Here is a 57671-nt window from a genome sequence, read left to right as displayed (position 1 = left end):
CGCTGCGCGAGCTCGACGACATCGGCGACCCCTTGACCGAACTGCGCAGCTACATCAGGCGCAAGCTCGAAATGGCGCGCGATTTCCCGCGCGAGAGCCGGCTGTTCGCCAACGAGATCCTGCAGGGCGCGCCGCGCATCATGCCGATGCTGGAAGGCGAATTGAAGACGCTGGTCGACGAGAAGGCCAACGTCATCAAGGCCTGGATGCGTGCCGGCAAGATCGCCCGCACCGATCCGTGGCACCTGATCTTCTCGATCTGGGCAACGACGCAGCATTACGCCGATTTCGACGTCCAGGTCCGCGCCGTGCTCGGCCCCGACCGCGGCGGCGACGGCCGCTTCGAGGATGCCGCAAGATTTCTCGAGCAATTGTTCATCGACGGGCTGAAGCCGAAGGGCTGACGACCATGATCCCGAAAAGTGGAAGCCGGTTTTCGGACAAGATCATGGTCAAAACAAAGAAAGGGTTCAGGCGCTGCGCCGCTCGGCCGGAAGCGTCTCCAGCAGCTTTTCGAGCTTGGCGATCGAGTTCTGCTCGGCGAGCGGCGTGTAGACGATCAGCTTCATGTCCGAGCCGTCGTCGATCGACAGGCTCATGTGCTCGAACGCCATGGCGCCGGCCGTCGGATGCCTGACATGCTTCACACCCGACAGTTTGCGGGCCACATCGCGCAGCGGCCACCAGGCGCGAAACTCCGGGCTCGAACGCTCATCAGCGCGATCAGCCGCTCGAAATCCGGGTCGCCGACATATTTGGCGCTTTCCGCCCGGAATGACGCCAGCACGGCGCGCGCCAGTTCCTCCCAGTCGATAAGCAGGCGCCGATGCTGCGGGTTGGTGAAAACCATGTGGACGACGTTGCGGGCATCGCCCTCCAGCAGGCCATAGTCGCCGAACACGGCTGCCGCGGCAGAGTTCCAGGCCAGCACGTCCCAGCGACGCCCAACGACATAGGCCGGCTGCAGGACCAGGCTTTGCAGCATGTGCAGCAAGGGGCCGTCGACTTTTTCAGGCGCGTCGACGCGATGCTCCGGCTGCGGCCGGCCGGCAAGGATGAACAGATGCCGTTTCTCGGCGGCGTCCAGGCGCAACGCCTGACTGAGCGCCGTCAGCACCTCCACCGACGGTCGCACGTCGCGCCCCTGCTCCAGCCATGTGTACCAGGTCGTGCCGACGCCGGCGATCATCGCCACCTCTTCGCGCCGCAGCCCGGGTGTACGCCTGCGCAAGCCCGTCGAGATGCCCGTGGCCGAAGGCGTCAGCCTTTCGCGCCGCGAGCGCAGAAAGGCGCCAAGCTCGCGGCGGCGGCTGTCTTCGGCAGAATGCGTCGGTGAATCCATCGGACCTATTATAGCAGTACCGATACCAGGATAAAGTTTGAACTGTTTGGCAAACGGCTTGCGCCCCATCTTTCCGCTCAGAGCTATGAGATGGAGGCTCCGAACATGGAACTGAAAGACAAGACGATCCTCATCACCGGGTCGACCGACGGCGTCGGCCGCGTCGTCGCGCAACGGCTCGGCGCCGGCGGCGCGCGCATGCTGGTGCATGGCCGCGACGCAAAAAGGGGCAAGGCGACCGTGGCCGAAATCGAATCCGCCGGCGGCAAGGCCGAGCTTCTCGTCGCCGACCTCTCCTCCCTGGCGGAAGTCCGCCGCCTCGCCGAGGCCGTGCGCGCAAGGACCAAGCGGCTCGAAATCCTCATCAACAATGCCGGCGTTGGCACCGCCGGCCCAAACGCGAAACGGCAGGTCAGCGCCGACGGCTACGAGCTGCGCTTTGCGGTCAACTATCTCGCCGGCTTCCTGCTCACCACGGAGCTGCTGCCGCTGCTCAAGTCCAGCGCGCCGGCGCGCATCGTCAACGTCGCCTCGGCCGGCCAGCAGGCGATCGACTTCGACGACGTCATGCAGACCCGCTCCTATGACGGCGCCCGTGCCTACTGCCAGAGCAAGCTGGCGCAGATCATGTTCACCATCGATCTGGCAGAGCAGCTGAACGGCACCGGCGTCACGGTCAACAGCCTGCATCCGGCAAGCTACATGAACACTACGATGGTGCGGCAGGCCGGCATCACACCCTGGAGCTCGGTCGAAACCGGCGCCAAGGCCATCATCAACCTCGCGACGTCGCCCGCGCTCGAAGGGCGAAGCGGCCTCTATTTCGACGGCCAAAGGCAATCCCGCGCCGATGCGCAAGCCTATGACGCGAAGGCACGACGCCAATTGCGGGAATCGAGCCTCGGTCTTGCCGGGCTCGCACCGGCTTCCGCAACATCGAAGAAAGAGGATTCATGATCGAGAAAACGCAGCACACCGTGGTCGTCGGCGGCTCCTCCGGCATCGGCCTCGCCACCGCGAAAAAGCTGCTTGGCCCGGGCATGAAGGTGACCATCACCGGGCGCAGCAGGGAAAGGCTCGACAATGCATGGCAAAGCCTTGGCGGCGCCGTCGAAAAAGCTGCCTTCGATGCCGCGAAGCCGGACGAGGTTCGCCGGTTCTTCAACGAACTCGGCCCTTTCGATCACCTGGTGCTGGCCGCCAGCGGCGGCAAGGGCCTCGGCCCGTTCGAAACGCTTGACCTGACCGACATCGGCGGCGGCGTCGACGAGAAAGTCCGGCCACAGCTCTCCTGCCTGCAGGCCGCCTTGCCGACGCTGAACAAGAGCGGCTCGGTGACTTTCATCTCGGCGGTGTCGGCGCAATTGTCGGCGCCGGGTGTCGCCGGCATCGCCGCCGTCAACGGCATGCTGCTGACCGTGGTGCCGATCCTGGCAATGGAGCTGAAGCCGTTACGCGTCAATGTCGTGGCACCGGGCGTCATCGACACGCCCTGGTGGGACTTTTTGCCCGATGAACAGCGCCATGCCGTGTTTGCCGAGTATGCCGGCAAGACGCCCGTCGGCCGCATCGGCCGCGCCGAGGATGTCGCCGAGGCGATCGCGTTCCTGGTTTCGAACAGCTTCGTCACCGGCCAGGTGCTGACCTGCGACGGCGGCTTGCGGTATGCGGCATAGAGCGGCTGCCTCCGCGAGGCGGCGGTGGCTGTCAAAGCGACTGCGCGATCATCGCCAGAAATCCTCCGGTCAGCGCCACGTTGCCGACAAAGCCATTGATGCGAGACGCACGTTCAGGTCCTTGATGATCCCAGAAATTATGGAACATCGGCGTAGCGATGATCAGGAACAGGATCAGGCATGCCGCTGCCGGAGCGGTCCAGATGCCCGCGATCACCAGTGCTCCGGCAATGATCTGCAGGACGATCCCCAGCCACAGCACCAGCCGTGCCTGCGGCACGCCGCGCGTCGTCATCAATTGGCTCACCAACGCCGCGTTCTGAATGTTGCGCAGGCCGGCAAAGACAAAGGCGCCGCCAAGCAGCAAGCGGGCGGCGAATAGGATCTCACTATCAAAGTTTGAAAACATGCTGTCGGGTCGTTGAGCAGAAAAGAGGCGCGCGGCGGAAGGCCGCGCGCCTGGTCCATGCTCAAGCGGCCAAGACTGCTGGCATCGGATGGATTGCATGAAACGGAACGCAAAGCCGGTTCCAGGTGTTGATCATGCCAAGCGCAACCGAGAGCTTGACCAGTTCCTCTTCCGAGAAATGCTCGAGCGTCCGTGCATAGAGTTCGTCCGAGACACCGTTATCGGCGATCTTCGTCAGCGCGTCGCTCCAGGCGAAAGCGGCCCGCTCGCGCTCAGAAAACAGCGGCGATTCCTTCCAGGCGGAGACGAGATAGAGCCGCTGCTCGCTCTCGCCGTCGCGGCGGGCTTCGCGGCTGTGCATCTCGACGCAATACGAGCAGCCGTTGATCTGCGAAGCGCGCAGCTTGATAAGGTGCAACAGGCTTTCTTCGAGCCCGCATTCGTCGACTGCCTTGTTGAGCGCCGACACCGCCTTCATGAGTTCCGGCGCCGCGCCGAAAAATTGCAGCCTCTCTCTCATCGTCTTTAGCCTTTCATGCTTGCTTGGTTGAACTTGATTTCTGCGGCCGCCGATGGCGCTCGACGAAGGCGCAGTTCGCGGCGACCGAACGGGGATCGGCATCGGCAGTGTATTCTGCAACGATGTCGGACAGCCGGGCCTCGGCAAGAGCGGCGCGATAGGCGCGCTCGGCCTTCAGCATCGCCACCTTGATGCCGCAGGGTTTGACATAGACCGAAGCATCGAGCCTGGCGGGGCCGCGCTGGCGGATTTCGGCGCAGCGGAATGCCGGTTCACGTCCTTCTACGGCGAGCACGATGTCGAGCAGCGTTATGCGTTCGGCCGGTCGCGCCAGCCGGTAGCCGCCGGACGGCCCCGGCACCGATTCCAGAATGCCCGACGCCGTCAGCATATTGAGATGCTTGAGGAGATAGCTCGGCGACAGCCCGAACGCTTCGGCCATGGCCGCACCCGGCATGGTCGCCGCGCCCTCCATGCCGGCAAGCATCGCGGCGCAGTGGATGGCCGCTTCGACGCCCTCGCCCAGTTTCATTTCCCTCTCCTGTTCATGGATATATGGTATCCTGGATAATTTACATCTGCAATAGCCATTTGAAAAAAAGCGGCGCCCGCAGGTGCCGCTTTTCCATAACGGGCCGTGCCCTATTCCGCCGCCGCCTTGGCCATCGGATTGTTCGGATGCGTCGTCCAGTTGGCATAGATCGGCGACACCGGCCTGCCGGTGCGCTGGTCCATCACGCCGACCGCCAGCGGCTCCATGGTGATGCAGTTCTCGACCGGACAGACATTGACGCAGAGATTGCAGCCGACGCATTCGGCCTCGATCACCTCGAAATGCCTGACGCCGTCCACGATTGCGGTAATCGCCTGGTGTGAGGTGTCCTCGCAGGCGATGTGGCAGCGGCCGCATTTGATGCAGGCGTCCTGGTCGATATGCGCCTTGGCGACGTAGTTGAGGTTGAGATACTGCCAGTCGGTGACGTTGGGCGTGGCGCGGCCGACGATGTCGTCGAGCGTGGCATGGCCCTTTTCGTCCATCCAGTTTTCCAGGCCGGCGATCATCTCCTGCACGATCTTGAAGCCATAGGTCATCGCCGCCGTGCAGACCTGCACATTGCCGGCGCCGAGCGCCATGAATTCGGCGGCGTCACGCCAGGTGGTGATGCCGCCGATGCCGGAGATCGGCAGGCCCTTCGTTTCCGGATCGCGCGCGATCTCGGCCACCATGTTCATGGCGATCGGCTTCACCGCCGGACCGCAATAGCCGCCATGCGAACCCTTGCCGTCGATTGTTGGTTCGGGTGCGAAATTGTCGAGATTGACGCCGGTGATCGAATTGATTGTGTTGATCAGCGACACCGCGTCGGTGCCGCCGGCAAGGGCAGCGCGTGCCGGCTTGCGGATGTCGGCGATGTTGGGCGTCAGCTTGGTGATCACCGGCATGCGGGTGTTGGCCTTGCACCAGCGCACCACCATTTCGATGTATTCCGGCACCTGGCCGACCGCCGCACCCATGCCGCGTTCCGACATGCCGTGCGGGCAGCCGAAATTGAGCTCGATGCCATCGGCGCCGGTTTCCTCGACCACCGGCAGGATCGCCTTCCAGGCGTGCTCCTCGCACGGCACCATCAGCGACACGACGATCGCCCGGTCGGGCCAGTCCATCTTGACCTGCTTGATCTCGCGCAGATTGACCTGCAGGTCGCGGTCGGTAATCAGCTCGATATTGTTCAGGCCAAGCAAGCGGCGGTCGGCGCCCCAGATAGCGCCATAGCGCGGGCCGTTGACGTTGACCACCGGCGGGCCCTCTTCGCCGAGCGTCTTCCAGACAACGCCGCCCCAGCCGGCCTTGAAGGCGCGGATGACGTTATAGGCCTTGTCGGTCGGCGGCGCCGAGGCCAGCCAGAACGGGTTCGGCGATTTGATGCCGACGAAATTGTTGCGGATGTCTGCCATGCTCATGCCCTCCCGTTCGAGGTCAGTGCCCGATGAATGCTTTCCGCCGCATCGCGGCCTTGCGCGACGGCCGAGACCGTGAGGTCGTCGCCGCCGAAGATGCAGTCGCCGCCGGCCCAGACGTTTGGCAGCGAGGTGCGGCCTTCGGCGTCGACCTTGATGCGGCCGGCTTCCAGGGCAAGCAAGGCCCCGCTGCCGTTGAGCGCAGCCGGAACAAAGCTCTGGCCGATCGCCTTGAATACCTGGTCGGCGGCCAGCGTCAGCCGCTCGCCAGTGCCGACGAGCCGGTCGCCGTCCATCGCGGTGTGTTCGAGCTCGATCGCCGACACCTTGCCGCCATCGGCAATGACCCGCTTCGGCTGCAGCCAGTGACGGATAGTGACGCCGTTGGCGGCAGCCAGATCCTGCTCGAATTCGGAGGCGTTCATGTGCTCCTGGCCGCGCCGGTAGCAGATCGTCACCTCTTCGGCGCCGAGCAGCTTCGATTGCACCGCCGCGTCGATCGCCGTCATGCCGCCGCCGATGACGACAACACGCCGGCCGACCGGCAGGCTGGCCAGATCACTGGCCTGACGAAGCTCGGCAATGAACTCGACGGCATTGGTGACGCCTTGCGCCTCCTCGCCATCCGCTCGCAAGGCATTGACGCCGGCAAGCCCCATGCCGAGGAACACCGCATCGTAATTCCTGGTCAGGTCCGACAGCTGGTAATCACGGCCGAGCGCCTTGCCGTTCTGGATGTCGATGCCGCCGATCGACGTGACATAGTCGACTTCGGCCTGGGCAAAATTGTCGACGCTTTTATAAGCGGCGATACCGTACTCATTGAGGCCGCCGGGCTTCGGGCGGGCTTCCAGGATGGTCACGTCGTGGCCATGACGGGCGAGCCGATGCGCGGCTGCAAGCCCGGCCGGTCCGGCGCCGACCACGGCGACCGTCTTGCCGGTCGGTTCGGAGCGCTTGTAGAACTGCTTGTTTTCGGCCATGGCGACATCGGTGGCGTAGCGCTGCAGGCGACCAATCTGCACCGGCTTGCCTTCGGCCACCTCACGCACGCAGACTTCTTCGCATAGCGTCTCGGTCGGGCAGACGCGGGCGCACATGCCGCCCAAAATGTTCTGATCAAAAATAGTCTTGGCTGAGCCGATCGGATTGCCCGTCGAAATCTGGCGAATGAACAGCGGGATGTCGATCGAGGTCGGGCATGCATTCATGCACGGCGCGTCGTAGCAGAAATAGCAGCGGTCGGACTCGACCAGCGCCTCGTGATGATCGAGCGGCGGATGCAGGTCGGCGAAATTGTCGGCATATTGTTCCGGCGAAAGTCGCCCGCCGGCAATGCCTTGCTTGAACTGGCCTTCTGGCATCGTCAGTTCCCCATGTTCTTGTTTTGGGGGAGGCTAGCACGTTTTATTTTTTTATCAATTGGTCAATTTTCGGCGCAAGCGACTGAAAGGGTTGACCAAAACATGATAGATGAACTCATGTTTTCGAGATGGGGGCAATCACGATGCGGACAGAGGGTCGATCTCAGGGTCACTGCCATGGGTCGACCTGATCTCGTCGGCGACCAGCTCTTGCAACCGCCACAGGTTGCGGTCGCGAATGCCGAACTCTTCCAGATGATGGACGGTGTTGAAGAGATATTCGGCACCGGACCCGACATGCCCGCATGCTCTTGCCAGCACCCGCGCAACCTTTTCCAGCGGCCGTTTTAGCGAGGTGCCCCTGCCGGTTATGCCGACCCAGAAGCCCAGCGCCCTGATTGTGCCTTGCGCCGTGCGCACGGGAAGCCATCTGACCGAGCCGACACTCTCGTGATCATCGATCTCGCGCCGAAGCAGCCTTTCGATCTGCAGCGGCTTTTCGCCCTCCGGCAAGCGATGGATCACGCCATTGCATCGCCCGCCACGCTCGAGCGCCATCGTCAGCCCGGGCTACGCGGCGCTGCCGCGCCAGCGGGCGATGTCGAGGCAGAAGGACCGATGCCAGCCAAAGGCGGTGGCGCGCTGTCGTTCGACGGATTCGAAGGCCGGCTTCCAGATCAGCGAGCCATAGGCGAATACCCATAACGGCCCCTTGTCTGCTTCATCAGACAGACGCAAGGCAAGGTCTTGGAAATCCTCATCGGTCAACTGCGTCCAGCTTCCATCGGGACCGGGATCGGCCTCCTCCCGATGGCATAGCGCGACAAGTTCGGAAGTGAGCGACATCCGGCGCATGGATCGACATCCCCCGTTGACGGCAAGGAAAGTCGAAAACCGCAAGGCGCGCAACCCCACAACATTTCCGATTTTCTCGCCGTTTTTTGGTTGGCCGTCGGATTTTTGTCGTGAAGATCGTCCTAGGATGGATCGCGCATGATCGATGTATGAACCGCAAGGAGCACGACAATGCCACAGTCCCCGATGCCTTTCTTCTGGTACGAGCTGATGACCACCGATCTCGACGCCGCCGAGGCGTTTTACACAGCCGTGGTGGGCTGGAAAGGACAGCCTTTCGACGGGGCGCCGGGAATGCCGCGCTATATCGTCATGAATGTCGGCGAGCGCGGCGTCGGCGGGCTGATGACGCTGCCCGAGGACGCGCGCAAGATGGGCATGCCGCCGGCCTGGATCGGTTATATCCTCACCAGGGACATCGATGCGGCAACAGCCTCCCTCAAGAAAGCTGGTGGCGCGGTTCACCGCGAGCCCGACGACATTCCGGGTGTCGGCCGCTTTGCCGTCGTTGCCGATCCGCAAGGCGCGATGTTCAACTTCCTGCAGCCCAGCGGCCCAGACCAGCAGCCGCTACCATTGGCGACACCCGGCAACATTGGCTGGCATGAGCTCTATACGTCCGACTGGAAGGCGGCGCTCGATTTCTATTCCAGCCAGTTCGGCTGGACCAAGGGCGACGCCATGGACATGGGCCCAATGGGCACATACCAGCTCTTTGCCTTCGGCGGCGAACCCGTTGGCGGCATGATGAACAAGCCCGAACAGATCCCGGTGCCGGTCTGGCAGTTCTATTTCAACGTGCCCGGCATCGACGCGGCAGCCAAGCGCGTCACCGACAATGGCGGCAAGATCCTGATGGGCCCGATGGAGGTCCCCGGCGGCAGCTGGGTCGTGCAATGCACGGACCCGCAAGGTGCCCATTTCGCGCTGATGGCGCCGGTGCGGTAACAGGCCGCGCTATTCGCGGGGCCGCCATCGTGCGGCCCCCAAGCTGCAGCACTCCTCACGACTCTCCTCACCGACAATTGATGGCAGGCCGGACTATGTGAATGGTCCGGCCTTTGGCGTTGTTCTATGGCCGGGCGAGGTGAAAATGGAGTCATGCATGAAGCTTTTCGAAGGCCTCGCCAGATATCAACCCTTCGCCCTTGCCGCTTTGCGCATCATGACGGCGCTGCAATTCCTGGAGCACGGCACCCAAAAATTATTCAACTTTCCGGTCAGCGATCATGCCGGCGCCCTGAGCGGGCTGTCGCTGACAGCGGGCATCCTCGAATTCGCCGGTGGCATCCTGCTGGCATTGGGGCTTTTGACCAGGCCGGTTGCATTCCTTCTCTGCGGCGAAATGGCGATCGCCTATTTCATAGCGCACGTGCCGCAGGGCTTCTTTCCGGTCAACAATGGCGGCGATTCGGCGATCTCGTTCTGCTTCATTTTCCTCTATCTGGTGTTTGCCGGGCCAGGCGCCCTGGCGCTGGACAACCGCCGCAGCGCCTGAGCTTCAACAATTGCGAATCTCAGCCGCGCATCCGCTCGAAATTGGCGTCGAACAGCGGTGTCTGCTGCATGCGCGCAGCGTGACGCTTGCCCAATAGCTCGATCTCGAAACCGTCGGCCTCATCGGCGATCTCTTTCGGCACATAACCGATGGCGACGGACTTTTTGGAATGATGTGCGTAGCCGCCCGACGTGACCCAGCCACGCACGGCGCCGCCATGCCAGATCGGCTCGTCGCCGATGACGTCGGCATCGACAGCATCGACGACGAAGGCGCGCAGACGCAGTCTGCCGCCTTGCTTGCGCTCTGCCAGCGCTGCCTTCTTGCCGATGAAATCGGCCTCCTTGCCATAGGCGACGAAGCGGTCGAGCCCGGCCTCGAGCGGCCCATAGATCGGCCGGTATTCGCGCGCCCATGAACCGTAATTCTTCTCCAGCCGCAGCGCATTGAGCGCGCGCGAGCCGAACAGGCCGATGCCGAACTCTTCGCCCGCCGCCATCAGGGTCTGGTAGGCGGCACGCTGATACTCCGGCGCCACCCAGATCTCGTAGCCGAGATCGCCGGTGTAGCTGACGCGGCCGACCAGGCACGGCGCCATGCCGATATCCATCTTGGCGATGGCCATGAATGGAAACGCGGTGTTCGAGACACCAGATCGTGTGACCTTTTCAAGAAGGTTCCGCGCCCTAGGCCCGGCGATCGACAGCCCCGTGAGTTTTGCTCCCAGCGCTTCGATGCCGACCGAGCCGTCCTGCGGCAGATGCGCCTCGAACCAGCGCATGTGATACTGTTCGGCGATGCCGGAGCCGGCCAGGAACCAATCGTCACTTTCAGAATTGCCGAGATTGGCCAGCGTGAAATCGCCGATCAGCCTGCCGTCTTCCTTCAGCATCGGCGCCAGCGTCATGCGGCCGAGTTTCGGCAGCTTGCAGGCAAGCAAGCGGTCGAGCCAGGCTGCAGCGCCCTCGCCGGTTACTCTGTATTTGGCGAATGACGAGATTTCCGACAGACCAACGCGTTGCCGAACCGTCTCCACTTCTTTCGCGACGTGCTCGAAATCACTCGAGCGGCGCCAGGAGAATTCGTCCTTGACGCCTTCGGGCGCGTACCACAGCGGCACCTCCAGCCCGAAGGCGACGCCCCATTGCGCGCCTTTGGCCGACAACAGATCGTAGACCGGCGTCGTCTTGAGCGGCCGTCCAGCCGGCAACTCCTCGTTCGGGAAGCGGATCGAAAACCGCCGCGAATAATTCTCGCGCACCTTGGCGTTGGTGTAGGCCATCGTGGCCCAGTCGCCGTAGCGCGAAACGTCCATCGCCCAGATATCGGCACCGGGATCGCCCTCGATCATCCAGTTCGACAGCGCCAGCCCGACGCCGCCACCCTGTGAGAACCCCGCCATGACACCACAGGCCACCCAGAATCCCGGTAGGCCGCGCACCGGGCCGACCAGCGGATTGCCGTCCGGGGCGAAGGTGAAGGGCCCGTTGATGATCTGCTTGATGCCGGTATTCTGGAAGGCCGGGAAATGCCGGAAGCCGACTTCCAGCGACGGCGCAATGCGGTCGATGTCGGGCTCGAGCAGTTCGTGGCCGAAATTCCATGGCGTCTGGAATTCGGACCATGGCTTGTTGGCCTTTTCATAAGTGCCCATCAGCATGCCGCCGCGTTCCTGGCGCAGATAGAGCTCGCCGTCGAAGTCGACCGCATGGATGATCTCCGTGCCGGTCTTCTGGTTCCAGGCGGCGACCTCCGGCATGTCCTCGGTGATCAGGTACATGTGCTCCATCGCCAGCACCGGCAGCTCCAGCCCAACCATGCGGCCGACCTCGCGCGCCCACAGTCCACCGGCATTGACGACATGTTCGGCCACCACCTCGCCCTTGTTGGTGATGACGCGCCACAAGCCGTCGGCGCGCTGCACAATGTCCTCAACCTTGGTGAAGCGCTCGACCTCAGCACCAAGCTTCCTCGCGGCCTTGGCATAGGCGTGGGTAACGCCGGACGGATCGAGATGACCGTCCTCCTTGTTGCGCACCGCACCGACGAACTGCTTGGGATCGAGCAACGGCATCAGCTCGGCAGCCTCGTTCGGCGATATCTCCTCGAGCTCGATGCCGAGATAGCGGCCCTTGGCGACGACGCCGCGCAGCCAGTCGAGCCGCGCCTCGGTCGCCGCCAGCAGCACGCCGCCGGTCAAATGCACGCCGGTCGCCTGGCCGGACAGCTCCTCGATCTCCTTGTAGAGCGAGATCGTGTATTTCTGCAGCTTGGCGACGTTGGGGTCGCCATTGATCGTGTGCATGCCGCCGGCCGCGTGCCAAGTCGAGCCGGAGGTCAATTCATCGCGCTCCAGAAGCACAATGTCGGTCCAGCCGTGGCGGGCCAGATGGAACAGCACGGAGCACCCGACGACACCACCGCCGATGACCACGACCTTTGCATGCGATTTCATGAGGTTCTCGTTATTTCAAAGGGTTGGATGGGTTTCATGATTCTGGAGGAGAAGAGAATGAATCCAAATAAGAAGACTGGCGCTTAAGGCTCGCTTTGCCCGATCGCTTCCTTGCGCTTGGCCACGTACGCCTCCAGCGCCTCGCGCCGAGAGATATCCATCACCGGCTCGACATAGTCCTCCAGCGCCTTCTTCCATAGCCGGGTCGCCCGCGCCGTGGCGTCGAGCCCGCCGGCCTCCTGCCAGGCCTCGAAATTCTGCCAGTTGGACAGCATCGGCTGATAGAATGCCGTGGCATAGCGCTCCAGCGTGTGCGGCTCGCCGAAGAAGTGGCCGCCGGTCGGCACTGCCCCCAAAGCCTCGACGGCAAGCTCGGCCTCGTTGACTTCGATTGGGCGCAAAAACTCCATCATGTGCTGGATCATCTCGACGTCGATGATGAACTTTTCGAACGACGCAGTCAGCCCGCCCTCCTGCCAGCCGGCGGCATGGTAGACGAGGTTGCCGTGGCCGAGCACCGCCCCCCAAAGCGCCATCAGCGTCTCATAGGCGCCTTGCGCGTCGGCGGCATTGGAGGCCGAGCCCGGCGTCGTGCGGTAAGGTAGATTGTAATGCCGCGCCAGTTGTCCGGATGCGATGTTCGCCTTGGTGTTTTCAGGCGTGCCGAAGGCTGGCGCACCCGACTTCATGTCGACATTCGAGGTGAAGGCGCCATACATCACCGGTGCGCCGGGACGCACGAGTTGCGTCAGCACCACGCCGAACAGCGCTTCGGCATTCTGCTGGGCGAGCGCGCCGGCAAGCGTCACCGGGCTCATCGCGCCCATCAGCGTGAACGGCGTCACCGCGACCGATTGGCCGAACTCGCCCATGGTCATCAATCCTTCGGCCATCATCTCGTCGAAGCGGCGCGGCGAGTTGACCGAAATGATGGTGGTGACGCCGGGATCGTCGCGCGTCTCGTCAAGCGTCAGTCCGCGCGCGATTGCCATCATTTCGATGCCGTCGAGCGCCCTGCCCCGGCCGATGGCCGAGACGTGAAAGCTTTTGTCGGTCAGTGTCAGATTGGCGAAATAGGTGTCGAGATGACGGGAATTCGCCGGCAGTTCCACCGGCGCGCAGACCTGGTTGCCGAGCATATGGATGCAGTTGAAGTGCTGGGCCAGCCGGACGAGGTCGGAATAATCGCGCAAATTGCCGGCACGGCGGCCGCGCTCCATGTCGTGCACATTGGGTGGCCCGGCGACCAGCGTGAAGTTGATGGTGTTGCCGCCGAGATGAACAGCGTGAGCCGGGTTGCGCGGCGTCAACGTATAGCTGGACTGCGTCGTCTTCAGCGCTTCCTCGATCATGCCGCGATCGATGCGGACGTTCATCGAGGCATGATCGACCTTGGCTCCGGCCTTCTCGAACAGCGACAGCGCCCGCGGGCTCATCACCTCGATGCCGAAATTCTCCAGGATATGCATCGACGCCTGGTGGATCGCCTCGATCTGGTCGGCCGAGAGCATCGCCATCGGCGGATAAGGGTTTGTCACCCGCCTGAGCGGCAGTTGCGGGATGGCGGTCGGTCCCCTGTTGCTGGTTCGCTCGGCGCCGCGCTTGCGTCTTGGTTCGCTCATGCGGCGCATCAAAGCGCCGGCACGAGGATCGAGCTGTCAGAAATCCGCCATTTGCGGGCGTGATTTTAGCCAAGGCGTCATACCGGGAATTTCACATCGGTAAAAGCGACAACAAACGTCGGAATGTTGATACTTGCTCTGCGCCAGCCAAAGCGGCCGATGAGCCGTTAAGGAACGCAGCAAGATTCCTTTTATGTTTTCGGCCTAATGCTCTTCCAATGCATAGTTCGAGTTTTAGTAAAATTGTAGCTGTCACCGTGCCGCTGGCGCTTTCGGCCTGCGCGACGCCGCCGAGCCATATCAACGATGTCTGCGCCGTTTTCGACCAGAATGACGGCTGGTTCGACAACTGGCAGGCAGCGGCACAACGCGCCGAGCAGAAATACGGCGTGCCGGTTCCGGTGCTGATGGCGACGGTGCGCAAGGAATCCGGCTTTAAGAGCAATGCCAGGCCGCCACGCACCAAGCTGCTGGGCTTCATTCCCTGGAAACATATCTCCAGCGCCACCGGCTTCTCGCAGGCGCTCGACGGCACCTGGGCGCAATACCAGAGCGAGACCGGCAGCTGGGCAGCGCGCCGCACCCGCTTTGCCGATGCCGTCGATTTCGTCGGCTGGTACCATTCGAAAACCGCCGACACGTTCGACGTCGCCCGCAACGACACCTACAATCTGTATCTCGCCTACTATCTCGGCTGGAACGCCTACAAGCGCGGCAATCGCGGCGACGCCGACGTGCAGCGCTATGCGCACGCCACCGAGCAGATGGCGCAGGACTACGCCGCGCAGCTACGGCAATGCGCGCCCTGAGCAGGTTAACGGCATTCAATCGCCCTTGCGTTTGCGCGGCTTGCGCGTGGCTTTCTCCGCCTGGCGGCCGTCGCCGACAGTCTGCGGCATGATCGGTGCTGACGCACTATTGGCCGAACTTGAAATGCCACCTGTCTCTGAAACCTCGTCGCGAACCTCGTGACGGCGGGCTTTGGCGACCGCTTCTCCATTCTCTGCCACCTGCCCCTCGGCATCGGCTTCCGCGCTGCCTGTCTTGCCGTGTGGACGCTTGGGCGGATCACCGGCAAAGCCCGGACCAGTGCCGTGCGGTGCATCGTCCGGCACGCCCTCAAGCGCGGCATGCTCCTTGTCGAATTTGATCACCGGCTCCATCTTCGCCAACACGTCGTCGGCCAGCCAGCACAGGCTCATATGGCCGTCGCCGAGATGCTTGACCGGCGGCACTTTGGTTTCGCAAAGATTGTCCGGCACCAGCTTCTTGTAGCCGCAGCGCGTCTGGAACGGACAGCCTGAGGGCGGATTCATCGCCGACGGAATGTCGCCTTCGAGCACGATGTGTCTTTTCACCACGCTGGTGTCGGCAATCGGGATCGCCGACAGCAGCGCCTCGGTGTAGGGGTGATAGGGCGGTGAAAAGATCTGGTCGGTCGTGCCTTGCTCGACGATGTAGCCGAGATACATGACGACGACGCGGTCGGCGATGTAGCGCACCACCGACAAATCGTGGCTGATGAACAGCATCGTCGTCTTGTTCTTGCGCTGGATGTCCATCAAAAGCTCGGTGACCGCCGCCTGCACGGACACATCCAATGCCGAGACCGGCTCGTCGGCCACCACCACCTTGGCGTCGCCGGCAAACGCCCGCGCAACGCCGATGCGCTGTTTCTGGCCACCTGAAAGCTGGCGCGGCTTGCGCGTCTCGAACGCCCTCGGCAGCTTCACGAGGTCGAGCAATTCCAGCATCCGCTTGCGTCGGTCGGCCACCGTGTTGCCGACATTGAACTTTTCCAGCGTACGGATGATCTGCGAACCGACCGAATGGCTGGGGTTGAGTGTGTCGAACGGATTTTGAAACACCATCTGGATCGACGATACCGTGTCGACGCTGCGCTTCTCGATCCCGGTCGACTGGATCTCCTTATTGCCGAGCTTCACGCGGCCGGAGCTTGCCGTTTCGAGGCCGAGCAGCACCTTGGCCAGGGTCGATTTTCCGCAGCCGGATTCGCCGACGATAGCGACGGTTTCGGATTCGCGCGCCATGAACGAGATCGTCTCATTGGCCTTGACGACACGGCCCTCGCTCGAGCCGAACACTTCGCTGCCGCCGACCTTGTAGTACTTCCTGAGGTCTTCGATCTGGAGCACCGGCGCACCGGGCACCACCCGCTCGTTGACCTTCTTGGCGCCGGGCGGCAGCGCCTCCCAGTCGATTTCGTTGAAGCGCACGCAGCGCGAGAAATGCCCGTCATGGCCTTCGACCGCGATCATCGGAATTTCGGCGGCGTTGCAGACGCCCTCGACGAAATGATGGCAGCGCGGGCCGAAATTGCAGCCCTTCGGCCGCTCGTGCGGCAGCGGCAACTGCCCCGGGATCGAGATCAGCGGCCGCGAATTCTTGTCGGCGCCTGGCAGCGGGATCGAGCGGAACAGGCCTTGCGTGTAGGGATGGCGCATCCGGTCGAAGACGTCCTTGATCTTGCCTGTCTCCACCGCTTCGCCCGAATACATCACCGTGATGCGGTCGCAGGTCTCCAGGATCAGGCCGAGATTGTGCGACACGAAGATCATCGAGGTGCCGAACTTCTCGCCCAGCCCCTTGACCAGGTCGACGATGCCGGCCTCAACCGTCACGTCGAGCGCCGTCGTCGGCTCGTCGAGCAGAAGCAGCGCAGGCTTCGACAGCAGCGCCATGGCAATGACGATGCGCTGCTGCTGGCCGCCGGAAAGCTGGTGCGGGTAGGAACGCATCATGCGCTCGGGATCCGGCAGCTTCACCGCGCGCACCATGTCCAGGGCGCGTTTGTAAGCTTCGTCCTTCGACACCTTGTCGTGGATCAGCGGCACTTCCATCAGTTGCTGGCCGACCTTCATCGCCGGGTTGAGGCTGGCCATCGGCTCCTGGTAGATCATCGCGATCTTGTTGCCGCGGATGGCGCGCAGTTCCTCGTCGGACAGTTCTCCCATGTCCTTGCCCTGGAACTTGATCTTTCCGCCGACGATCCTTCCGATATTGGACAGGTCGCGCATGATGCCAAGCGACACGGTCGACTTGCCGCAGCCGGATTCGCCGACAATGCCCATCGCCTCGCCGGGCATGACCGTGCAGGAAAAATCCATGACGGCCGGGATCTCTCCCTTGCGGGTGAAGAAGGAGATCGACAGGTTCTCGATCTCGATGATCGGCCCATTGGTCGGCTTGGCGGGATTTCGAACTGCCTCATTCATGGGTCGCTCCAATCCTTATTCTTCAGGCATGTCGGGCCGAACCCGGCATCCAATCTTTCCCGGCATCAATCTTTCATCGACTGTTCGCGCAACGAATCCGCCAGGAGGTTGAGGCCGAGCACGAACGACATCAATGCGATCGTCGGCGGCAGCGCCGGGTGGATGAAGGAGCGCAGCAGCCGGCTGGCATCCTTGATCGCCGTGCCCCAGTCCGGGCTTTCCGGCGCCAGCCCCAGCCCGAAATAGCCGAGCGTGCCGAGCAGGATGGTGGTGTAGCCGATGCGCAGGCAGGCGTCTACGATCAGCGGCCCGCGCGCATTGGGCAATATCTCCCACAGCATGATGTACCAGGGCGATTCACCGCGCGTCTGCGCCGCCGCAACATAGTCGCGCGTCTTGATGTCCATGACCAGGCCGCGCACGATGCGGAACACGCCGGGGCTGGAGGCGAACACCACCGCCACGAAGATGTTGAGCTGGTTGGGATCGATGTGAATGATCTTGAACGGATCGGCGTCGAAGACAAGGCCGGCATAGATCCAGCCGCCAACGACCAACGTCAGGCCAAGCAGGATATAGAGGCGGTCGGGCCGATTCTTGTAGCGCGTCCAGAACAGCACGCTGAAGAAGATGATCGGAAACAGGAAGAACAGCCCGGCCATCGCGTAGGGGATCGGCGTGTCCATGATGCCTGGCGTCACCAGCAGGTAGAACAGGAGGATCACCGGGAAGGCCAGCACAAGGTTGGCGAGGAAGGAGAGCACTGTATCGATCCTGCCGCCATAGTAGCCGGCCGGCAGGCCGAGCGTGATGCCGACCATCAGTGCAAAACCGGTTGCCGCCGGCGCGATGATCAGCACGATCTGGCTGCCATAGACCATTCGGCTGAACACGTCGCGGGCGAGCTTGTCGCCGCCGAAGAGATAGGCGAGCCCCGATTGCGGATCGATCGCGCCCGGCAGCGCGTCCTTCATGATCGGCACTTGGGCAAGCGGATCGAAGGGCGCGACAGTCGATGCGAAGATCGCCGTGAACAGCCAGAACAGGCAGATGCCGACGCCGACGATGCCGACGCCGCTGTCGAAAAGCTGGCCGTAAAGGCCAAGCTTCTTCTTGTAGCCGAAGCTCGCTCCCATCACCAGGGCGAGAGCGATCCAGACCGGCCAGAAGCGGGCAAGCACGCCGAGTACGACGTTGAAGGCGCTGAGATATTCGACCTGCATCCGCCCGGTCTCCTATTGAACTCTGATGCGCGGATTGAGGAAGGCATAGCCGACATCGGAGATGAGCTGTGTGATCAGGACGATAAACACCGAGACCAGCGAGCAGCCGAGCAGAAGATCGATGTCGTTGTTGCCGGCGGCCTCGACCAGCGTGTAGCCGAACCCCTGGTAGCGGAACATCACCTCGACGATGACGACGCCGGTGAGCAGCCAGGGGAACTGCAGCATGATGACCGTGAACGGTGCGATCAGGGCGTTGCGCAGAGCGTGCTTGACCACCACGCTGCCGAAGGAGAGACCCTTCAGCCGGGCGGTGCGGATATATTGCTGTGTCATCACCTCGACCATCGAGGCGCGGGTCATGCGAGCGATGTAGCCGATGCCGTAGATCGCCAGCGTCATCACCGGCAAGGTGAAATTGTAGAAAGTGATCCCCTGGCTGGCCGAGGCCGCCGAACCGTTCAGCACGCCGAGCCAGGAGGCGAAGATGACGGTGAAGATGACGCCCGAAACATATTCGGGCGTCGCCGTCGAGGCGATCGAAGCCACCGACAATGTGCGGTCGGTACGTGAGCCCTCGCGCATGCCGGCAAGAATGCCGATCAGAAGCGAGATCGGCACCATGACGGCCAGCACGCAGAGCATCAGGATGCCGGTCGCGCTGAGCGCCGGAAAGAGTTTCGAAGCGACCGTCGTCTTGAACTTGGTCGAGCAACCGAAATCGCCTTGCAGGATGCCGGAGAATGTCGGCACGACCGGATCGTTGCAGAAGGAGAAACGCTGCGCTGGCTTGCCGGTCGCCGGGTCGGTAACCGGCTGCTTGGGCATGACGCCCAGCCATTGGCCGTAGCGGACAAAGAAATTCTGCCGATAGCCATGGTTGACCAGCCAAGCCTCAAGTTGCTCGGCGGATGTGTGCATTTCAGTCTGGCTGATCGCCAGCTTCTTCAGATTGGGCCCGAGATTGACCAGGAAGAAGACGACCATCGTCAGGCACAGCATCGTCAATGCCATGGTGCCGAGACGCCTGATAACGAAAGAAAGCATGGCGGTCCCCTGCCGGTCGGGTTGGGGGGTGGAACCGGTTTGCAAGCCGTGCCCTGCCGCAAGCGGCAGAACAAGCCTTCAGACCAGTCCAGATGCGATACCCTTTTTATTGCAGACCTCGACCGAAGAGTCCGCAACTTTTTGCTGCGCCGACTTCAGGTCCAAGGACCATGCAAAGAGCGAGGGAAAGGGGCGAGCCGCCCCTTTCCGGATCGTCCGGTCAGGCCTGGTCGAGCCAGACCTTGCCGTAGTCGCGCTCGAAGGTCGGGTGCATCTTGTAGTTCTGCACCGCCTTGACCGAATGGCTGTAGAGCTTGCGCCAATAAGGCTGGATGATAATGCCGGAATCCTGCAAGATCTGCTCGATGTCCTTCATCATTTCCTTGCGCTTGGCGGCGTCGGCAACTGCGAGCGCAGCGTTGAGCTTGGCATCCCACTCCGGGTTCGACCAAGCCGTCTCGTTCCAGGCTTCGCCGGTGCGATAGCCGATCGCCAGAACCTGGACGCCGAGCGGCCGCATGTTCCAGTTGGTCATCGACAGCGGATACTTCGTCCAGTCGTTCCAGAAGGTCGAACCCGGCAACACCGTACGCTTGACCTTGATGCCGGCGTCGCGCATCTGCGCAGCGATCGCATCGCCGGTGTTCTTGTGCCAGTCTTCGTCGACCGTGATCAGCTCGTGCTCGAAATCGGCCTGGCCGGCTTCCGCCATCAGCGCCTTTGCCTTGGCCGGGTCGCGAGCAACCTTCGGCAACTCGTAGTATTCCGGATGGATCGGGGCGACATGGTGGTTTTCGGCGACAGTGCCGGCATTACCGTTGCCGAGCTGAAGGACGACAGCGTTGTCGACCGCGAGCTGCAGGGCGTTGCGGACCTTCTGATCCCCATAAGGCTTGTTGGTCACATTGGTGCGGCAGACGATCGTCGAAGCGGTGACGACCTCGGACTTGACCAGGTCGATACCATCGAGGATCGACACATAGTCGGCCGACGTCTCGAAATTGGTATGGACCTCGCCAGCTTCGAAAGCGCTGACCATCGCCGCCGGATCGGTGCCGTAGTCGATGAACTCTATGCCGTCGAGAAAGACCTCGCCGTCCCACCACTTGTTGTCCTCGCGACGCTTGTAGACGACCTTCTGGCCGACATCGTAGGAGACCAATTCAAATGGGCCGGTGCCGATCGGGCAGGCTTTGAAATCGCCGCCCTTTTCGTCGAAGGTCTTGTGGACGATGAGACCGGGATAATCGCACACGTTGGGGATGAGGGCGATATCCGGCGTGCTGAGCTTCAGCTTGATCGTGTGGTCGTCGACCTTGGTCACTGCGCTTTCGTCCAGCTTGTCGTCCTTGACCAGCGAGCCGAGGCGACCGGGCATGGAATTGCCTTCGGCTTTCTTGTCGCCCCAACGCTTGAGGTTGAAGATGACGTCGTCGGCGGTGAACGGATCGCCATTGTTCCAGGTGACGCCCTTGCGCACATGCAGCGTGTATTCGGTAGCGTCGTCATTCACGTCCCAGGCTTCCAGCAGATAGGGGCGGAACGTGTATTCGGTGGTGTATTTGACCAGCGGCTCGAGCGCCTGGCGCTCGGCATTGGCGATTTCCGACCAGTCGGACTTGCGCGGATCCTTCGGATCCTTGATCCATTGCGCGACCTTCAGTATGCCGCCTTTCTTGCCCTGGATCTCCTCCGCCTTGGCCGGCGTGGGGTCTGCAAGGCCAAGCATGCCATAAGCCATCGCCGTCGACGCGCCGAAGACGCTGGCGAGAGCCAGAAATTCGCGGCGATCCATCTTGCCTGCCTTGGCGTCTTCGGCCATGGCCAGGATGTGATCGGGAACGCGGTCGCCGTTACTCTTGTAGATCGTCATGACTAACTCCCATTGTTGGCTTTCTGCCTTTTAACATTCCGCATTCGCGCCATGATGTCAAAGACGGCACGGATTGGGAACATGCCAAGGAATGTGCAACTTTGGAAGCAGGGCGGTTCGCGTGATAACGACAGTCTTGGCGCAAAATTGCTACTGCGCAAGGGATTTCGTTCGAAATCTCCAGGCGATTAAACTGGGACATTTGCTGCTGCGCCGCTCGTTCTTCTGACAAAGCAACTGCCATGCGCCCGCGCCGCGCCAACGGCCGGCTTCAATATTCCCGTTCGTAGAAAATGCCGCCCTTGGCTTCACCGGCGTCGGTTGCCTCGCCACGCAGTTTTACGCCACGCCCGACGTCGAGGTCGACGGTTGCCTTGCCCGAGCCCGGCCTGTCGCCCTTCTGGATCGTCACATAGGTGCGGTCGTTGAGATACTTGCCCGCCGAGACGGCGGTGCCGCCCTGTTCGTCCGTGATTACGTCGAGATCGTCGACGCCGATTGCGCTGCGCAGGTTCTGAAGCAGGGATGTCGAGCCGCCGACGCCGGCCAGTTGTCCGGCAGCCTCGGCGAGCTGCGCGATCTGCAGCGGCGACAGGTTCGACATTGAGCGGCCGAAGATCAGCTGCGCCAGCACCTCGTCCTCCGGCAGCGCGGGTACCGAGGAAAAGGTGAATTTCGGGTTGTTCGCCTCGCCCGATACCACGATGGTCACGGTGGCGCTGGTCGTCTTCGATTGCGCCGTGAGGTTGAGGTAGGGCACCAGCGAGCCCGAGAAGCCGACGGTGCCTTCAGTGAAGGTCAGCCGCTTGGCAAGGATCGTCAGCCGCCCGCGCCGTAAGGTGAAAGTGCCGACCGCCTGGGGTGACGATGCCGGGCCGGTCAGCCGCAGTGAACCGCCGAGCTCGGCGTCGACGCCCCTGCCCTGGATGAAGATCTGGCTCGGCGCATTGACCGTGACGTCTAGGTTGAGGCCGCTGCCGCCGCCACCGCTGCTTGCAGCGGCCGGGCGCAACGCCTTGTCCTGCGCACGCACCGCTGCCGGCGCACCTTTATGCTTGACGTTGAGCTCGGCCAGCGAGCCGGGCAGCTTTTCGGGTACGGTGATGACGGTCTTGGCCAGGTTGACGGTACCGGAAATCACCGGCGCGGAGGTGAGCGGTCCCTTGATGGTCAGGTCGCCGCCGAGATTGGCGGTGACCACCTTGCCGTCGGTATAGCGGCCGTCGACGAGCTTGACCGACAAGTCGGCCGGAAAACCTTTTGCCGGATCGATGCCGACGGTGCCGCTGGCCGAAAGGCTGCCGCGCGTCGACAGTGTGCCGGTCAGGCGATTGATCCTGGCCACGCCATTACCGATGGCGACGTCCGCGGTGATGTCATTGATCGCAAGCCTCGAGCGCGCGTCGACCAGGCGGGCGCCTGACGTGCGGACCGTGCCTGAGATCACGGGCGACGTCGCCGGGCCGCGCACCTGCACATTGACGTCGGCCGTGCCGCTCAAGGACAGGCCTTGCGCGGCGAGTGTCCTGGTGAGGAAGGCGAACGGCACCTTGCCGGAAAAGTTGAGATCAAGGGTGGGCGCGCCTGATGTCGACATCGTGCCGCCGCCCTTGAGGCCGAGGCCGGCGGCATCGCTCATATTGGCGTCGAAGGTCAGTCTGTTGCCCGAATACGTACCGGAGGATGAAACGCCCATGCCGCCGAAACCTGCACCGCGGGTCTGCGACGTCTGAACGCCTGCGGCGTCGATCTTGAAGGCAACGGCCGGATTGGCCGGCGCCCCCGTCACCTTCACCGTGCCCGAGATGGAGCCGGCGGCATCGAGGCCCGGCGAAAAACTGTTGGCTATCGAGATCGGCACGCGGGCCAGCGTCGCGTTGAGGTCGAGCCCCTGCCCAGCCTTGCCCGTGACCGTCGCCGTGCCGCCGCCGAGGTTGAGCACCAGCCTGTCGAGGCTGGTCGAGCCGTTGGCAATGGTGATGGTCGAGGCCTGGGCGATGGCCGCCTTGATGCCGCGGATGGTCGCTTCCCCGGAGGCAAGTTCGACCGTCGTCGAGCCCTTGACCGCCTTGACCCGGCCGGCGGCCTTCAGCGGAATGTCCTTGACGGTGGCGCCACCCGAGAAACCGGTCCATTCGCCGTCGCGCTTGAGATCGACGTCGACACCACGGATAACCGTGCCGCCGGAAGTGACGCTGTCGGCACGGATTTTTCCGGAGATCACCGGTGCCGCCAGATAGTTGGCGATCAGCGCATCGATGGTCACCGCCTTGGCCGAGACATCGCCGCGCGAGATCGAGCCCGTCGTCGCCTTGACGGCGACCTGCGGCACGGTGCCCGCCTTGGAGAAGGCGATCGTACCGCGCACATCGCCATCGGCCTTTTCCAGTGCCAGGGCAGCAAGCGGACCGATATCGGGCAGGTCGAGTGCCACGGTGCCGACCGGCACGAAGGCATCGTCGAGGGCCAGGTCGCCGGAAATCCGGTTCTTGCCGAGCGACAGCAAAAGCCCGTTGATGGCGCGTTTGCCGTCCGATGTCGCCAGCACCGCGCTGCCCTGCAGCGGCTGGTCCGCGACATTTCCGGTAAGTTGCACATTCGCTGCCGGGTTGGCAGCGTCCGCCTTGCCGGTGGCGGTGAGCTTCAGGCCAGTGATCTCGCGCGTAGCCACCGAAAGCCGATCGCTATTAACAGTCAGCGACAGATCCGGCGCGGTGCTGGCGCCTTGCGCATTCAGCGCGAAAGAGATGGCGCCTTTGGCGTCCTTGGATAGCAGCGAGACGTCGCGCAGCGCACCCTTGATGTCGGCGCTGAGCTTGTTGTCGGCAAGGCTCGCCTGTCCGTCGGCGCTCAGCGCGCCTGATGACAGCCTGACCGCGTTGGCGGTGACATTGCCGTTGGCGTCCCGCTTCAGCGCGGCACTGAGTTGCGTTCGCTCGGCGAGCACGCCACGTACCGCCGCCGGCAGTGCCGCCGAGGCGGCATCCGCCTTGAGGTTAAGGTCGATGGCGCCGTCGGCCAGCGAGACCCGCCCGTTAAAGCCGCTGTTCAACGCGTCGCTGGTCACGGTGCCGCTGTCCACGACGACGGCATCGGCGGCAAGGCTGCCGGCAAGTTTGGCAGTGACCTTGCCGGCGATCAGCGGCGCGACGGTCGGGTTGTCGAGGCCGATTTTTTCAGCGGTCACCGTGCCGGAGATCGGCCCCGTCCGGGCCTCCACGTCGAAGCGATCGGAGTGTAGCGCAAGCGTAATGCCCTCGACCTTAGCTAGATTGGTGGCGGCCGATGGCAGCGTTGCGGAGACGTCGAGCTTCGGCTGGGTGCCCTGCCCGGCCGCCTTCAGTGATAACGCCTGCAGCTCGAGCTTGATCGGGCTTGCCTTGCTGCCGAGCGACAGCGGCAGGCTCGGACCGGTCGAGGCGAGGTCGAGCGAGAAATCGCTGGCGCCGTTCGGATTGATGGTGCCGGCCGCCTTGCCGGAGATTTTCTCGCCGGCAAGCGTCGCGTGCTCGATGGCGATGCCGCTGGCCGACGAGAAGCGGCCTGCCGCATCGAGATCGAGCGGCCCGAGCCCAGCCTGCCGGGTCTGACTGGTTTCGGCGCCGCTGAGCTGGGCGTTGAAGCGGATGTCGGGAGCAGCCGACGATCCCGTGACCTGCGCAGTGCCGCTGAGCGTGCCCACTGCATCGAGGCCCGGCGAAAAATCATTGGCAAGTGCGGCCGGCACCGCCGACATGGTGGCAGCGAGATCAAGCGTCTGGCCAGCCGTACCCGACACGGCAACCGAACCACCGCCGACACCGAGCGCCAGTTTCTCTATGCTCACCCTGCCATTGGCGATTGTCAGCGCCGATGGCTGCGCGATAGCTGCCTTGATGCCGCGGATGGTCGCCTCGCCCGAGGCAAGCTCGATGCTGGTGATGCCGTTCGCAACCCTGACCCGCCCGGCCGCGCTGGCCGGAATGCCGGCGACCGTGGCGGCGCCGCTAAAGCCGGTCCAGTCGCCATCGCGTTTCAGGTCGACATCGATGCCGCTGATCATCGTGGTTCCGGAGGTGATCGTGTCGGCCTTGATTTTGCCGGAGATCGCCGGGGCTTTGAGATAGTTGGCGACCAGCGCGTTGACGGCGATTGTCTTCGCCGCCAGTTCGCCGCGCGAAATCGCGGCGCTCGTCGCATCGATCGCGACCGTCGGCGCTCCATTGTCGTTCGCGAAGCGGATCGTGCCACGCACGTCGCCCGCTACCGTCTGGCCGGCGAGCGACGCCAGCGGAGCAATATCCCGGGCATCGAGGGTCAACGTGCCGAGCGGCAGCAGGCCGTCGTCGAGCGTGAGGTCGCCAGAGATCTTGTTGTCGGCCAGCGAGACGGCAAGTCCATTGATGGAACGCTTGCCGTCGGTGGTGACCAGCGATGCCTTGAGGTCGAGCGGCTGGTCGTCGACCGAGCCGGTCAGCGAGACATCGGCGGCGGGACTGGCGATATCGGCCTTGCCGCTTGCGCTCAGCTTGATCTGCTTCACCAGATGGCCGGACGCCGTCAGGCTGTCGCTGTTGGCCGAAACTGAGAAATCCGGAGCGCTGCGCGCGCCGCTTGCGGTCAGCGCGAAACCGACGGCACCGCCGGCCTTGGCGCCGACCAGCGGCGACAGCACCGACACGTCGCCGAGCGTGCCCTTGATATCAGCCCGGATATCAGTGCCTTGCGCACTGGCGGTGCCGCTGGCGCTAAGCGTGCCGGAGGTGAGTTGCAATGCGTTCGCGGCGAACGCACCGTCCGGGTCGCGGGTCGCGGTTGCGGAAAACTGCACGCGCTCACCGAGAACCGAGCTGATCTGCGGCGGCAGCGCCGTCGAAGCCGCGTCGGCATTCATCTTGAGCGTCATCGACAGATCGGCCAGCGCCACTGTGGCCGTTACGGACGCATTGAGCGCGTCGCTGCGTAGCGTGCCTTCGTCGACGACAATCTGTTCCTTGCTGACGGAGCCGGCGAGACCGGCGCTGACCCTACCCGTTATCAGCGGCGCCAACGTCGCGACGTCGGTGTTCAGGCCGGCTGCTGTCAGCTTGATGGTGACAGGTCCGCTACGGTTCTGGATGTCGAAACCATCGGAATGCACTTGCCCGATCAGGTCGTCCACCCGCGTGCCGCCCGCCACCACCGAGACCAGCGACGCGCCGATATCGACCATCGGCGCCTTGCCATCGCCGAAAGCGCGGGCCGTGGCGTCTTTGATCGCCACGGTTATCGGCTGCGCCTCGCTGCCGAGGCTAAGCACGATCGGCGGCCCTTTCGCCGCGAGTTTCACAGAAAGATCGCTGGCGCCGTTCGGATCGACAGTGCCGGCGGCGGTCGCGTGCACGGCGCCGCTGTCGATATTGGCGCGCTCGATATCGACGCCGCCCGCCGTAGTCGCTGTGCCGGCTAGATCAAAGGTGGTCTTGCCGGCAAACAGCGGTTTCAGGGTTTCGGGCAAAAAACGCTCGAATTCGCCGTCACCCTTGGCCTCGACATAATTGCCCTCGTCGGTGAGCTGATGGCGACCGGTGAGTTGGGTGACGATCCGGCCGTCGACAACGAAGGTCCCGATGCCATTCCAGTTGGCGAGCGGTCCTGTGCCGGAAACGACGATCTCGACCGGCGGCGCATCCGGCAGCTTGAGCAGGTTGGCGATAATGCCGCCGGCCGGCTCGGATGCCTTGAGGTCTAAGTCGAGCTTGTTGTCGGCCGGCGCGAAATGGACTTTGGCGTCGACCGTGCCTTGCTTGCCATCGTGGCGAACGATGTTGAGATTGCTCTCCATCGCCAATGGCGAGGCATCCGCCTTGAGCGCTCCCTTGGCTGCAAGTTCGGCGACACCATTGCCGGCCAGAGCCTGCCCGAGCGCGATTTCGGGAAGGTCGAGTTGCTTGACGTCGATGGAGACCGGCAGCGTTGTCGCTCCGCTCTGGCTCGGTTGTGTGCTGGCCAGCGGCAGCCTTGCCAGTTCGATACGCTCGGCGCCAATTCGATCGGCGCTGAAGCTCTTCGACAGCAGTGCCAGCGGCGACCAGTCGACAGCCACCTTGCGCGCCACCATCCAGGCGCCTTCGCGATCCTCCAGAACGACATGATCGACGGTCAGCGCACCCGACCAGATGCCGTCGATGCCGATGACAGTGACCTTGCGATCGCCGGTCGAGGCCATGGTCGAGATGATGCCGGCAAGATTTTCGCGGCCGCGCTCGGTTTTGGTCAGCACGACGACCGCTCCCACCGCCGCTGCCACGACGATGAGCAGCGTGTAGAAAAGGATGCGGAGGATGCGCCTAAAGATTGCCATCAGAATGCCTGGCCAATGCCGGCATAAATGCCGAAATGAGGATCGTCAGGACCGCGGTTGAGCGGCACCGCCGCGTCGATGCGCAGTGGCCCGAACGCCGTCAGATAGCGCAAGCCTACACCGGCGCCGACCTTCATGTCCGAAAAATCGGGGACCTGCCTGGTCGACACCGTGCCGGCATCGACGAACGGCACGACGCCGATCTTGTCGGTGACGGCGATACGCATCTCGACCGAGGTCTCGAAGAAGGAAAGCCCGCCGATCGGCTCTCCATTGCTGTCCTTCGGGCCGATGCCTTGATAGGCATAGCCGCGCACCGAGCCGCCGCCGCCGGAGTAGAAGCGCCGGTCGGCCGGAACGTCCTGAAGACCGGCGCCGATGATCGAGCCGATGGCGACGCGTTCGGCGAAAACGAATTTCGAGGCCGAATCGAGCGACTGGTAGGCCGATCCTTCGCCCTTCAGCTTGACGAAAGCAGCCCCGCTCAAGATGTCGTAGCTCGGCTCGGCATAGGCCAGCACCCTGAAGCCCCTGGTCGGGTTGAGCTTGCTGTCGCGATTGTCGTATACATATTGCAGCGGAATACTGGCAATCAGATAGGTGTGCTTGCCGAAAGCGTCGTGGATCTTCGAATAGTCGAGCGCGACTTGCGCGGAAACCGTCTGCTTCTTGTCGAGTTCGTAGGACAGGCCTGTGCTGCCCTTGACCGAGAAGTGATCGTAGGCGTCGGGGTGCTCTAGCACCGTGTTGACGCTGGCAAGGAATTTCGACGCCGGTCCGACCACGCCTGGCTTTTCGAACATGATGCCGGCATTGTAATTGAGCTGGGTCAGGTCGTTGCTGCCGATGCCGCTGATCTTGCCGTCGATGCGCAGCTTTTCGGCGCGGCCAAACAGATTGCGGTGGCCCCAATAGCCTTCGAGACCTAGCCCCTCGGTGTTTGAGAAGGTGCCGCCAATGCCGAAATAGCGCGGCTTGCGTTCGCTGACCTGGACACCGATCGGGATGTTGCCCTCGGCATCGAGGCTGTCGGCCTCCTTCAGCGTCACGCTGTTGAAGACCTCCAGCCCAAGCAGCCGGTCGCGTGCATCGTCGATCTCATCGGGCGAATATTGGCGGCCGCGCTTCAGGCCGGTCATATATTCGGTGAAGTCGCGGTCGACCTTTTCGGTGCCCTCGACAGTGGTATCGCCATAGCCGGCGACCGGCCCGGCCGCGACGGTGAGCGTCACGTCGAGCGTCGAGCCGGCGTGCTCGGCGACGATCTCGCGGTCCGTCACCTTGGCCAAGGGCCTGCCCTCTTGCTTGAGTGCCCGCACGATCAGGGCCTCCGCCTTGAGGACAGCTCCCGAGCTGGCGTCACCGCCGGCGATCAGACCGAAATCGGCGCTTGCCAAGCCCGCGGCATCGCCCTCAAGCCTGATATTGCCAAGCGTGAATTTCGGCCCGGCTGCTATGTTTATCACCACCGGAATCGGCTGCGGACCCGAAAACTCGGCATCGGGCGGCAAATCGTCGAGGGGCTTGCCTTGGATAGTGATGGTGACGACACCCTCGTAGCGCGCGTCCGCGTAGAGTGCAGCGACAAGTTGCTCACGATCGCTGCGCGCTTTGGCCAAAAGGCCCAGCGAACCCGAGACTGGGTGTTCCTCGTCGGCTTTCAGGGTCGAGGCGTTTTCGAGCTTCTCGGCGAGATCCTTGTCGGCGTCGGGCGCCTCAATCGTCACTGCATAGCGCAGCGGGTCGACGATATCGGCATCTTCGTCCTTCGACGACCCCCACAGCTTGATGCCGAAAATCTCGAAGGCGGCCGCATTTCCGGTCTCGACAATAAGTGCCGTCGAGCACAGCAAGGCAAAAAGCAGGGCGCGCGAAAGCGCGCGCCGTGGCGCGGTTCCTCCCGACATCTGCCTTTCATACGCCGGCATTATGTTCCTAGCCTAGCTCGCAAAACTAAAATTGGAATGAAGTTCTGAAGCGCTCGTAAAGGGGCCACAATCCAATTGCTGAAATAGACAGGGCTTGGAACTCACACCTTCTGCATCGCCGCAAGAAAGCGTGATCCCCTGTCCTATGGAGGTACTACCGGTCACCGGCCGGAAAGCAAACCGTTGGCAGGCGGATCCTGCCGCGTCCTGATGTTGACAAGCGCGACTGAAGCTTGAACATGTCTGGACGTTAGCACTTGTCTGGAGGGGTTTATGGCAATGCGCGCGGCACGTGGTCTATCGATTCTTTTCCTTCTCTTTTTTGCCTGGAGCAGTGTCGCGCAAGCGGCCGAAGCCCGGCGGGTGGTGACATCGGACAATTCCGACTATTTCGGTTTCGACCTCAGATCCGACCAGAATGTCAGCCTAGACCAGTGCAAGACCACTTGCCTCGGCGATCCGGCCTGCCGCGCCTTCACCTACAACCTCAAGGCCAAATGGTGCTTCCTTAAATCCGATTACAATTCGCTGAAACCCTTCGGCGGCGCCGTCGCCGGAAAAGTCGTCAATATCGACGGCGACCCCGACATCGGTGCGCCACCCGAACTCGCCTTCTTCCCCAACTGGATGGCCGACCAGGCCCAGCAATACCGCAACAAGCTCACCAGCCCGACCTACACCAAGCCGACCGAGGGGCTGACGGCGCTGAGGGCGGTCGCCGAACAGTCGGCGCTGACGGGCGACCGTCGCTCGGCCATGCAAAAGTACGAGGCGGCGGTTTCGGTGTTGCCGGATGATGGCCAGCTCTGGCTCGAACTGGCGCGCGAAACGCTTGCCGTCCATCCGACCGCCAACAGTTCGGAAGCATCGACCCTGCCGGCAAACGCCACCTCCGCCGCCTTCAATGCGTACAAACTGCTGCGCACCGCCAAGACGCGTGCCGATGTGCTGGCACTGCTCGGCGACGGCCTTGATCGCCGCGATCTCTACAGGCCGGCCCTGCAGGCCTACGAGGCGAGTCTGGCTTTGGTCAATTCGCCGGCGGTGAGGGCCGCCTATCAGGATCTCAAGGCCCGCAAGGGCTTCCGCATCATCGATCATACCGTCGACGCCGACACCAGCGCGCCGCGCATCTGCGCGCAGTTCTCCGAAGACCTGGTCAAGACCGGCGTCGACTATGCGCAATTCGTCACCGTCGATAACGCCCCCCCAAAAGGCGTCGAAGCCAAGGACAAGCAGATCTGCGTCGAAGGGCTAGAGCACGGCCAGCATTATGACGTGACCTTCCGCGCCGGCCTGCCGGCCGCCATCGGCGAGGTCACCGCAGCACCGGTGGTGCTGTCGATCTACGTGCAGGACCGCGCGCCTTCGGCCCGCTTCACCGGCGACAGCTTCGTGCTGCCTGCCGGCGCACGCCGCGGTATACCGGTCGTCACCGTCAACATGAATGCCGCCGAAATGAAGCTCTACCGCATCGGCGACCGCTCGCTGGCCCAGCTTCTGTCGGGGTATCAGTTCCTTCGCCAACTTGACGGCTACGACATTTCGAACATCTCCGAACAGATGGGCGAGCCGGTCTGGCAAGGCCAGCTCGACATCGCCAGCGACCTCAACAAGGAAGTCACCACCTCCTTTCCCATCGACGAGGCGTTGCCGCAGCGCAAGCCCGGCGTCTATGTGCTGACCGCGCAAGCCGTCAACGGTCACAACGACGACTATGATTCGCGTGCCACGCAATGGTTCCTCGTCTCCGACATCGGCCTGTCGACCTACACCGGACAGGATGGGCTGAACGTCTTTGCCCGTTCGCTCGCAACCGCCAAGCCGATTGCCCGCGCCGAACTGACGCTGCTGGCCAGGAACAACGAAATCCTCGGCACCGCGACCACCGACGCGGAAGGGCGGGCGGTGTTCAACCCCGGTCTGACGCGCGGCGACAGCGGCATGGCGCCGGCCGTGCTGATGGCCAAGCAGGGCGACAACGATTTCGTCTTCCTCGACATGGGCCGGGCCGGCTTCGACCTGTCCGATCGTGGCGTCGGCGGGCGCCCGGCGCCGGGCGCGCTCGACGTCTATGCCTGGACCGAACGCGGCATCTACCGCGCCGGCGAAGACGTCCACGTCGCGGCCCTTGCCCGCGACAGTGCCGCCAAGGCGGTCGAGAACCTGCCGCTGACATTCATCTTCTCGCGGCCCGACGGCGTCGAGGACCGCCGCATCGTCAGCGACGGCGCATCGGCCGGCGGCCACGCCGTCGACCTGCCGTTGGAACCCAACGCCATGCGCGGCACCTGGACGGTGGCGATCCACACCGACCCCAAGCAGGCAGCGGTCGCCAGCCAGATGTTCCTGGTCGAGGACTTCGTCCCGGATCGGATCGAGTTCGACCTGTCCTCCGACAAGCAGGAGATCGCGCAGGGCGAAACCGCCAACATCACCGTCGACGGCCGCTTTCTCTATGGCGCGCCGGCCGCGGGCCTCGCCCTCGAAGGCGAATTGACGCTGTCGACCGCCCGCGACTGGGACCGCTTCAAGGGCTATTCCTTCGGTCTCGCCGACGAACAGTCGGCGGAACCGACGGTGACGCCCTTCACCGGCTTGCCGGTGGTCGGCGAGGACGGCAAGGCGACCTTCCCTGTCTCCGTCGATCAACTGCCGTCGACCACCAAGCTGGTCGATGCCAAGGTCACGATCCGGATGCGCGAGACCGGCGGCCGCGCCATCGAGCGCTCGCTGAATATCGGCATCCGCCCGCAGGGCCATATGATCGGCATCCGCCCCGATTTCGACGGCGACGCGGTGCCGCAAGGCGGCACGGCCAAGTTCAGCCTGATCGCCGTCGACCCCGACGGCACGCGTGAGGCGCTAAAAGGTGCGCAATGGTCGCTGGTCAAGGTAGAGCGCAACTACCAGTGGTACCGCTCGAGCAACTTCTGGAACTATGAGCCGGTCACCTTCACCAAGGCGGTTGCCAACGGCCAGGTCGACCTGAGCGCCGATGGCGAGGCTACCATGTCGCTGCCGGTCGACTGGGGCCGCTACCGGCTCGAGATCGAGACATCAGATCCGGAAGGCCCGGCCACCAGCTACGAGTTCGATGCTGGCTGGTACGTCAGTTCCACCACCACCGAAACGCCTGACGGGCTAGAGATAGCCCTGGACAAGGATACCTATGCGGCCGGTGAAGTGGCCAAGCTGAAAGTGTCACCGCATTTTGCCGGCGAATTGCTCGTCACCATCGGCGCCGACAAGCTCTTGAAGACCGTCACCGCCACCGTGCCGGCCGGCGGCAGCACTGTCGATATCCCGGTCGGCGACGACTGGGGCGCCGGCGCATATGTCACGGCAACGCTGTTCAGGCCAGGCGATGCGCAAGAGACGCGTATGCCGGCCCGCGCCATCGGCGTCAAATGGCTGAAGCTCGATCCGGGCTCGCGGAAGCTCGCCGTCACCTTGACGCCCCCCGACAAGACCATGCCGCGCCAGCAGCTGTCGATCCCGGTCGCCGTCGCCGGCGTGCAGCCGGGCACCAACGCCTATGTCATGGTCGCGGCCGTCGACGTCGGCATCCTCAACCTGACCAACTACAAGGTGCCGGATCCGGAGAACTGGTTCTTCGGCCAGCGCATGCTCGGTCTCGAGGTTCGCGACATCTACGGCCGGCTGATCGACGGCTCGCTCGGCACAACCGGCAAGCTGCGCACCGGCGGCGACGGCGCCAACATGCAGTCGCAAGGCAGTCCGCCGACCGAAAAGCTGGTCGCCTTCTTCTCCGGCCCGGTCCAGCTCGACGCTGACGGCAAGGCGCGGATCGACTTCGATATTCCGCAGTTCAACGGCACCGTGCGCGTCATGGCCGTCGCCTGGACCAAGGAAGCGGTCGGCCATGCCCAGTCCGATGTGATCGTGCGCGATCCGGTGGTGATCACCGCCGGCCTGCCGCGCTTCCTGGCGCCGGGCGATTCCGCCGTCATGCGGCTCGACGTCGCCGACACCGACGGCCCCGCAGGCGATTACAAGCTGACCGTCAACACGACAGGCGACCTGTCCACCGGCAGTGCCGCCTTGCCTGAGAAGCTGACGCTCGCCAAAGGCAAGCGGCAGACGCTGACTGTGCCGTTGATTGCGCAGACCGCCGGCAACGCCTCGATCACCATCAAGCTCGCCCATGCCGACGGCACCGCCGTCGAGCAGACGCTCTATGTGCCGGTGCGCCCGGCGCAGCTGCCGGTGACCACCCGAATGGTCGTCGACCTCAAGGGCAATGGCGGCGCGCTGCGCGCCGACAAGGAGCTCTTGGCAGCAAGCCTGCTCGATGGCGCTTCTGTCAGTGTCGGCGTTTCGCAGTCAGCTGCCTTCGACGTGCCGTCGCTGCTGATGACGCTCGACCGCTACCCCTATGGCTGCGCCGAGCAGACCACCAGCCGCGCCATGCCGCTTCTCTACGTCAATGAGCTGGCCTCCGGCATCGGCATGGCCAGCGACCCGGATCTGCATGACCGCGTCCAGGATGCCATCTACAAGGTGCTGAGCTACCAGGCCTCGGCCGGCAGCTTCGGCCTGTGGGGTCCGGGTTCCGGCGATCTGTGGCTCGACGCCTATGTCACCGATTTCCTGACCCGGGCGCGCGAGCAGAAATACGACGTGCCGGCCCTGGCGATGAACCAGGCGCTGAGCAATCTGCAGAACGGGATCGGCTACGACCAGGACGTCCAGGATCGCGGCAGCGAGATCGCCTATGCGCTCTATGTGCTTGCCCGCAACAAGAAGGCCTCGGTCGGCGATCTGCGCTATTATGCCGACACCCAGCTCGAAGCCTTTACCAGCCCGATGGCCGTCGCCCAACTGGCCGCGTCTCTCGCGCTCTACGGTGACACGCAGCGCTCGGCGGCAACCTTCCAGGCCGCGTTGCAACTGGCCAAGTCGACCCCCGAATATGACTACTACCGGTCCGATTATGGCTCACGGCTACGTGACGGCGCGGCGATCCTGGCGCTTGCTGCGGAAAGCAAACCAGTGCCGACCATCGTGCCGGCGCTGATCCAGCTGGTGACCAGGGAACGCGCCGACGCCAGGTGGACCAGCACGCAGGACGAGGCCTGGATGCTGCTGGCGGCTCGCGCGCTGAAGGCCGGCAACGATTCGATCGCGCTGACCATCAATGGCGCACCACATGCCGGCGGCTATTCGGACCAGATCGCCGGCGGCGACCTGGCCGACAATCCGCTGACCATCGTCAACACCGGCAGCAATCCGCTGCAGGCGGTCGTCACCACCGTGGCCTCGCCGATCCAGCCTCTGCCGGCCAGCGGCAACGGCTTTACCATCAGCCGTACCTACTACAAACTCGACGGCACAGAGGCCAATGTCACGGAGGTCAAGCAGAACGAACGCTATGTCGTCGTGCTCAAGGTCTACGAGCAGAACACCTGGCCTTCGCGGCTCCTGATCACCGACCTGTTGCCGGCCGGCTTCGAGATCGACAATCCGGGCCTGGTCTCCAGCGCTCAATTGACGAACTTCTCCTGGCTGGCGCCGACCGATGCTGCCCATCTCGAATTCCGCGACGACCGTTTCGTCGCGGCGTTCAATCCCAATGACGGCGACCGCCACATCACGCTCGCCTATGTCGTGCGCGCGGTGACGCCGGGCACTTATGCCCATCCGGCGGCGACGATCGAGGACATGTACCGGCCGCAATATTCGGCCCGCACCGCCACCGGCATGATGGAGATCAAGGCGCCGTAAGGCAAAGATGGTGATGGACGCCATGAGCAAAGTGCCCCCTCACCCGCCCTCCGCTTCGCTCGGTCGACCTCTCCTCGAGGGGAGAGAAGACGGCCAGCGCCGGCGCCAGTCTCTTCTCCCCAATGGGGAGAAGGTGGCCGCGAAGCGGCCGGATGAGGGGGCCTCTTTCCAGCTATGAAGATGCTTCGCAAATTCGCTATTGGAGCCGCAGGGTGCGCCGCCGTGTTGACCCTTTCAGCCGCCACCCTCTGGCAGCTCGACCGCGCGTTTCCGCCGCCGCTCCCACCCGCGCTGACGGTCTCGACCGAGGTGCAGGACCGTGACGGCCAGCTGCTGCGGGCCTTCGCCACGCCGGACGGCTATTGGCGGCTTGCCACCAACCTGGACCAGGTCGACAAGCAGTTCGTCGACATGTTGGTCACCTATGAGGACAAGCGCTTCTGGGATCATCAGGGTGTCGACGTGCTGGCACTGGCGCGTGCCGCCGGCCAGTTCGCGACCAGTGGCCACATCGTCTCCGGTGGTTCGACGCTGTCGATGCAGCTCGCCCGGCTTAGCGAACCGCGCGACAGCCGCAGCCTCGGCTCGAAGATCAAGCAGATGCTGCGCGCCGTTCAGATCGAACGACGGTTGTCGAAGCGCGAGATCCTCGAACGCTATCTGACGCTGGCGCCCTATGGCGGCAATCTCGAAGGCGTGCGTGCCGCTTCGCTTGCCTATTTCGGCAAGGAGCCGAAGCGGCTGACGGTCTCGGAGGCGGCTCTGCTCGTCGCCTTGCCGCAATTGCCGGAGAAGCGGCGCCCCGATCGCAATCTCGAGATCGCCCATGCCGCCCGCGACCGGGTGCTGACCCGCATGGTCTCGGCTGGCCTGCTCGGCGAACGCGAGGCCGCGAGAGCCGCGCTCGACGATGTGTCGGGGCTGCGGCGGACCTTGCCGGCGCTCGCCGCCCACGCGGCCTATACGATGCTGCCCAAGGCCATTCCCGGCCAGCAGCTGCAACTGACGATCCGCAAGAGCGTCCAGGAAGGGCTGGAGCAGGTGGCCAAGGATGCCGCCGCCAGGCTCGGCCCTCGCCTCTCGGTGGCCATGGTGCTGGCCGATGCCGGCACCGGCGATATTCTTGGCGAGGTCGGCTCTGCCGATTTCTTCGATGCCAGCCGTTCGGGCTGGATCGATATGACCAAAATCGTTCGTTCGCCTGGCTCGACGCTGAAGCCGTTCATCTATGGCCTCGCCTTCGAACAAGGCCTGGTGGCGCAGGAGACGCTGATCGAGGACAGCCCAGCCGATTTCTCCGGTTACCGGCCGAAGAACTTCGACATGGGCTATCAGGGCGATGTCAGCATCAGGCAGGCGCTGCAATTGTCGCTCAACGTGCCGGCGATCCGCGTGCTCGATGCGGTCGGCCCGGCCCGGCTGATGGCGCGCTTCCGGCAGGCCGGCGTAAACCCTGTGCTGCCCGTCAACGAAGCGCCTGGCCTGGCGATCGGCCTCGGCGGCGTCGGGGTGACGCTGCGCGACCTGGTTCAGCTCTATACCGGGCTCGCCAATGGCGGCAAGGCACACACGCTGCATGACGGCACCGAGTCGGCAAATGCCGAACGCTCGACCACCACCATCCTCGACGATCAGGCGACCTGGCAGATCACCGACATCCTGTCGGGCGTCAAGCCGCCCCAGGGTGCTGCCCAGCGCGGCATCGCCTACAAGACCGGCACCTCCTACGGCTATCGCGACGCCTGGTCGGTCGGCTTCGACGGCCGCTACGTGCTCGGCGTCTGGGTCGGCCGCCCCGATGCCGGCGCGGTGCCCGGGCTGTCCGGCTATGTCTCGGCCGCGCCCATCCTGTTCGAAGGCTTTGTCCGTTCCGGCCTGGCCGCCATGCCGCTGCCAACCCAACCGGCCGGCGTCCGGCGGCCAAAGCGCGAAGAATTGCCCGTGACGCTGACGCGCTTCGGCGCCGGCGCCGATGGACTGGTACAGGCGACGCCGACCGAACCTGCGCCGACCATCATCTTTCCGCCTGACGGCGCCCGCGTCGATCTCGGCACTTCCTCGGCCGCCGCCACGCCGCTGGTGCTCAAGCTGCAAGGCGGCCGTGCACCGTTCCGCTGGCTGGCCAACGGTAAGCCGCTGGTCGGCATCGACCGGCGGCGCACCGCGACCTGGCAGCCGGACGGCGCCGGCTATTCCACCCTGACCGTGATCGACGCGGCGGGACGCGCGGCCAGCGTAAAGGTTTTCGTCGAGTGAAAGTTTCCCTTGAATAGAATACGGCAGGTGATTCAGGGGATTGGGTTTTACGCCTTGCTTTCGGCCGCCGGTATTTCCCCCGCTTTCGCCGCTGACCTCCCAGCCGGCTTTGTTCGGCTGGCCGACATCGATCCCAGTATCCGGCAGGATATCCGCTATGCCGGCTTCGAAAACTTCCTGCATCGCAAGGTAAGCGGTTACGATGCGCCGGTATGCGTCCTCACCAGGCAAGCGGCGCAAGCGCTTTCGGGAGTGCAGAAAGCGATTGCTGCCGAAGGACTGACGCTGGTCGTGTTCGACTGCTACCGCCCTGCGCGGGCTGTCTCCGACACGGGCGAATGGACAAAAACGGGCGGACCACCGGACCCGCAATGGTACCCAAAGGTCAAGCGCAAGGATCTCATCGCCAAGGGCTATATCGGCGAACTGTCCACCCATTCGCGCGGATCGACGGTCGATGTCGCGATCGCGCGAGCCAACCGCAAGAGCGCTCCGAAACCGGCCTGCGGCGCGACCGATGCCGATACGCTCGATTTCGGCACTGGTTTCGACTGCTTCGATCCGGTGAGCGAAACGGCTCACCGACCGATTGCCAGTGAAGCGGCGGCTAACCGCAAAAAACTTGTCGAGGCGATGCACGCCGGCGGCTTCAAGAATTACGCGCGCGAATGGTGGCACTTCACGCTGGAAGACGAGCCGTTTCCCAGAGAGCGCTTCAACTTTCCCGTTACCGACGAATAGTCCGCCGAAACCTCGTTCGGACGCGATTCGGCCATTGCCGAAGAGCTAGCCGTTTCTAGATAATCGCGTCGGGAGCGCGACCATGGATCCTGCGCGGGGAAAATAGTTCCTCGTATCGCCGAAAGTAGGCGAAAAATTGCTTCAATAGGCCAAAAAAGGCAACATTGAATGCATCTAAATTCTATCAATTCGGTAGATTGGCGCGAGTTCAACGGAGGCGGAAATGATCAAACCTCATTTCAGGAAACTGCTCGGCGCACTGGTCGCCACGTCTGTCCAGTTCGGCACGCTCGGTTTCGCGTTTGCCGACACCACCATTCTCAACGTGTCCTATGACCCGACGCGTGAGCTCTACAAGCAATTCGATGAGGCCTTTGTCGCCCACTGGAAGGCCGAGACAGGCGAGACTGTCACCGTCCAGCAGTCGCATGGCGGATCCGGCGCCCAGGCGCGCGCCGTGATCGACGGGCTCGACGCCGACGTGGTGACGCTGGCGCTCGAAGGCGACATCAACGCCATTGTCTCGAAAACGAAGAAGATCAATCCCGACTGGCGGACGAAATTCGAAAACAATTCGGCGCCCTACACCTCGACGATCATCTTCCTCGTCCGCAAGGGAAACCCCAAGGGCATTCATGATTGGGGCGATCTGGTCAAGGACGATGTCCAGGTGATCACGCCCAATCCGAAGACCTCCGGCGGGGCGCGCTGGAACTATCTTGCCGCCTGGGCCTATGCCAGCGCCAAGGATGGCGGCGACGAGGCCAAGACCAAGGAATTCGTTGGCAATCTCTATGCGCATGTCCCGGTTCTCGACACCGGTGCGCGCGGCGCCACCGTGACCTTCGCGCAAAAGGGCCTGGGCGACGTGCTGCTCGCCTGGGAAAACGAGGCCTATCTGGCGCTCGACGAGTTTGGCGCCGACAATTTCGATATCGTCTACCCGCCGACCTCGATCCTGGCGGAGCCGCCGGTCGCCGTGGTCGACGCCAATGTCGACGCCAAAGGCACGCGCAAAATTGCCGAAGCCTATCTGAGCTATCTCTATTCCAAGGAAGGCCAGACGATCATCGCCAAGAACCATTATCGTCCTTCGAAGCCCGACCTGGTGCCGGCGGAGGACCTGGCCAAGCAGCCTGAGATCAAGCTGATCACCATCGACGACCCGCTTTTTGGCGGCTGGAAGAAGGCACAGCCTTATCATTTCGGCGACGGTGGTATATTCGACCAGATCTATAAGCCGGCCCAGTAGCAATTTAGATCAGGACGACATGACCACAGCACCCGCCAAGGCGGGGTGGCGGTTCAGACAGCCGAGCGTCATTCCGGGTTTCGGATTGACGCTCGGCTTCTCGCTTGCCTACCTCACCCTCATCATCCTCATTCCCCTGTCCGGGCTGATCTGGCGCTCGGCGGCGCTCGGCTGGACCGACTTCTGGGCGATCGTCACCGACCGCCGCACCATCAACGCTCTTGAAATCAGCTTCGGCACGGCCTTCATTGCGGCCGCCGTCAACGTCGTCTTCGGCACGATCGTCGCCTGGGTGCTGGTGCGCTACAGCTTTCCCGGCCGCCGCATCGTCGATGCCATGGTCGACCTGCCCTTTGCGCTGCCGACGGCGGTTGCCGGCATCGCTTTGACCACGCTTTACGCACCGAATGGCTGGATCGGAAGCCTGCTGACGCCGCTCGGCATCAAGGTCGCCTATACGCCGCTCGGCATCGTCATCGCGCTGATCTTCATCGGCCTGCCCTTCGTCGTGCGCACTGTGCAGCCGATCATGGAGGAAATCGACAAAGAAGTAGAGGAAGTGGCCGCCACGCTCGGCGCCAATCGCTTCCAGATCATCAGCCGTGTTCTGCTTCCCGGACTGGCGCCGGCTATCGTCACCGGTTTCGCGCTGGCTTTCGCGCGCGGCGTCGGCGAGTACGGCTCGGTTATCTTCATCGCCGGCAACCTGCCCTACAAATCCGAGATCGCACCGCTTCTGATCGTCATCCGGCTCGAGGAATATAATTACGCCGCGGCGACCGCAATCGCGGCGATCATGCTGGCGCTGTCCTTCGTGATGCTGCTGGTCATCAACCTGGTGCAGACCTGGAGCCGCAAGCGCTATGGCTGACCCGGAGATCAAATCCTACGCGCCGCACCACGAAAGCCGCTCGGCGGCGGTAACCGAAAGCCGCCCGGCGCAAGCCGTGCTGATGGCGGTAACGTTTGCGTTCCTCGCCATCTTCCTGCTCTTGCCGCTGATCATCGTTTTCAAGGAAGCTTTCGCCAAGGGCATCAGCGCCTACACGCAGGCGCTGGGCGAAGCCGACAGCCGCTCGGCGATCCGCCTGACGCTTCTGGTCGCGGCGATCTCGGTGCCGCTCAATGTGATTTTCGGCATCTCCGCCGCCTGGGCGATCGCCAAGTTCGAGTTCAAGGGCAAGGCGTTCCTGACCACGCTGATCGACCTGCCGTTTTCCGTCTCCCCGGTCATTTCCGGCCTGGTCTATGTACTTCTGTTCGGCGCGCAAGGCCTGCTCGGCGCCTGGCTGAAGGCGCATGGCATCGTCATCCTGTTTGCCGTGCCGGGCATCGTGCTGGCCACCGTCTTCGTCACCTTCCCCTTTGTCGCGCGCGAACTAATCCCCCTGATGCAGGAACAGGGCAATGGCGACGAGGAAGCAGCGCTCTCGCTCGGCGCCAATGGCTGGCAGGCGTTCTGGTACGTGACGTTGCCCAACGTCAAATGGGGATTGCTCTACGGCGTTCTGTTGTGCAATGCCCGCGCGATGGGTGAGTTCGGCGCGGTCTCGGTGGTGTCGGGCCACATACGCGGGCTGACCAACACCATGCCGCTGCATGTCGAAATCCTCTATAACGAGTACAATGCCGCCGCCGCCTTTGCCGTCGCTTCGCTGCTTGCCGGCCTGGCGCTCGTCACGCTGGTCTTGAAAACACTTCTCGAAATGCGCTACGGCGCCGAGATCGCCGCGACGCGCGGACACTGAATGCATGTCGCCCAAAAGTGCGTAGCGGTTTTGGGATAACGACATACCTCGACAAAAAGGGACGGTTAATGGAAGTTCGCGTTGCCAACGTGCGCAAGGAGTTCGACCGGTTTCCGGCGCTCCAAGACGTATCGCTCGACATCAAGTCCGGCGAGCTGATCGCGTTGCTCGGACCTTCCGGCTCCGGCAAGACGACATTGCTCAGGCTGATCGCCGGGCTGGAGCGGCCGACGAAGGGAAAGATATTCTTCGGCGAGGAGGATGCGTCGCAAAAGTCGATCCAGGAGCGCAATGTCGGCTTCGTCTTTCAGCATTACGCGCTGTTTCGCCATATGACGGTCGCCGACAATATCGGTTTCGGCCTCAAGGTCCGACACGGGCCATCCCGTCCATCGGCGAAGGAAATCCGCCGCCGCGCCTCGGAACTGTTGAATCTCGTCCAGCTTTCCGGCCTCGAAAAGCGCTATCCGGCGCAGCTTTCGGGCGGCCAGCGCCAGCGCGTGGCGCTTGCCCGCGCCATGGCCATCGAACCGGCCGTGCTTTTGCTCGACGAGCCGTTCGGCGCGCTCGATGCCCAGGTGCGCCGCGAACTGCGCCGCTGGCTGCGCGACATCCACGACGCCACCGGCCACACCACGGTCTTCGTCACCCATGACCAGGAAGAGGCGCTGGAGCTTGCCGACCGTGTCGTGGTGATGAGCCAGGGGCGCATCGAACAGGTCGGCACCGCCGACGAGATCTACGACACGCCGAACTCTCCCTTCGTCTACGGCTTCATCGGCGAATCGAGCTCGATCCCGGTCAAGGTCGAGGACGGCCAGGTCTGGATCGCCGACCGCCCGATCGGGCTCTCCGCGCCGCATGCACCGCAAGGCGAAGCGACACTGTACTTCCGCCCGCACGACGTCGATCTGGTGGAAGAATGCAACGGCTGCATCGCTGGCACGGTCGCCGCCAGCCGCCGCGTCGCCGGCACCAGGCGGGTCGAGCTCGAAATCGGCGGCGAACGTCAGCGGGTCGAGATCGAATTGCCCGTCGACCATCCGGCGGCGCAGAAAAGTCGCGTGGCGTTCAGGCCGCGGCGCTGGAAACTTTTTCCGGCTGCTTGATCCTCTATCAGACGCTACACCAGCCAGTTCTCGACCTTCAGGCCTTTGATCCGGTTGAACTCGCCGGTATTGGCGGTCACCAGGGTAGTTCCCAGTGCACAGGCGTGCGCAGCGATAAAAAGGTCGTTTTGGCCGATGGTCTGGCCCCGGCCTTCCAGCTCTGCACGAATCGCGCCGTACTCGGTATCCATCGGCATATCGAGCGGCAAGACAGGAATCTCGGCCAGCAATTCCTCGACCTTCTTCAGCAACTTGGCCGATCCTTTCCTGACGCAGCCATATCGCAGTTCCGAGGCCACCACGATGCTGGTACACACGGCGGCGTCTCCCACGCGCTGCACGGCGCTGGCGGCTTTTCCGGCCGGGTTTCGGATCATGTCGCTGATAATGTTCGTATCCAGCATGAACCGCATCAAAAAAATTCCTCGGATTTGACAGGCATATCGTCGACCTCGGGAAAGTCCTCCTCGGGACCGGGCGGCGCCTCTTTCGCCCATTGCGCGAGCAGCGCCGTGAGGCCAGGTTTGCGAACCGGCTCGATGATCAGGCGGTCGCCTTCACGGCTGATCAAGACCCTTTCGCCGGGAAGTTCGAACTCGACAGGAATGCGCACCGCCTGGCTGCGATTGTTACGAAACAGCTTCGCCTCTTTCGGCGGGGTTGTTGAATGGCGGTGTTGGGGCATGGCGATGGCTCCTTGTATATACCATTTGTATATGCCAGGCAGCGCCGCGATGCAATCGTCTTGCCACCGTTGGCCGGCCGGGAGCCATCGTGCACGCGGACGGCACCGGCACCCCTTCCAAGCTGCCCGGAAGGCCCTTCTTGAAAGAAAAACTAGAAATCGCCCACAACGGGACTACTTTTTCTCGCGATAACGTCGAGGGGCCGCTCTGCGTGCCTCGTCGCGCACGATGCCTTGCCGCTATGGTCCGGCAATTACCGCATGGGAGCCCTGTTTTTATGAAACGATTTTTGCTCGGCGTCGCCACGTTGACCGGCCTGTTCCTCGCATCCTCCCAAGCCTGGTCGGCCGACAGATTGCTGAACGCCTCTTACGATGTCGGCCGCGAACTGTTTGCGCAGGTCAACAAGGCGTTCGTCGCCGGGCACCCCGGCGTGACCATCGATCAGTCGCATGCTGGAACCTCGGCGCAGGCGCGTGCCATCGCCGAAGGCCTCGGCGCCGACGTCGTTACCTTCAACCAGATCATCGACATCGACTTCCTGGTCAAGAAGGGCCTCATCTCCGCCGACTGGCAGAAGGACTTTCCCGACAACGCCTCGCCTTTCTATTCGCTGCCGTCCTTCCTGGTGCGCGCCGGCAATCCGAAGCACATCAAGGATTGGAACGACCTCGTGCGCGACGACGTCCAGGTGATCTTCCCCAATCCGAAAACATCGGGCAATGCGCGTTACACCTATCTCGCGGCCACCGCTTACGCCAAGGAGGCCTTCAAGGGCGACGACACCAAGGTGAAGGAGTTCGTCACCAAGCTGTTCAATAACGTGCCGATCTTCGACACCGGCGGACGCGCTGCGACCACCACCTTCGTGCAGCGCGAGATCGGCGACGTGCTGATCACCTTCGAGTCGGAAACGCGCGGCATCCGCAAGGAGTATGGCGAGGACAAATTCGAGCAGGTGACGCCTTCGGTCAGCCTGCTGGCCGAATTTCCGGTGGCGATCGTCGACACGGTCGCCGACGAGCACGGCACACGCGATCTCGCCAAGACCTATCTCGACTTCCTCTATACCCCGGAGGGCCAGGACATCGCGGCCCGCAACGGCCTGCGGGCTCGCGACGCGGCGGTCGCCGCCAAATACAAGGCTGAGTTTCCCGATGTCCGCCTGCTGACGGTGGAGGACGTCTTCGGCGGCTGGGCCAAGGTCCAGGCCGAGCATTTTGCCGCGGGCGGGCTGCTCGACCAGACTTACGGTAGCCGCTGACGTCTGCAACCTCGCGAACTGATTGAAAGCCGGCTTTGCCGGCTTTCTTCGTTTGCCCGCCGAAATTGCAGTTTCCGCGCGTTCCGGACGCCTGCCTGCCAAAACGTTACGAAGAATCAACGCGTGTGCGCGCAATATGTCGTCAGGCGGCCTGTCTGGGTGAACGGCATCGCACGGCCAAACCGTCATTATTTGCACACAAACAGCCGCCAGATGCGGGTGGTTGGGGCTTAATGGGTTGACTCGGGCATGCTTACAAAAAAAGGCAAATACGGCCTCAAGGCCCTCGTGCATCTGTCCGGCCTGCCGGTCGGCCAGCTCGCATTCGTCAACGATATTGCGGTCGCCAACAACATCCCGAAGAAATTCCTGGATGCCATTCTGGGCGAGTTGCGCAATGCCGGCTTCGTCCAGAGCCGCAAGGGCAAGGACGGCGGTTACCGCCTTGCCCGGCCAGCCTCCGAGATCAAGATCGGCCATGTCGTGCGTGTGCTCGACGGGCCGCTGGCGCCGATCCCTTGCGCCAGCCGCACGCAATACCAGCGCTGCGAGGATTGCGACGAGGCGACCTGCCAGGTCCGCCACATGATGCTGGAGGTGCGTCAGGCGATCGCCGAGGTGCTCGACAACCGCAGCCTTGCCGCCATGCGCGACGCCGACAATGACGATTTCCCGGTCGAGCTGACGTCGCAAATCTAGCGCGCGAACAGGCTCAAGGCAGTCGCGACGACGTCGGCGACCGGACGCGTGCCATCCAAGGTCAAAGCCCCCTCGTCCGTCGCTGGCGGTTCGAGCGTCGCGAACTGGCTGTCGACCAGACTTGCCGGCATGAAATGGCCCTTGCGATTGCCGACGCGCCGCATCGCCGTTGCCGGGTCGATCTCCAGATAGACGAAAACAATATTTGGGCAGAAGCCACGCAGGCGATCGCGGTAGCTGCGCTTCAGCGCCGAGCAGGCGGCGACCACGCCCTGCCCGCTTGCAACCGACGCGGCGATGCGCTGGCCGATCGTATCGAGCCAGCCCTCGCGTAGCGCATCGGTAAGCGGCTCGCCACGTGCCATGCGCGCGACGTTTTCGGGCGGATGCAGCCTGTCGCCTTCGATAAAGAGGGCGCCCAATGCCGCCGCCAGCGCTTCGCCGACGACCGACTTGCCGCAGCCGGCGACGCCCATAACCACCATGGCGGGTGGTGCTCGACCAGTGCTCGCCGGCGGATAAGCCACGTCTTTCCCGGTCATCAGGTCAGCGGCTTGCCGGCGCGCGGCCATAGAGCAGCAGCATGGCGACGATGACGACGCCATAGATGATCTGCCGCCCCGCCTCCGGCATCTGCATGACGGAGAGAATGGATTGCAAAAGCGTGATCAGGATCACGCCGGCGACGGTGCCGAGATAGGAACCGCGCCCGCCGAGGATCGAGGTGCCGCCGAGCACCACGGCGGCGATCGACGGCAACAGATAGGCATCGCCCATCGATTGCGCCGCCTTGGAGGCATAGCCGGCCAAAAGCACGCCGCCGAAGGCGGAGAGCCCGCCCGAAACCGCAAAGGCGATCATCACCACGCGCCGGGTGTCGATACCGGAAAGATAGGCGGCACGCTCGCGGTTGCCGATGCCGTAGACGGTGCGGCCGAAGCCGGTGCGGGTCAGCACGAAGACCATCGCGGCACCGATCAGCGCCCAGATGATGACGGCATTGGGCACGCCCGGAATGGCAAAGCCTGTCGCCAGATAGCGCATCGCCCGGGTCGCGGAATCCTGCGGCGAGAAACCGCCCGTGTAGAGCACCATCAGCCCCTGCGCGACGGCGTTGGTGGCGAGCGTGATGATCATTGAGGGAATGCGCAGATAAGCGACGCCGATGCCGTTGACGATGCCGATCAATACCCCGCAGAAGATGCCGAACGGGATGGCCAGCGCCACGCCGACAGGGCCGTATGCGGCCGCGGCACAAGCCATCATGGCGCCGACGGCCACCGACCAGGGCACCGACAGGTCGATCTGGCCGAGCAGGATGACCAGCATCATGCCGGTGGCGATGACGCCGAGAAACGACGCCACCTTGAGCTGTTGCAGCAGATATTCAGGCGACAGGAAGCTGCGCGAATAGAGGCTGCCGAGGAACAGCAGCAGCACGATGCAGGCGAACGCCGTCAGAACCGCCGGGTCGGCGCGGCGGAGGAATTTCGGCATGCGGCCAGCGAGACCACCTACAGTCGTTTCGCTCACAGGAACCACTCCAGCCGGTTGCGGACCCGAAACAGGGCGAAGGCGCCGAGGCTGACCGCGATCAGCAGGATGACGCCCTGGAACAGTGGCTGCCAGAGCGGATCGAAATCGAATACGAACAGCAGGTCACCAATTGTGCGGAAGGCGAGCGCACCGAAGATCGCGCCGATGGCACTGCCCTTGCCGCCGAACAGCGACACGCCACCGAGCACGACCGCGGCGATCGAAAACAGCGTATAGGCGTTGCCGCTGGCATAGGCGGCATCGCCGGTATAGGTGAAGAACGTCAGGAACAGCCCGCCGATCGCGGCAAGCAGCCCGGCAAGCGCATAGGCGGCGAACTTTCCACGCCGGATCGGCACGCCGGACATGTATGCGGCCATCTCCGACGATCCCGCTGCATAAGCGGCGCGGCCGAGCACCGACCGGCTGAACGGCACCCAGACCACTAGCACAACGGCCAGCAGCACCACCAGGCTCGCCGGCACCACGCCGAACAGGCGCCCGGTCAGCGCGTCGGCGAGGCCCTCGTTGACCGAGCCGCCCGGAAACGGCCGAAGCAGCAGCGCGATGCCGAAATAGACCGCACCGGTGGCGATGGTGGCGACGATCGGCTGCAGGCGTCCATAGATGACGATGGCGCCGTTGATTGCCCCGCACAGCAAGCCGGTGCCCAGCACGGCGAGGACGCCGAAGGCGGTCTCGATGCCGGTGCCGATGACTAGCCATGAGGCCAGGCAATTGGTCAGCGTGAAGATCATGCCGACCGAGAGGTCGATGCCGGCGGTGATCACCACCAGGGTCTGCGCCATCGCGACGAAAGCGAGCAGCACACCCTTGTTCGAGGCCGTCTGGACGACATTGGCGGTGAAACCTGCCGGATGGTTCGAGGTGTAGATGACGAACATGACAACGAAGATGCCGAACGCCAGCAGCGTTCCGCGCTGTTCGGCGAGCCAATAGCGCCAATCCTTCACGCGTCCGCTCCTTGCTTTGGCATCTCTTCGTGAATGTTGAGCGCGCTGGCAATCAGCGCCCGCTCGGTGATTTCGGCGCCGACCAGTTCACGCTTGACCGCCCCGTCATAGAGCACCAGCACGCGGTCGCAGCAGCCGATCAGCTCGTCATAGTCGGTCGAATAAAACAGAATCGCTGCGCCTTGATCGGCAAGCTTGCGCATCAACTGGTAGAGCTCCTGCTTGGTGCCGACGTCGATACCGCGCGTCGGGTCGTTGAGCAGGATGATGCGCGGCTGCCGCATCAGCCATTTGGCGATGACGACCTTCTGCTGATTGCCGCCGGACAGCGCACCGACTGGAATGTCGAGTCCGGCCGTCTTGATCGCCAGAAGTCCGACCATGTCGTCGATCAGTCGCTGCTCGGCGGCGCGATCGATGACGCCGGCCCTGGACAGCCGGTCGAGGGCGGCGAAGGAGAGGTTTTCGCGCACCGTCATCGGCAGCATCAACCCTTCGGTCTTGCGGTCCTCCGGGATCAGCGCCATGCCGATCCGGTCATCGCGCGCGGCGGCCGGGCTGGCGATCGCCACCGGTCTGCCGTCGATCAGGATCTGGCCTGACAGGCCGCGCAGCACACCGAAGAAGGCGAGCAGCAATTCGCGCTGGCCCTGGCCGTCGAGGCCGCCAAGGCCGACCACCTCGCCCGCCCCGACCGACAGCGAGACATCGTGCAGCCGATCCGTCCACGACAGGCTGCGCGCCTCCAGAACCGGCGTGGCTGCAGCAGCCGCCCGCGCGGGCTTGGGCGGAAAGATGTGGCTGTATTCGCGCCCGATCATCAGTTCGACGACCTCATTGTCGCTTTTTGTGCCGGCGGCGTAGCTGGCGACATTGCGGCCATTGCGGAACACCGTGCACTGGTCGGCAAGTTCAGCGATCTCGTTCATGCGGTGCGAAATGTAGAGCAGCGCCAGCCCTTCCGAACGCAGCCGCTTCAACACCGCGAAAACCCTGGCGACGTCGGCCGCGGTCAGTGCCGAGGTCGCCTCGTCGAGGATCAGGATGCGCGGCTTGCGCGCCAGCGCCTTGGCGATCTCGACCATCTGCCTTCTTGAAAGAGGAAGATCCTTGACCAACGCGAGCGGATGGATATCGGAGGCGCCGGCGCGAGCAAGAGCTTCCTCCGCAATGCGGCGCTGTGCCTTGCGGTCGATCATGCCGAAGCGTTTGGGCGGATCGGAAATGACGATGTTGTCGGCAACGCTGAGTTCCGGGACGAGCGACAGTTCCTGGAAGATGCAGACGATGCCGGCCTGATTGGCGGCGGCCGGCGAAGCGAAGGTAACCTCGCTTCCGTCCAGCATCATGCTGCCCTCGTCGGGCGCGACGACCCCCGCCATAACCTTGATCAGCGTCGATTTGCCGGCGCCGTTCTCGCCGAGAATGGCGTGGATGCTGCCGGGAGTGACCGAAAGCTCGGCCTTTTCCAGCGCCCGCACGCCGCCGTAGCGCTTGGAAATGCCTTCCATACGGAAGAGCGAAACCGCACCGTCCATCGGCCCTCCCAAGGCGCTTGGCGATCAGGATGTCGAGCGCCGACGCCGCAGGATTTCCCGCGGCGTCGGGCTGTTGGAGTTTACTGGTTTTCTTTGCTCTGGCCCATGATTTCCTGCGCTGTGAAATTGATGCCGCAGGTCGGGAAGGAATTGCCGACGAAGAAATTGTCGGATTGATCGGGGAAGTAGTCCTGGCCTTCCTTGAAGTTCGGATCCTCGACGATAGCCAGCGGCAGCTTGATCGCTTGCGGCACGACCTGGCCCTCAAGTGCTGCAATCGCCGTCTTGATGGCAACCGCCACCTGAGCCGGTCCGGTACCGGCCGACGAGCATTTCAGGCCGTCAGCGGCGAACTTGGCGCAGAATTTGCGGAAGCCGTTCTCCGTCTCGCCGCCGAACGGCACGAACGGATGCTTGGCATCGATCATCGCCTGCACGATGCCGGTATCGCCGCCCTGCCCGGTAACGCCGTCGAAGGGCCCGTTGGTGGCAATAGCGTCGGCCGAGGCCTTTTGCGCAACGCCGTCATCCCACTTGCCGACGACTTCGGTGACGTCCCATTTCTTGCCGGACGCGTCGAGAACTTCATGGATGCCGGTGTGGCGGTCGGTGTCGACGGAGGTGCCAGCCACGCCGCGCACTTCCAGGACCTTGCCGCCGTTCGGCACGTGTTTGACCAGCCAGTTGCCCCACAATTCGCCAAGGCCTTTCTGGTCGACATTGACGTTGATGGCATCCTTGGTGTCGAGAATGTTGTCGAAGGCGACCAGCACGACGCCGGCTTCCTTGGCCCGCTTGATGACAGGGCCGAATGCGGTCGGGTTCTGGGCATTGACGACAATCGCGTCATAGCCGGAATCGATGAAATTGTTGATTGCCGAGATCTGGGCCGGCACGTCTTCGCCGGTCGAGACCACCTTGAATTCCTTGAGCTTGGCCGCGACCTCCGGCTGCGCTGCATAGGCCTTCGCCGTCTGCACCATCTGGATGCGCCAGGTGTTGGCGATGTAGCCGTTGGCCAAAGCGATGCGGTACGGGCCGTCTTTTTTGGGGAACTTGAAGAACTGCGTGTCGGCCGACCAGGGCGCGAAGCACTCAGGCTCGGCCGACGGCCCCTTGACGATTTCAGGATCGGCGATCGCCGACGAGCTCAGCATGACAAAAGCAGTGGCGGCAACGATACCGCCAACGAGTGACTTGATCATCGATATTCCTCCCAGTTGCAGTTTTGTTTGTTGTTACGTCGATGAATTTGCGCGTTCTCGGCCCGGCACCTCCCGCCATTTCCGTTGCGCGTTCAGGTGGCCGAATGCCGACCCGATTTCCTCCTTTATTGCCCGGCTAATCCCGCAAAAACTATCATATTATACATAATAAACAAGCATGAGCTGTCGATTATATATAATAAACAGCCTCCGATATTCGGAGCGAAGTACCGCCAGCTGACAATTGGTAGCGCTACCATGACGTTGTGTAAAGCGCCATTTACATTGCGTTGAAGCTCGCCTCAGCGCGCCGTGCTTTCACGTCGCTTGAGTTCGAAGCCGAGGTCGACGACCCGCTGCTCTGGCCTGTTGCCTTCGATAGCCGCTAACGCCATGGCGACCGCCCGCCGGCCGATCTCGTAACGGTAGGTCCGAACGCTGGTGACCGACGGAAAGGCCACCTCCATCATGTCGAGATCGTTGAAGCCGACGATGCCGACCGTCTTCGGCACGGCGATCGAAGCGCGATGGCATTCGAACAACACGCCAAGCGCGATATCGTCATTGTTGCAGAATACGCCGTCCAGGCTCGGCACCTTGGCCAGCGCGTCGCGGAACAATTCGCGCCCGAGCGTGACGCTGGACGGCACCGGCGTTGTCGTGATGAGACGCGCGTCGAACAGGCCGGCCGCGTCCATCGCCGCGCGATAGCCGGCCAGACGTCGCTGCGAGCGCGGGTCCATGCGCGCACCGATGAAGCCGATCCGGCGATAGCCCGCCTCGATCAGATGTTCCGCTGCCGCCTTGCCGCCCTCGAAATGCGAGAAACCAACCATCAAGTCGACCGGATCGGGCCCGGTCTCCATCACCTGCACCACCGGGCAGCCCGCCGTTTCCAGCAGTTTTCGCGACGCCGGCGTCTGGTCGATGCCGGCCACGATCAGCGCCGCAGGGCGTTGCGGCCCAAACACCTGCAACAGCCGCTCTTCCTCGAGGCCGGAATAGTGGGTATTGCCGAGCTGGATGCGGAAAGGGCCGTCCGACAGGCTGTCGTAGATGCCGCGCACCACTTCGGCAAAGACGTTGTTGGTAAGCGACGGCACCAGAACGCCAAACACTTCGGCGCGCGCCGAAGCCAGCGCCCGTGCATTTGGGTCGGGCACATAGCCGAGCTCATTCACGGCGGACTCGATCTGGCGGCGCAGATCTTCCGACACACGCCCGGGCTCACGCAAGGCGCGCGATACGGTAATGGCGCCGACGCCGGCCTTGCGGGCGACGTCGGCGATGGTCGGGCGGCCGCCGCCGCGGCGTGAGCGCGGCTTGATCACCGCAATGGTCCCGACGCCGGGCAACCGCCCAGACGCGACCGTGAAACGATGTTCAGCGTCTTTGCCACTGCTGCCATGCCAACCTGGCCCGTTGCCACACCTTGTCTGGCGTCGCGCAGCCTTCGGCTATTGTCAAGCGACGGCGGAGAGACTGTATCCGTACCGCCGTGCTTCAGGCCATCACAGCAGCGCTGCGCCGCGCCTTCCACAGCAGCAGCACCATGGCCAAAATGTTCAGCAGGTTCCAGGCAATGCCGTTGAGGAATGCGGCGGCATAGGAACCGGTCAAATCGTAGATCCAACCCGACATCCAGCCGCCGATAGCCATGCCGAAGATGGTCGCCATCATGACGATGCCGACGCGCTGGCCGGCTTCTTTGGCAGGCATATATTCGCGCACGATGATCGCATAACAGGGCACGATGCCGCCCTGCGACAGGCCGAAAACCAGCGAGACGACATAGAGCGAGGCAAGCCCGTCGAAGGGGATGTAGAACAACAGCGACAGGCATTGCAGCACCGAGCCGATCAGCAGGGTTTTCACCCCGCCAATGCGATCGGCAAGGAAGCCGGAGCCAAGCCGGCTGACGACGCCTGCCGCCAGCATGATCGACAGCATATCGGCGCCATGCGCCACGCCGTAGCCGAGATCCATGCAGTAGGCGACGATATGCACCTGCGGCATCGACATCGCCACGCAGCAGCCGAGCCCGGCGACGATGAGCAGCGCCTGCAAGGCCGCCGGCGACAGCGAGATCGGCTGGACCACGCGGCTGCCCGGCGATCCGGGAGCCGCCTGGGGCGGTGCGCCGCGCCGGAGCAGCAGGATCAGCGGCACCATGGCCGCAAGGCAAACGACGCCGATCGCGGCATAGGTGAAGCGCCAGCCTTCGGTCTGCATGACATAGGGCATCGCCGTCGGCCAGATCGCTCCGGCGAGATAGTTGCCGGACGCGGCTGTCGTCACCGCGACGCCGCGGCGTCGGTTGAACCAGTGCGAGATGTCGGCAATCAGCGGCCCGAAGATCGCCGACGTGCCGACGCCGATCAACAGCCCTTGGACGAGGGTGAACTGCAGGATTGAACTGGTCAGCGACGCCAGCAGGAAACCGGCGCCAAGCGCAATCGCGGCAATCAGCGCCGGGATCCAATATCCCATGCGGTCGATGGCGCGGCCGACCAGCACATTGCCGGCGGCGAAGCCGACCATGGTCGCGGTGTATGGCATCGAGGCAGCGGCGCGATCGACGCCGAATTCTGCCTGCACGGCTGGCAGCACCACGACCACCGCCCACATGCCGACCCCGCCGATCGTTGCCAGCAGCATCGAGATGCCGAGACGCATCCAAGCATAAGCACTGTCGATGCCGGAACTTCCTGCCTGGCTTGAGACGATTGGGGTCAAGAGCGTTTCCTGTCCGCAGTTCTTAAATCGGCGGTTCTGACCACTATCGGCGCATTCGCATCGCCGAGCAGCGCCACGACAGGCAAATCCGTGGCTCCAGGGATTCAGGCCGGAGTGGAACAGGGGTGCGCCATAAGGCGTTTTCCCGGCAACGAACTTGTGGAAGGAGTTTGCCATGACCGCGCAACGGAAATGGTCTGCCGACGTCACCGAGCACAGCGACGCGCTGGACCTCGAGGAGCACATCTTCGAATCCCACGATCCGAGGAAGATCGCTGCCTCGTTGAAGCGATCGGCCGAGCACAGCGATCGGCGCAAGGCGGGGCCGTTTCAATCCGCCATGTCGATGCTGAATTTCTACATCAACCGCGCCGGCAAGAACCTGCCGGCGGCGCAGAAGAAAGTGTTGGAGGACGCAAAGGACGAACTGCGTGCCCTCTTCGGACGCCCGAGAGAAGATTAGAGCAATTTGGTTTTCCGTCCGGAATTGCGTCAAAACAAAAGATAGACCGGTTCGGCGTTTCCGTGAAACGATGAACCGTCCTAGCGGATCGACTTACCTCGATTTGATGACGCTGTCGGTATTGGCCAACAGTTTGCGCACCGCATTCCGCGCCGCGTCCGGCCGCTGCAGGCGGATGCTCTTCTCGATCGCCTCATGCAGCCTCTGCGCATGCTGCAAATCGTCCAGTTCGCGCGTCGTAAAAGCGAACAGATGATCGAATGCCGATTCGATCAGCACACCGAGCGGCACCAGCAGATCGTTGCCCGAGGCCCGCAGGATGGCGAGGTGAAAACGCGTGTCGGCACGGGTCCGCTCCTGCAGGTTCGTCGCCTCGCCCATCTCGCGGCAGGCCTGGCTGATCTCGGCCATCTGCTCGTCGGTGCGCCGCATCGCGGCAAAGGCGCTAGCCTCCGGCTCGATGATGTGGCGGAATTCCTGCACGGTCCTGAGGAACACCTCGCGGTCCGGCGAGGTCGCATACCAGGCCAGCACGTCGCGATCGAGCAGGTTCCAGCGTTCCTTCGGCTCGACCCAGCTGCCGATCTTCGGGCGTGACGCCAGCAGGCTCTTCGCCATCAGCATTTTTATGGCTTCGCGGACCGCCGAGCGGCTGACGTCGAAGGTCTCGGACCATTTGGCCTCGTTGGGCAGGATGGTTCCCGGCGGATAGTCGCCGCGCACGATTCTCAGCCCGATTTCGTTGGCCAGCGACGCGTGCACGCTCGACCCCGGCATGCGCGCCGCATCGGCCCGGCGAATACCGCTCGTGCGCTCGGCAGACGCCTCGGCCGCTGTCTTTCCCTTATTCGGCTTCGCGTCCCGCATAGCTCCACAAAGTCCGGATTTGGAGGCGTGTCAAGGAGATGAAATCGACGGCAGTGTCTCAGTTTGAATTTCCGCATCCGTCCCCTTGCGGACACCGCGCTTTGCCGAGCGTTCAGGCCGGAGAGGTATGAACGACTTCTCTTTGTTCCGACTGAATTCCTCGATCAGGAAATCAAGGAAGACGCGGATTTTCGGGGCAAGATGTTGCCGTGCCGGATAGACCGCATACAGTGTGGTTTCGACCTTGTTCCAGTCATCCAGAGCCGATTGCAGCCGGCCTGCTTTCAGGTCGCTCTCGACATAGGGATAGGGGATCAGACTGACGCCGAAGCCGGCGCGCAACGCATCGCGCACAGCAAGGCTTGAGGAGACCGAATATCGTCCGTCGATGGCGATCCGCTCGGTGCGGCCGTCCTTGCGGAACTCCCATATGTCCGCATGCCCCGAAAGGCTGAACCGGATGCAATTAGCCATCTTCAAGTCGGAAGGCGTTTTAGGCCGACCATGCTGCTCAAAATAAACCGGAGCTGCGCAAAGCACATGCGGCATGACCGCAAGCGTTCTCGCGACCAGGCTGGAATCCTCAAGATTGTCGCTGCCGCGAACGGCAAGGTCAAATCCCTCCCGCACGATATCGACGCGCCTGTCATCAAGGTGCAGATCGAGTTTCAAATCGGGATAGCGCGATAGAAACTCGGGAATGGCAGCCGAAAGCCGTGTCAACGTGACAGTCATCGGCGCGCTGACCCGCAACGTGCCGCTCGGCGCCGTCTTGATCGGACCGAGGACCTGGTCGGCCCTGGCCAGCGCATCGAGCCCATGCGTGACATGCTCCAGATAAATCCTGCCTTCTTCGGTCAGGGCCATGCGCCGCGTCGTCCGGTTGATGAGCCGCACGGCCAGATGCGCCTCCAACTCGGCGATGTTCTTGCTGATGGCGGGGGGAGAGAGACCGAGCCGCCGTCCGGCTTCGGCAAAGCTGTTCAGTTCCGCAACATGGCGGAAAACCTGCAACGCAGTCAGGCGATCCATCGCACTATTCTCTTTCAGTAAACAATGTCTTTCAATTGTTGCATATTATCCCTCGTTGGTAAATTCTATATCTGCTTCCCGAACGGCTTACTCAGGTTCGGAATGACATGATGACCAACCCCACAATCTCCCTTATCGAGCGACGCATGTCGGCCAATCGGTTCGATGCCTCGCACGCATTGACGGATACCGAGGTCGAGGAACTGGCACGTCTCGCAACGCGCGCGCCAACCGCCTACAACCTTCAGAATTGGCGGTTCATCGCCGTGCGGACGCCGGAAGCAAAGGCGCGGTTGCGCAGCCTCGCCCATGGCCAGACCAAGGTGCAGGAGGCAGCCGTCACCTTCATCATATGCGGCGTACTGCCCGACCACGCTGCCCTTACCGCAAGGCTGCTTCCTTTCGTGGAAGCCGGCTTCATGCCGGCGGATATGGCTTCGGGCTGGCAGGAAGGCGCCCACGAACAATATGCCGATCCTCGGGCAGCCCGTGATGAAGCCGTGCGCTCGGCAGCGCTTGGCGCTGCAACGCTGATTTTTGCGGCCGAAGCGCTGGGCCTCGTCTCCGGTCCGATGGCCGGCTTCGATGCCGAAGGCGTGGCACGCGAGTTTGGCCTTGGGCCGAATGAAGTGCCGGTGATGCTCGTCGCAGTCGGCCGCGCCGCGTCCGGAAACTGGCCGCAAAAGCCTCGCCGCCCTCTTGCCGAAGTTCTGGAGATCTTATGACAACGCGCCGTTTCGATCTGTTGCTTACAGCGACAGCACCCGCAATATGGGGCAGTACCTATATCGTCACCACCGAGTTCCTGCCGAATTTTTCGCCGATGACGGTCGCAATGCTGCGTGCCTTGCCCGCCGGATTGCTGCTGCTCGCGATCGTCCGGCAACTGCCAACGGGCATCTGGTGGCTACGCAGTTGCGTGCTCGGAGCCCTCAACATCTCGATCTTCCTGAGCATGTTGTTTGTCGCCGCCTACCGGCTTCCGGGCGGGGTCGCCGCGACCGTGCTGTCGGTCCAGCCGTTGATGGTGATTTTCCTTGCCGCTGCCCTGCTTGACAGCCCTGTCCGTCGGTTGGCGATCGTCGCCGCCCTTGTCGGGATCGCAGGTGTCGCATTGCTGGTGCTGACCCCGAATGCGGCGCTCGATGCGGTCGGCGTTGCCGCCGGCCTCGCCGGGGCGGCCTCCATGGCCTTCGGAAGCGTATTGGCCCGTAAGTGGCAACCGCCAGTATCGCTGCTTACCTTCACGGCATGACAACTGACCGCCGGCGGTCTGCTGCTCGTTCCAGTGGCTCTGCTTTTCGAGCCTTCCATCCCGCTCCCGACCGGCGCCAACCTGCTTGGACTGGCGTGGCTCGGGCTGATCGGTGCGGCGCTGACCTATGTCCTCTGGTTCCGGGGCATTGCGCGACTGGAATCCGCAGTGGTGTCATCGCTGCTTTTCCTCAGCCCGGTGACCGCCGTGCTGCTTGGATGGGTATTCCTGGATCAGACGCTGACCTTGCCTCAGATCGCCGGCGTCGTTTTCGTCATCGGCAGCATCTGGCTGGCTCAACGCCCCAAGCGCAACGAGTCCTGAGCCTAATGCATGTCGCGCAAAAGTGTGCAGCGGTTTGCGATAACGACATGCATAAAACAAGAACCTAAAGCGCGTCGCATGAGGCCGGTCGAACGCGACGCGCTTTAGGTTGTTGACTTGTGTCGGCGGATTGTTCGGCACTATGATCAAGCGGCACTGCCGGAGGATTTGGATGCCACAACGCCCTTATGATGAGCGCCTGCTCCGTCAGGCGTTCGAAGTCGCGCGCAAGGCCCGCGATGCTGGCGAACATCCCTTTGGTTCGCTCCTCGCTGACAAAGACGGCAATGTGTTGCGCGAGCAGCCCAACGGTTACAAAGCCGGAGGGGGCGACCGCACCGCTCATGCCGAAAGGCTGCTGGCCTCGTGGGCGGGGATGAATTTCAGTCTCGAAAAGCTGGCCTCTTGCACACTCTACACTTCGGCCGAACCTTGCGCGATGTGCTCCGGGACAATCTATTGGGCGGGCATCGGACGGGTCGTCTTTGGGCAGAGCGAACATGACCTCAAGGGGTTGACGGGCGCACACGTCGAGAATCCCACACTCGACCTGCCCTGCAGGATCGTCTTCGAAGCTGGGCAGCGTCCGACTGAAGTCGTCGGCCCGCTGCTTGCCGATGAAGCGGCGCAACTCCAGGCCGAATTCTGGAAAGACAAGTAGGGTCAGGACTCATTGATTCAGAGGAAGAGGTGACTGCTGACGTGGACAACGACCTAGCGTTCGGACCCAAGGGCTACGACACCAATGCCATCCGCCATAAGGTCGAGGGCAGAGGGACGATGCCGAACATCCCGCCGAAGGCTAACCGGCGCTGGAAAAACTGCTTCTCACCGTTCCTCTACCGCGAGCGCAACGCCATCGAGCGCATGTTCAGGCGCCTCAAGGATTTCCGCCGCATCGCCACTCGG

General features: G+C 63.2%; 42 protein-coding genes and 4 pseudogenes (1 of these 46 running past the window's edge). 20 read left to right on the top strand and 26 right to left on the bottom strand.

What is annotated here, in order from left to right:
- A protein-coding gene (locus NKI85_RS08280; RefSeq protein WP_352529602.1) for a TetR family transcriptional regulator C-terminal domain-containing protein crosses the window boundary here: on the top strand, window positions 1-404 show its 3' portion. 238 nt of this gene lie to the left of the window's left edge; 404 of the gene's 642 nt are visible here — the last part of the coding sequence; its start codon lies off the left edge, out of view; its stop codon occupies window positions 402-404.
- A gap of 66 nt (window positions 405-470) precedes the next feature.
- Here the strand turns inward: NKI85_RS08280 and NKI85_RS08275 are convergent.
- Window positions 471-1342: pseudogene (locus tag NKI85_RS08275) on the bottom strand (helix-turn-helix transcriptional regulator).
- A 105-nt stretch (window positions 1343-1447) separates the two neighbouring features.
- Here NKI85_RS08275 and NKI85_RS08270 point away from each other — a divergent pair.
- Window positions 1448-2299 carry an SDR family NAD(P)-dependent oxidoreductase gene (locus NKI85_RS08270; protein WP_352776537.1) on the top strand — a complete coding sequence of 284 codons (852 nt, stop codon included), beginning with the start codon at window positions 1448-1450 and terminating at the stop codon, window positions 2297-2299.
- Window positions 2296-3018 carry an SDR family oxidoreductase gene (locus NKI85_RS08265; protein WP_352529596.1) on the top strand — a complete coding sequence of 241 codons (723 nt, stop codon included), beginning with the start codon at window positions 2296-2298 and terminating at the stop codon, window positions 3016-3018. Before NKI85_RS08270 ends, NKI85_RS08265 begins: the two co-directional genes overlap by 4 nt.
- 31 nt (window positions 3019-3049) lie before the next feature.
- Here the strand turns inward: NKI85_RS08265 and NKI85_RS08260 are convergent, their stop codons facing one another.
- The 6 genes and pseudogenes from NKI85_RS08260 to NKI85_RS08235 form a co-directional block, all read right to left on the bottom strand.
- A complete protein-coding gene (locus tag NKI85_RS08260; protein WP_352529594.1) occupies window positions 3050-3427 on the bottom strand; it encodes a DoxX family protein in 378 nt (125 codons plus the stop codon).
- 61 nt (window positions 3428-3488) lie between these two features.
- Window positions 3489-3947, bottom strand: coding sequence for a carboxymuconolactone decarboxylase family protein (locus tag NKI85_RS08255; protein ID WP_352529592.1), 459 nt, complete (start codon window positions 3945-3947; stop codon window positions 3489-3491).
- A gap of 13 nt (window positions 3948-3960) precedes the next feature.
- Window positions 3961-4479, bottom strand: coding sequence for an RrF2 family transcriptional regulator (locus tag NKI85_RS08250; protein ID WP_352529590.1), 519 nt, complete (start codon window positions 4477-4479; stop codon window positions 3961-3963).
- Between the two features lie 110 nt (window positions 4480-4589).
- On the bottom strand, window positions 4590-5903 hold the full coding sequence (preA, locus tag NKI85_RS08245; protein WP_352529588.1) for an NAD-dependent dihydropyrimidine dehydrogenase subunit PreA: 1314 nt from the start codon (window positions 5901-5903) through the stop codon (window positions 4590-4592).
- Window positions 5904-5905: 2 nt separating this feature from the next.
- On the bottom strand, window positions 5906-7270 hold the full coding sequence (locus tag NKI85_RS08240) for an NAD(P)-dependent oxidoreductase (RefSeq protein ID WP_352776536.1): 1365 nt from the start codon (window positions 7268-7270) through the stop codon (window positions 5906-5908).
- 138 nt (window positions 7271-7408) lie between these two features.
- Window positions 7409-8125 (bottom strand): annotated as a pseudogene (locus NKI85_RS08235) (gamma-glutamylcyclotransferase).
- A gap of 171 nt (window positions 8126-8296) precedes the next feature.
- Here NKI85_RS08235 and NKI85_RS08230 point away from each other — a divergent pair.
- Both NKI85_RS08230 and NKI85_RS08225 read left to right on the top strand, forming a co-directional pair.
- Window positions 8297-9073, top strand: coding sequence for a VOC family protein (locus NKI85_RS08230; protein ID WP_352529584.1), 777 nt, complete (start codon window positions 8297-8299; stop codon window positions 9071-9073).
- Between the two features lie 157 nt (window positions 9074-9230).
- On the top strand, window positions 9231-9623 hold the full coding sequence (locus tag NKI85_RS08225) for a DoxX family protein (RefSeq protein ID WP_352776535.1): 393 nt from the start codon (window positions 9231-9233) through the stop codon (window positions 9621-9623).
- Between the two features lie 19 nt (window positions 9624-9642).
- Here the strand turns inward: NKI85_RS08225 and NKI85_RS08220 are convergent, their stop codons facing one another.
- Both NKI85_RS08220 and NKI85_RS08215 read right to left on the bottom strand, forming a co-directional pair.
- Window positions 9643-12078, bottom strand: coding sequence for a GcvT family protein (locus tag NKI85_RS08220; protein WP_352529580.1), 2436 nt, complete (start codon window positions 12076-12078; stop codon window positions 9643-9645).
- A gap of 83 nt (window positions 12079-12161) precedes the next feature.
- Window positions 12162-13700 carry a trimethylamine methyltransferase family protein gene (locus tag NKI85_RS08215; protein WP_352776534.1) on the bottom strand — a complete coding sequence of 513 codons (1539 nt, stop codon included), beginning with the start codon at window positions 13698-13700 and terminating at the stop codon, window positions 12162-12164.
- Window positions 13701-13918: 218 nt separating this feature from the next.
- Here NKI85_RS08215 and NKI85_RS08210 point away from each other — a divergent pair, with 218 nt between their 5' ends.
- The gene (locus NKI85_RS08210; RefSeq protein ID WP_352776533.1) at window positions 13919-14509 is read left to right on the top strand and encodes a transglycosylase SLT domain-containing protein; all 591 of its coding nucleotides are present in this window, start codon (window positions 13919-13921) and stop codon (window positions 14507-14509) included.
- A 15-nt stretch (window positions 14510-14524) separates the two neighbouring features.
- Here NKI85_RS08210 and NKI85_RS08205 read toward each other — a convergent pair whose 3' ends face one another.
- From NKI85_RS08205 to NKI85_RS08180, 6 genes are all read right to left on the bottom strand, one after another.
- Window positions 14525-16936, bottom strand: a complete 2412-nt coding sequence (locus NKI85_RS08205; protein ID WP_352529574.1) for a dipeptide ABC transporter ATP-binding protein — start codon at window positions 16934-16936, stop codon at window positions 14525-14527.
- Between the two features lie 65 nt (window positions 16937-17001).
- Complete coding sequence (locus NKI85_RS08200; RefSeq protein WP_352529572.1) at window positions 17002-18159, bottom strand: ABC transporter permease; 1158 nt, start codon at window positions 18157-18159, stop codon at window positions 17002-17004.
- Between the two features lie 12 nt (window positions 18160-18171).
- Window positions 18172-19206: an ABC transporter permease gene (locus tag NKI85_RS08195; RefSeq protein ID WP_352529570.1), complete on the bottom strand. Its 1035-nt coding sequence runs from the start codon at window positions 19204-19206 to the stop codon at window positions 18172-18174.
- Between the two features lie 220 nt (window positions 19207-19426).
- The gene (locus NKI85_RS08190; protein WP_352529568.1) at window positions 19427-21079 is read right to left on the bottom strand and encodes an ABC transporter substrate-binding protein; all 1653 of its coding nucleotides are present in this window, start codon (window positions 21077-21079) and stop codon (window positions 19427-19429) included.
- Window positions 21080-21350: 271 nt separating this feature from the next.
- The gene (locus tag NKI85_RS08185) at window positions 21351-27401 is read right to left on the bottom strand and encodes a translocation/assembly module TamB domain-containing protein (protein WP_352776532.1); all 6051 of its coding nucleotides are present in this window, start codon (window positions 27399-27401) and stop codon (window positions 21351-21353) included.
- Complete coding sequence (locus tag NKI85_RS08180) at window positions 27401-29329, bottom strand: autotransporter assembly complex protein TamA (protein WP_352529564.1); 1929 nt, start codon at window positions 29327-29329, stop codon at window positions 27401-27403. Before NKI85_RS08180 ends, NKI85_RS08185 begins: the two co-directional genes overlap by 1 nt.
- A 273-nt stretch (window positions 29330-29602) precedes the next feature.
- On the opposite strand from NKI85_RS08180, the gene NKI85_RS08175 reads away from it, so the two are divergent.
- The 7 genes from NKI85_RS08175 (at window position 29603) to NKI85_RS08145 (ending at window position 42183) form a co-directional block, all read left to right on the top strand.
- A complete protein-coding gene (locus tag NKI85_RS08175) occupies window positions 29603-35077 on the top strand; it encodes an alpha-2-macroglobulin family protein (RefSeq protein ID WP_352776531.1) in 5475 nt (1824 codons plus the stop codon).
- 174 nt (window positions 35078-35251) lie between these two features.
- On the top strand, window positions 35252-37333 hold the full coding sequence (gene pbpC / locus NKI85_RS08170) for a penicillin-binding protein 1C (protein WP_352776530.1): 2082 nt from the start codon (window positions 35252-35254) through the stop codon (window positions 37331-37333).
- An 18-nt stretch (window positions 37334-37351) separates the two neighbouring features.
- The gene (locus tag NKI85_RS08165) at window positions 37352-38074 is read left to right on the top strand and encodes a M15 family metallopeptidase (protein WP_352529617.1); all 723 of its coding nucleotides are present in this window, start codon (window positions 37352-37354) and stop codon (window positions 38072-38074) included.
- Between the two features lie 223 nt (window positions 38075-38297).
- Complete coding sequence (locus NKI85_RS08160; RefSeq protein ID WP_352529558.1) at window positions 38298-39326, top strand: sulfate ABC transporter substrate-binding protein; 1029 nt, start codon at window positions 38298-38300, stop codon at window positions 39324-39326.
- Window positions 39327-39345: 19 nt separating this feature from the next.
- Window positions 39346-40197 carry a sulfate ABC transporter permease subunit CysT gene (cysT, locus tag NKI85_RS08155; RefSeq protein ID WP_023720880.1) on the top strand — a complete coding sequence of 284 codons (852 nt, stop codon included), beginning with the start codon at window positions 39346-39348 and terminating at the stop codon, window positions 40195-40197.
- Entirely contained in the window at window positions 40190-41074 is an 885-nt protein-coding gene (gene cysW, locus NKI85_RS08150) for a sulfate ABC transporter permease subunit CysW (protein WP_352529556.1), read from the top strand. Before cysT ends, cysW begins: the two co-directional genes overlap by 8 nt.
- Before the next feature lie 68 nt (window positions 41075-41142).
- The gene (locus NKI85_RS08145; protein ID WP_352776529.1) at window positions 41143-42183 is read left to right on the top strand and encodes a sulfate/molybdate ABC transporter ATP-binding protein; all 1041 of its coding nucleotides are present in this window, start codon (window positions 41143-41145) and stop codon (window positions 42181-42183) included.
- Between the two features lie 14 nt (window positions 42184-42197).
- On the opposite strand, the gene NKI85_RS08140 is transcribed toward NKI85_RS08145, so the two are convergent.
- Entirely contained in the window at window positions 42198-42596 is a 399-nt protein-coding gene (locus NKI85_RS08140) for a type II toxin-antitoxin system VapC family toxin (RefSeq protein ID WP_502895992.1), read from the bottom strand.
- Window positions 42596-42868 carry an antitoxin gene (locus NKI85_RS08135; RefSeq protein WP_352531826.1) on the bottom strand — a complete coding sequence of 91 codons (273 nt, stop codon included), beginning with the start codon at window positions 42866-42868 and terminating at the stop codon, window positions 42596-42598. Before NKI85_RS08135 ends, NKI85_RS08140 begins: the two co-directional genes overlap by 1 nt.
- 278 nt (window positions 42869-43146) lie before the next feature.
- Between NKI85_RS08135 and NKI85_RS08130 the strand changes: the two genes are divergently transcribed.
- Together NKI85_RS08130 and NKI85_RS08125 are read left to right on the top strand one after the other, a co-directional pair.
- Window positions 43147-44133: a sulfate ABC transporter substrate-binding protein gene (locus NKI85_RS08130; protein ID WP_352531824.1), complete on the top strand. Its 987-nt coding sequence runs from the start codon at window positions 43147-43149 to the stop codon at window positions 44131-44133.
- A 249-nt stretch (window positions 44134-44382) separates the two neighbouring features.
- The gene (locus tag NKI85_RS08125; protein WP_352531822.1) at window positions 44383-44832 is read left to right on the top strand and encodes an RrF2 family transcriptional regulator; all 450 of its coding nucleotides are present in this window, start codon (window positions 44383-44385) and stop codon (window positions 44830-44832) included.
- On the opposite strand, the gene NKI85_RS08120 is transcribed toward NKI85_RS08125, so the two are convergent.
- The 7 genes from NKI85_RS08120 to NKI85_RS08090 all read right to left on the bottom strand — a co-directional run bounded on the left by NKI85_RS08120 (window position 44829) and on the right by NKI85_RS08090 (window position 52761).
- Window positions 44829-45308 carry a gluconokinase gene (locus NKI85_RS08120; RefSeq protein ID WP_352776660.1) on the bottom strand — a complete coding sequence of 160 codons (480 nt, stop codon included), beginning with the start codon at window positions 45306-45308 and terminating at the stop codon, window positions 44829-44831. The genes NKI85_RS08125 and NKI85_RS08120 overlap by 4 nt on opposite strands.
- A gap of 70 nt (window positions 45309-45378) precedes the next feature.
- Entirely contained in the window at window positions 45379-46365 is a 987-nt protein-coding gene (locus tag NKI85_RS08115) for an ABC transporter permease (protein WP_352531818.1), read from the bottom strand.
- The gene (locus tag NKI85_RS08110; RefSeq protein ID WP_352531816.1) at window positions 46362-47342 is read right to left on the bottom strand and encodes an ABC transporter permease; all 981 of its coding nucleotides are present in this window, start codon (window positions 47340-47342) and stop codon (window positions 46362-46364) included. The genes NKI85_RS08115 and NKI85_RS08110 overlap by 4 nt, the downstream gene beginning before the upstream one ends.
- Complete coding sequence (locus NKI85_RS08105; RefSeq protein WP_352531814.1) at window positions 47339-48880, bottom strand: sugar ABC transporter ATP-binding protein; 1542 nt, start codon at window positions 48878-48880, stop codon at window positions 47339-47341. Before NKI85_RS08105 ends, NKI85_RS08110 begins: the two co-directional genes overlap by 4 nt.
- 80 nt (window positions 48881-48960) lie before the next feature.
- The gene (locus NKI85_RS08100) at window positions 48961-50085 is read right to left on the bottom strand and encodes a sugar ABC transporter substrate-binding protein (protein ID WP_352531812.1); all 1125 of its coding nucleotides are present in this window, start codon (window positions 50083-50085) and stop codon (window positions 48961-48963) included.
- A gap of 302 nt (window positions 50086-50387) precedes the next feature.
- Window positions 50388-51416 (bottom strand): HTH-type transcriptional regulator GntR, encoded by a 1029-nt coding sequence (gene gntR / locus NKI85_RS08095; protein ID WP_352531810.1) that lies wholly within the window; start codon window positions 51414-51416, stop codon window positions 50388-50390.
- 172 nt (window positions 51417-51588) lie between these two features.
- The gene (locus NKI85_RS08090; RefSeq protein WP_352531834.1) at window positions 51589-52761 is read right to left on the bottom strand and encodes an MFS transporter; all 1173 of its coding nucleotides are present in this window, start codon (window positions 52759-52761) and stop codon (window positions 51589-51591) included.
- 235 nt (window positions 52762-52996) lie between these two features.
- Here NKI85_RS08090 and NKI85_RS08085 point away from each other — a divergent pair, with 235 nt between their 5' ends.
- The gene (locus NKI85_RS08085; protein ID WP_352531808.1) at window positions 52997-53284 is read left to right on the top strand and encodes a DUF3175 domain-containing protein; all 288 of its coding nucleotides are present in this window, start codon (window positions 52997-52999) and stop codon (window positions 53282-53284) included.
- A 93-nt stretch (window positions 53285-53377) separates the two neighbouring features.
- Here NKI85_RS08085 and NKI85_RS08080 read toward each other — a convergent pair whose 3' ends face one another.
- Together NKI85_RS08080 and NKI85_RS08075 are read right to left on the bottom strand one after the other, a co-directional pair.
- Entirely contained in the window at window positions 53378-54151 is a 774-nt protein-coding gene (locus NKI85_RS08080) for a FadR/GntR family transcriptional regulator (RefSeq protein WP_352531806.1), read from the bottom strand.
- A 30-nt stretch (window positions 54152-54181) separates the two neighbouring features.
- Entirely contained in the window at window positions 54182-55183 is a 1002-nt protein-coding gene (locus NKI85_RS08075; RefSeq protein ID WP_352531804.1) for a LysR family transcriptional regulator, read from the bottom strand.
- A 110-nt stretch (window positions 55184-55293) separates the two neighbouring features.
- Here NKI85_RS08075 and NKI85_RS08070 point away from each other — a divergent pair, with 110 nt between their 5' ends.
- The 4 genes and pseudogenes from NKI85_RS08070 to NKI85_RS08055 form a co-directional block, all read left to right on the top strand.
- Window positions 55294-55908, top strand: coding sequence for a nitroreductase family protein (locus NKI85_RS08070; protein ID WP_352776528.1), 615 nt, complete (start codon window positions 55294-55296; stop codon window positions 55906-55908).
- Window positions 55905-56762: pseudogene (locus NKI85_RS08065) on the top strand (EamA family transporter). Before NKI85_RS08070 ends, NKI85_RS08065 begins: the two are co-directional and overlap by 4 nt.
- A gap of 172 nt (window positions 56763-56934) precedes the next feature.
- On the top strand, window positions 56935-57423 hold the full coding sequence (locus NKI85_RS08060; protein WP_352531833.1) for a nucleoside deaminase: 489 nt from the start codon (window positions 56935-56937) through the stop codon (window positions 57421-57423).
- 65 nt (window positions 57424-57488) lie between these two features.
- Window positions 57489-57671: pseudogene (locus tag NKI85_RS08055) on the top strand (IS5/IS1182 family transposase); the annotation flags it as partial.

This window comes from Mesorhizobium sp. M0571 (assembly GCF_040320985.1).
GTDB lineage: Bacteria > Pseudomonadota > Alphaproteobacteria > Rhizobiales > Rhizobiaceae > Mesorhizobium.
The sequence above is the reverse complement of the archived record's forward strand: the minus strand, read 5'-3'. Positions and strand labels throughout refer to the sequence as shown.

Excerpts from the sequence above, each read along its gene's own strand:
- NKI85_RS08270 (WP_352776537.1), top strand. The coding sequence starts at position 1,448 with ATGGAACTGAAAGACAAGACGATCCTCATCACCGGGTCGACCGACGGC.
- NKI85_RS08265 (WP_352529596.1), top strand. The coding sequence starts at position 2,296 with ATGATCGAGAAAACGCAGCACACCGTGGTCGTCGGCGGCTCCTCCGGC.
- NKI85_RS08260 (WP_352529594.1), bottom strand. The coding sequence starts at position 3,427 with ATGTTTTCAAACTTTGATAGTGAGATCCTATTCGCCGCCCGCTTGCTG.
- NKI85_RS08255 (WP_352529592.1), bottom strand. The coding sequence starts at position 3,947 with ATGAGAGAGAGGCTGCAATTTTTCGGCGCGGCGCCGGAACTCATGAAG.
- NKI85_RS08250 (WP_352529590.1), bottom strand. The coding sequence starts at position 4,479 with ATGAAACTGGGCGAGGGCGTCGAAGCGGCCATCCACTGCGCCGCGATG.
- preA (WP_352529588.1), bottom strand. The coding sequence starts at position 5,903 with ATGGCAGACATCCGCAACAATTTCGTCGGCATCAAATCGCCGAACCCG.
- NKI85_RS08240 (WP_352776536.1), bottom strand. The coding sequence starts at position 7,270 with ATGCCAGAAGGCCAGTTCAAGCAAGGCATTGCCGGCGGGCGACTTTCG.
- NKI85_RS08230 (WP_352529584.1), top strand. The coding sequence starts at position 8,297 with ATGCCACAGTCCCCGATGCCTTTCTTCTGGTACGAGCTGATGACCACC.
- NKI85_RS08225 (WP_352776535.1), top strand. The coding sequence starts at position 9,231 with ATGAAGCTTTTCGAAGGCCTCGCCAGATATCAACCCTTCGCCCTTGCC.
- NKI85_RS08220 (WP_352529580.1), bottom strand. The coding sequence starts at position 12,078 with ATGAAATCGCATGCAAAGGTCGTGGTCATCGGCGGTGGTGTCGTCGGG.
- NKI85_RS08215 (WP_352776534.1), bottom strand. The coding sequence starts at position 13,700 with ATGAGCGAACCAAGACGCAAGCGCGGCGCCGAGCGAACCAGCAACAGG.
- NKI85_RS08210 (WP_352776533.1), top strand. The coding sequence starts at position 13,919 with ATGCATAGTTCGAGTTTTAGTAAAATTGTAGCTGTCACCGTGCCGCTG.
- NKI85_RS08205 (WP_352529574.1), bottom strand. The coding sequence starts at position 16,936 with ATGAATGAGGCAGTTCGAAATCCCGCCAAGCCGACCAATGGGCCGATC.
- NKI85_RS08200 (WP_352529572.1), bottom strand. The coding sequence starts at position 18,159 with ATGCAGGTCGAATATCTCAGCGCCTTCAACGTCGTACTCGGCGTGCTT.
- NKI85_RS08195 (WP_352529570.1), bottom strand. The coding sequence starts at position 19,206 with ATGCTTTCTTTCGTTATCAGGCGTCTCGGCACCATGGCATTGACGATG.
- NKI85_RS08190 (WP_352529568.1), bottom strand. The coding sequence starts at position 21,079 with ATGACGATCTACAAGAGTAACGGCGACCGCGTTCCCGATCACATCCTG.
- NKI85_RS08185 (WP_352776532.1), bottom strand. The coding sequence starts at position 27,401 with ATGGCAATCTTTAGGCGCATCCTCCGCATCCTTTTCTACACGCTGCTC.
- NKI85_RS08180 (WP_352529564.1), bottom strand. The coding sequence starts at position 29,329 with ATGCCGGCGTATGAAAGGCAGATGTCGGGAGGAACCGCGCCACGGCGC.
- NKI85_RS08175 (WP_352776531.1), top strand. The coding sequence starts at position 29,603 with ATGGCAATGCGCGCGGCACGTGGTCTATCGATTCTTTTCCTTCTCTTT.
- pbpC (WP_352776530.1), top strand. The coding sequence starts at position 35,252 with ATGAAGATGCTTCGCAAATTCGCTATTGGAGCCGCAGGGTGCGCCGCC.
- NKI85_RS08160 (WP_352529558.1), top strand. The coding sequence starts at position 38,298 with ATGATCAAACCTCATTTCAGGAAACTGCTCGGCGCACTGGTCGCCACG.
- cysT (WP_023720880.1), top strand. The coding sequence starts at position 39,346 with ATGACCACAGCACCCGCCAAGGCGGGGTGGCGGTTCAGACAGCCGAGC.
- cysW (WP_352529556.1), top strand. The coding sequence starts at position 40,190 with ATGGCTGACCCGGAGATCAAATCCTACGCGCCGCACCACGAAAGCCGC.
- NKI85_RS08145 (WP_352776529.1), top strand. The coding sequence starts at position 41,143 with ATGGAAGTTCGCGTTGCCAACGTGCGCAAGGAGTTCGACCGGTTTCCG.
- NKI85_RS08140 (WP_502895992.1), bottom strand. The coding sequence starts at position 42,596 with ATGCGGTTCATGCTGGATACGAACATTATCAGCGACATGATCCGAAAC.
- NKI85_RS08135 (WP_352531826.1), bottom strand. The coding sequence starts at position 42,868 with ATGCCCCAACACCGCCATTCAACAACCCCGCCGAAAGAGGCGAAGCTG.
- NKI85_RS08130 (WP_352531824.1), top strand. The coding sequence starts at position 43,147 with ATGAAACGATTTTTGCTCGGCGTCGCCACGTTGACCGGCCTGTTCCTC.
- NKI85_RS08125 (WP_352531822.1), top strand. The coding sequence starts at position 44,383 with ATGCTTACAAAAAAAGGCAAATACGGCCTCAAGGCCCTCGTGCATCTG.
- NKI85_RS08120 (WP_352776660.1), bottom strand. The coding sequence starts at position 45,308 with ATGGGCGTCGCCGGCTGCGGCAAGTCGGTCGTCGGCGAAGCGCTGGCG.
- NKI85_RS08105 (WP_352531814.1), bottom strand. The coding sequence starts at position 48,880 with ATGGACGGTGCGGTTTCGCTCTTCCGTATGGAAGGCATTTCCAAGCGC.
- NKI85_RS08100 (WP_352531812.1), bottom strand. The coding sequence starts at position 50,085 with ATGATCAAGTCACTCGTTGGCGGTATCGTTGCCGCCACTGCTTTTGTC.
- NKI85_RS08090 (WP_352531834.1), bottom strand. The coding sequence starts at position 52,761 with ATGCGTCTCGGCATCTCGATGCTGCTGGCAACGATCGGCGGGGTCGGC.
- NKI85_RS08085 (WP_352531808.1), top strand. The coding sequence starts at position 52,997 with ATGACCGCGCAACGGAAATGGTCTGCCGACGTCACCGAGCACAGCGAC.
- NKI85_RS08080 (WP_352531806.1), bottom strand. The coding sequence starts at position 54,151 with ATGCGGGACGCGAAGCCGAATAAGGGAAAGACAGCGGCCGAGGCGTCT.
- NKI85_RS08075 (WP_352531804.1), bottom strand. The coding sequence starts at position 55,183 with ATGGATCGCCTGACTGCGTTGCAGGTTTTCCGCCATGTTGCGGAACTG.
- NKI85_RS08070 (WP_352776528.1), top strand. The coding sequence starts at position 55,294 with ATGACCAACCCCACAATCTCCCTTATCGAGCGACGCATGTCGGCCAAT.
- NKI85_RS08060 (WP_352531833.1), top strand. The coding sequence starts at position 56,935 with ATGCCACAACGCCCTTATGATGAGCGCCTGCTCCGTCAGGCGTTCGAA.